49 protein-coding genes and 1 pseudogene are annotated in these 50,885 nt (G+C 63.6%); 23 read left to right on the top strand and 27 right to left on the bottom strand.

The window, feature by feature from the left end; genetic code table 11:
• Nucleotides 1–483: 483 nt before the first annotated feature.
• Together X741_RS138955 and X741_RS138960 are read left to right on the top strand one after the other, a co-directional pair.
• Nucleotides 484–1,236 carry a thioredoxin family protein gene (locus X741_RS138955; RefSeq protein WP_023780499.1) on the top strand — a complete coding sequence of 251 codons (753 nt, stop codon included), beginning with the start codon at nucleotides 484–486 and terminating at the stop codon, nucleotides 1,234–1,236.
• A gap of 91 nt (nucleotides 1,237–1,327) precedes the next feature.
• Complete coding sequence (locus X741_RS138960; protein ID WP_023780498.1) at nucleotides 1,328–1,645, top strand: hypothetical protein; 318 nt, start codon at nucleotides 1,328–1,330, stop codon at nucleotides 1,643–1,645.
• Nucleotides 1,646–1,903: 258 nt separating this feature from the next.
• On the opposite strand, the gene X741_RS138965 is transcribed toward X741_RS138960, so the two are convergent.
• The 6 genes from X741_RS138965 to X741_RS138990 all read right to left on the bottom strand — a co-directional run bounded on the left by X741_RS138965 (nucleotide 1,904) and on the right by X741_RS138990 (nucleotide 8,456).
• Nucleotides 1,904–2,902 (bottom strand): bestrophin family ion channel, encoded by a 999-nt coding sequence (locus X741_RS138965; protein WP_023780497.1) that lies wholly within the window; start codon nucleotides 2,900–2,902, stop codon nucleotides 1,904–1,906.
• A 128-nt stretch (nucleotides 2,903–3,030) separates the two neighbouring features.
• Complete coding sequence (locus X741_RS138970) at nucleotides 3,031–4,188, bottom strand: substrate-binding domain-containing protein (RefSeq protein WP_031250619.1); 1,158 nt, start codon at nucleotides 4,186–4,188, stop codon at nucleotides 3,031–3,033.
• Between the two features lie 79 nt (nucleotides 4,189–4,267).
• The gene (locus X741_RS138975; protein WP_023780495.1) at nucleotides 4,268–5,269 is read right to left on the bottom strand and encodes an ABC transporter permease; all 1,002 of its coding nucleotides are present in this window, start codon (nucleotides 5,267–5,269) and stop codon (nucleotides 4,268–4,270) included.
• Nucleotides 5,266–6,837, bottom strand: a complete 1,572-nt coding sequence (locus X741_RS138980; RefSeq protein WP_023780494.1) for a sugar ABC transporter ATP-binding protein — start codon at nucleotides 6,835–6,837, stop codon at nucleotides 5,266–5,268. Before X741_RS138980 ends, X741_RS138975 begins: the two co-directional genes overlap by 4 nt.
• A gap of 102 nt (nucleotides 6,838–6,939) precedes the next feature.
• Nucleotides 6,940–7,686 (bottom strand): DeoR/GlpR family DNA-binding transcription regulator, encoded by a 747-nt coding sequence (locus X741_RS138985; protein WP_023780493.1) that lies wholly within the window; start codon nucleotides 7,684–7,686, stop codon nucleotides 6,940–6,942.
• A 146-nt stretch (nucleotides 7,687–7,832) separates the two neighbouring features.
• Nucleotides 7,833–8,456 carry a TetR family transcriptional regulator gene (locus X741_RS138990; RefSeq protein WP_032928388.1) on the bottom strand — a complete coding sequence of 208 codons (624 nt, stop codon included), beginning with the start codon at nucleotides 8,454–8,456 and terminating at the stop codon, nucleotides 7,833–7,835.
• 278 nt (nucleotides 8,457–8,734) lie between these two features.
• Here X741_RS138990 and X741_RS138995 point away from each other — a divergent pair, with 278 nt between their 5' ends.
• The 6 genes from X741_RS138995 (at nucleotide 8,735) to X741_RS139020 (ending at nucleotide 16,427) form a co-directional block, all read left to right on the top strand.
• Nucleotides 8,735–9,232, top strand: coding sequence for a (2Fe-2S)-binding protein (locus X741_RS138995; protein WP_023780491.1), 498 nt, complete (start codon nucleotides 8,735–8,737; stop codon nucleotides 9,230–9,232).
• Nucleotides 9,229–10,287: a xanthine dehydrogenase family protein subunit M gene (locus tag X741_RS139000; protein WP_023780490.1), complete on the top strand. Its 1,059-nt coding sequence runs from the start codon at nucleotides 9,229–9,231 to the stop codon at nucleotides 10,285–10,287. Before X741_RS138995 ends, X741_RS139000 begins: the two co-directional genes overlap by 4 nt.
• Nucleotides 10,277–12,532 (top strand): xanthine dehydrogenase family protein molybdopterin-binding subunit, encoded by a 2,256-nt coding sequence (locus X741_RS139005; RefSeq protein ID WP_023780489.1) that lies wholly within the window; start codon nucleotides 10,277–10,279, stop codon nucleotides 12,530–12,532. Before X741_RS139000 ends, X741_RS139005 begins: the two co-directional genes overlap by 11 nt.
• 150 nt (nucleotides 12,533–12,682) lie before the next feature.
• Nucleotides 12,683–13,156, top strand: a complete 474-nt coding sequence (locus X741_RS139010) for a (2Fe-2S)-binding protein (protein WP_023780488.1) — start codon at nucleotides 12,683–12,685, stop codon at nucleotides 13,154–13,156.
• Nucleotides 13,153–14,136, top strand: a complete 984-nt coding sequence (locus tag X741_RS139015; RefSeq protein ID WP_023780487.1) for a xanthine dehydrogenase family protein subunit M — start codon at nucleotides 13,153–13,155, stop codon at nucleotides 14,134–14,136. Before X741_RS139010 ends, X741_RS139015 begins: the two co-directional genes overlap by 4 nt.
• Nucleotides 14,133–16,427, top strand: coding sequence for a xanthine dehydrogenase family protein molybdopterin-binding subunit (locus tag X741_RS139020; protein WP_023780486.1), 2,295 nt, complete (start codon nucleotides 14,133–14,135; stop codon nucleotides 16,425–16,427). Before X741_RS139015 ends, X741_RS139020 begins: the two co-directional genes overlap by 4 nt.
• 207 nt (nucleotides 16,428–16,634) lie before the next feature.
• Here X741_RS139020 and X741_RS139025 read toward each other — a convergent pair whose 3' ends face one another.
• Nucleotides 16,635–17,645: an NAD(P)-dependent alcohol dehydrogenase gene (locus X741_RS139025; RefSeq protein WP_023780485.1), complete on the bottom strand. Its 1,011-nt coding sequence runs from the start codon at nucleotides 17,643–17,645 to the stop codon at nucleotides 16,635–16,637.
• A gap of 97 nt (nucleotides 17,646–17,742) precedes the next feature.
• Between X741_RS139025 and X741_RS139030 the strand changes: the two genes are divergently transcribed.
• Entirely contained in the window at nucleotides 17,743–18,672 is a 930-nt protein-coding gene (locus X741_RS139030; RefSeq protein WP_023780484.1) for a LysR family transcriptional regulator, read from the top strand.
• A 43-nt stretch (nucleotides 18,673–18,715) separates the two neighbouring features.
• Here X741_RS139030 and X741_RS139035 read toward each other — a convergent pair whose 3' ends face one another.
• From X741_RS139035 to X741_RS139045, 3 genes are all read right to left on the bottom strand, one after another.
• Nucleotides 18,716–19,060: a hypothetical protein gene (locus tag X741_RS139035; protein WP_023780483.1), complete on the bottom strand. Its 345-nt coding sequence runs from the start codon at nucleotides 19,058–19,060 to the stop codon at nucleotides 18,716–18,718.
• A gap of 78 nt (nucleotides 19,061–19,138) precedes the next feature.
• Complete coding sequence (locus X741_RS139040) at nucleotides 19,139–19,843, bottom strand: outer membrane protein (protein ID WP_031250617.1); 705 nt, start codon at nucleotides 19,841–19,843, stop codon at nucleotides 19,139–19,141.
• A gap of 282 nt (nucleotides 19,844–20,125) precedes the next feature.
• The gene (locus X741_RS139045; protein ID WP_245272798.1) at nucleotides 20,126–21,184 is read right to left on the bottom strand and encodes a LuxR C-terminal-related transcriptional regulator; all 1,059 of its coding nucleotides are present in this window, start codon (nucleotides 21,182–21,184) and stop codon (nucleotides 20,126–20,128) included.
• Nucleotides 21,185–21,472: 288 nt separating this feature from the next.
• On the opposite strand from X741_RS139045, the gene X741_RS139050 reads away from it, so the two are divergent.
• Nucleotides 21,473–22,435, top strand: coding sequence for an AraC family transcriptional regulator (locus X741_RS139050; RefSeq protein ID WP_031250616.1), 963 nt, complete (start codon nucleotides 21,473–21,475; stop codon nucleotides 22,433–22,435).
• 43 nt (nucleotides 22,436–22,478) lie between these two features.
• Here X741_RS139050 and X741_RS139055 read toward each other — a convergent pair whose 3' ends face one another.
• The 4 genes from X741_RS139055 to minC form a co-directional block, all read right to left on the bottom strand.
• Nucleotides 22,479–23,360, bottom strand: coding sequence for a DMT family transporter (locus X741_RS139055; RefSeq protein ID WP_023780479.1), 882 nt, complete (start codon nucleotides 23,358–23,360; stop codon nucleotides 22,479–22,481).
• A gap of 420 nt (nucleotides 23,361–23,780) precedes the next feature.
• Nucleotides 23,781–24,053, bottom strand: coding sequence for a cell division topological specificity factor MinE (gene minE / locus X741_RS139060; protein WP_013894383.1), 273 nt, complete (start codon nucleotides 24,051–24,053; stop codon nucleotides 23,781–23,783).
• A complete protein-coding gene (gene minD, locus X741_RS139065; protein ID WP_023768931.1) occupies nucleotides 24,050–24,865 on the bottom strand; it encodes a septum site-determining protein MinD in 816 nt (271 codons plus the stop codon). The genes minE and minD overlap by 4 nt, the downstream gene beginning before the upstream one ends.
• Before the next feature lie 69 nt (nucleotides 24,866–24,934).
• On the bottom strand, nucleotides 24,935–25,762 hold the full coding sequence (minC, locus tag X741_RS139070; RefSeq protein ID WP_031250615.1) for a septum site-determining protein MinC: 828 nt from the start codon (nucleotides 25,760–25,762) through the stop codon (nucleotides 24,935–24,937).
• Between the two features lie 440 nt (nucleotides 25,763–26,202).
• Here minC and X741_RS139075 point away from each other — a divergent pair, with 440 nt between their 5' ends.
• The 7 genes from X741_RS139075 (at nucleotide 26,203) to X741_RS139105 (ending at nucleotide 34,603) form a co-directional block, all read left to right on the top strand.
• Complete coding sequence (locus X741_RS139075) at nucleotides 26,203–27,840, top strand: methyl-accepting chemotaxis protein (protein WP_023780477.1); 1,638 nt, start codon at nucleotides 26,203–26,205, stop codon at nucleotides 27,838–27,840.
• A gap of 23 nt (nucleotides 27,841–27,863) precedes the next feature.
• On the top strand, nucleotides 27,864–28,331 hold the full coding sequence (locus X741_RS139080; protein WP_023768934.1) for a chemotaxis protein CheW: 468 nt from the start codon (nucleotides 27,864–27,866) through the stop codon (nucleotides 28,329–28,331).
• On the top strand, nucleotides 28,328–29,569 hold the full coding sequence (locus tag X741_RS139085; protein ID WP_031250612.1) for a protein-glutamate O-methyltransferase CheR: 1,242 nt from the start codon (nucleotides 28,328–28,330) through the stop codon (nucleotides 29,567–29,569). The genes X741_RS139080 and X741_RS139085 overlap by 4 nt, the downstream gene beginning before the upstream one ends.
• Nucleotides 29,569–30,273 carry a chemotaxis protein CheW gene (locus X741_RS139090; protein ID WP_023780475.1) on the top strand — a complete coding sequence of 235 codons (705 nt, stop codon included), beginning with the start codon at nucleotides 29,569–29,571 and terminating at the stop codon, nucleotides 30,271–30,273. The genes X741_RS139085 and X741_RS139090 overlap by 1 nt, the downstream gene beginning before the upstream one ends.
• Nucleotides 30,270–32,543, top strand: a complete 2,274-nt coding sequence (locus X741_RS139095) for a hybrid sensor histidine kinase/response regulator (protein WP_023780474.1) — start codon at nucleotides 30,270–30,272, stop codon at nucleotides 32,541–32,543. Before X741_RS139090 ends, X741_RS139095 begins: the two co-directional genes overlap by 4 nt.
• Nucleotides 32,544–32,565: 22 nt before the next feature.
• The gene (locus X741_RS139100) at nucleotides 32,566–33,585 is read left to right on the top strand and encodes a chemotaxis response regulator protein-glutamate methylesterase (protein ID WP_023768938.1); all 1,020 of its coding nucleotides are present in this window, start codon (nucleotides 32,566–32,568) and stop codon (nucleotides 33,583–33,585) included.
• A 64-nt stretch (nucleotides 33,586–33,649) separates the two neighbouring features.
• Nucleotides 33,650–34,603: a PleD family two-component system response regulator gene (locus X741_RS139105; RefSeq protein WP_023768939.1), complete on the top strand. Its 954-nt coding sequence runs from the start codon at nucleotides 33,650–33,652 to the stop codon at nucleotides 34,601–34,603.
• Nucleotides 34,604–34,988: 385 nt separating this feature from the next.
• Here the strand turns inward: X741_RS139105 and X741_RS1000000170130 are convergent, their stop codons facing one another.
• Nucleotides 34,989–35,126, bottom strand: coding sequence for a hypothetical protein (locus X741_RS1000000170130; RefSeq protein ID WP_023780471.1), 138 nt, complete (start codon nucleotides 35,124–35,126; stop codon nucleotides 34,989–34,991).
• Nucleotides 35,127–35,366: 240 nt separating this feature from the next.
• Here X741_RS1000000170130 and X741_RS139110 point away from each other — a divergent pair, with 240 nt between their 5' ends.
• On the top strand, nucleotides 35,367–36,320 hold the full coding sequence (locus tag X741_RS139110) for an EamA family transporter (protein ID WP_023780470.1): 954 nt from the start codon (nucleotides 35,367–35,369) through the stop codon (nucleotides 36,318–36,320).
• 100 nt (nucleotides 36,321–36,420) lie between these two features.
• Here X741_RS139110 and X741_RS1000000170125 read toward each other — a convergent pair whose 3' ends face one another.
• The 9 genes and pseudogenes from X741_RS1000000170125 to X741_RS1000000171240 form a co-directional block, all read right to left on the bottom strand.
• The gene (locus tag X741_RS1000000170125) at nucleotides 36,421–36,570 is read right to left on the bottom strand and encodes a hypothetical protein (RefSeq protein ID WP_023780469.1); all 150 of its coding nucleotides are present in this window, start codon (nucleotides 36,568–36,570) and stop codon (nucleotides 36,421–36,423) included.
• Nucleotides 36,567–36,896 (bottom strand): DUF2934 domain-containing protein, encoded by a 330-nt coding sequence (locus tag X741_RS139115; protein WP_023768943.1) that lies wholly within the window; start codon nucleotides 36,894–36,896, stop codon nucleotides 36,567–36,569. The genes X741_RS1000000170125 and X741_RS139115 overlap by 4 nt, the downstream gene beginning before the upstream one ends.
• A 103-nt stretch (nucleotides 36,897–36,999) precedes the next feature.
• Nucleotides 37,000–37,587: a BA14K family protein gene (locus tag X741_RS139120; RefSeq protein WP_023780468.1), complete on the bottom strand. Its 588-nt coding sequence runs from the start codon at nucleotides 37,585–37,587 to the stop codon at nucleotides 37,000–37,002.
• A 186-nt stretch (nucleotides 37,588–37,773) separates the two neighbouring features.
• Nucleotides 37,774–38,031: a hypothetical protein gene (locus X741_RS139125; protein ID WP_023780467.1), complete on the bottom strand. Its 258-nt coding sequence runs from the start codon at nucleotides 38,029–38,031 to the stop codon at nucleotides 37,774–37,776.
• 306 nt (nucleotides 38,032–38,337) lie between these two features.
• Nucleotides 38,338–38,862 carry a DoxX family protein gene (locus X741_RS139130; RefSeq protein WP_023780466.1) on the bottom strand — a complete coding sequence of 175 codons (525 nt, stop codon included), beginning with the start codon at nucleotides 38,860–38,862 and terminating at the stop codon, nucleotides 38,338–38,340.
• A gap of 209 nt (nucleotides 38,863–39,071) precedes the next feature.
• Complete coding sequence (locus X741_RS139135; protein ID WP_023780465.1) at nucleotides 39,072–39,551, bottom strand: tetratricopeptide repeat protein; 480 nt, start codon at nucleotides 39,549–39,551, stop codon at nucleotides 39,072–39,074.
• Between the two features lie 29 nt (nucleotides 39,552–39,580).
• Nucleotides 39,581–40,552 carry an MBL fold metallo-hydrolase gene (locus X741_RS139140; RefSeq protein WP_023780464.1) on the bottom strand — a complete coding sequence of 324 codons (972 nt, stop codon included), beginning with the start codon at nucleotides 40,550–40,552 and terminating at the stop codon, nucleotides 39,581–39,583.
• Nucleotides 40,553–40,682: 130 nt separating this feature from the next.
• A complete protein-coding gene (locus X741_RS1000000169195; protein ID WP_245272799.1) occupies nucleotides 40,683–40,850 on the bottom strand; it encodes a DUF680 domain-containing protein in 168 nt (55 codons plus the stop codon).
• Nucleotides 40,828–40,968 (bottom strand): annotated as a pseudogene (locus X741_RS1000000171240) (DUF680 domain-containing protein); the annotation flags it as partial. The gene X741_RS1000000169195 and the pseudogene X741_RS1000000171240, both read right to left, overlap by 23 nt.
• Nucleotides 40,969–41,429: 461 nt before the next feature.
• Between X741_RS1000000171240 and X741_RS139145 the strand changes: the two are divergent.
• Genes X741_RS139145 through X741_RS139155 form a run of 3 tightly spaced genes read left to right on the top strand, consistent with a single transcriptional unit; the run spans nucleotide 41,430 to nucleotide 46,676 of the window.
• On the top strand, nucleotides 41,430–45,536 hold the full coding sequence (locus tag X741_RS139145) for a Pls/PosA family non-ribosomal peptide synthetase (RefSeq protein ID WP_023780463.1): 4,107 nt from the start codon (nucleotides 41,430–41,432) through the stop codon (nucleotides 45,534–45,536).
• Between the two features lie 4 nt (nucleotides 45,537–45,540).
• Nucleotides 45,541–46,011 carry a GNAT family N-acetyltransferase gene (locus X741_RS139150; protein WP_023780462.1) on the top strand — a complete coding sequence of 157 codons (471 nt, stop codon included), beginning with the start codon at nucleotides 45,541–45,543 and terminating at the stop codon, nucleotides 46,009–46,011.
• Nucleotides 46,008–46,676, top strand: coding sequence for a 4'-phosphopantetheinyl transferase superfamily protein (locus X741_RS139155; RefSeq protein WP_023780461.1), 669 nt, complete (start codon nucleotides 46,008–46,010; stop codon nucleotides 46,674–46,676). The genes X741_RS139150 and X741_RS139155 overlap by 4 nt, the downstream gene beginning before the upstream one ends.
• 27 nt (nucleotides 46,677–46,703) lie before the next feature.
• Here the strand turns inward: X741_RS139155 and X741_RS139160 are convergent, their stop codons facing one another.
• The 3 genes from X741_RS139160 to X741_RS139170 form a co-directional block, all read right to left on the bottom strand.
• Entirely contained in the window at nucleotides 46,704–47,804 is a 1,101-nt protein-coding gene (locus tag X741_RS139160) for a KamA family radical SAM protein (protein WP_023780460.1), read from the bottom strand.
• A gap of 163 nt (nucleotides 47,805–47,967) precedes the next feature.
• Entirely contained in the window at nucleotides 47,968–48,864 is an 897-nt protein-coding gene (locus X741_RS139165) for an NmrA family NAD(P)-binding protein (RefSeq protein ID WP_023780459.1), read from the bottom strand.
• Nucleotides 48,861–49,052, bottom strand: a complete 192-nt coding sequence (locus tag X741_RS139170; protein WP_023780458.1) for a DUF1127 domain-containing protein — start codon at nucleotides 49,050–49,052, stop codon at nucleotides 48,861–48,863. Before X741_RS139170 ends, X741_RS139165 begins: the two co-directional genes overlap by 4 nt.
• Before the next feature lie 216 nt (nucleotides 49,053–49,268).
• Between X741_RS139170 and X741_RS139175 the strand changes: the two genes are divergently transcribed.
• Both X741_RS139175 and X741_RS139180 read left to right on the top strand, forming a co-directional pair.
• On the top strand, nucleotides 49,269–50,180 hold the full coding sequence (locus X741_RS139175; protein WP_023780457.1) for a transcriptional regulator GcvA: 912 nt from the start codon (nucleotides 49,269–49,271) through the stop codon (nucleotides 50,178–50,180).
• A gap of 207 nt (nucleotides 50,181–50,387) precedes the next feature.
• On the top strand, nucleotides 50,388–50,885 hold a 498-nt coding region (locus X741_RS139180), incomplete at its 3' end, for an ISAs1 family transposase (protein ID WP_023780456.1).

Genomic DNA, 50,885 nt, shown 5'->3' with positions numbered 1-50,885 from the left:
CAGCGCCGGCGCGTCCTCGCGCAAGGCGACGCGGTCCAGCGCGCCGAGCGGATCGCCGGCGGCCAGGGCCAGCCCTGCCGCGGTGATCAGCGAGTCCATTCAAATCCCGTCACACTTGTAACTCCCACCCCCACGCCACGCCGCCCTAACTTAAATCACCACCGCCGGTCAGCAAGCCGCATCGACCAAACCTAGCCAGATGGCTGAGGGCATCACGGCCACCGTTGACGCCAACACCGGCAATCGCCATCCTGAGCATCTCAGGTACAAATGTTAAGCATCTTAATAGGGATGATTGAAAATGCCTGCAACCGACGATCTCGAGCACACCGCACGGCCCCGCCACCCCTGCTGCGCCGGGCCGGACGATTCAAATCCCGCCACTTTTGTAACTCCAAGCGCCCCGCTTCACCGTTCTACGCTGGTTCCGGATCCCCACACGACAACACGCCGCGACGGCGCCACTGGCAAAGGAGAAGACCAATGACCAAGCACATGACGATGAAGACCCCACCGATCGTTTCAAGACAGGAATGGGATGCCGCGTACGAAAAGATGTTGGTCAAGGAAAAGGCCACCATGCGTGCCAAGGACGCGCTGTCCGCCGAGCGTCGCCGCATGCCTTGGCTGGAAGTCGACAAGGCCTATGTGTTCGAGGGCCCGAATGGCAAGGCCAGCCTGCTCGACCTGTTCGAAGGCCGCCGCCAGTTGATCGTCTACCGCGCCTTCTTCGAGCCTGGCGTCTATGGCTGGCCCGACCACGCCTGCCGCGGCTGCTCGCTCGGCGCCGATCAGGTCGGCCACCTCGCCCATCTCAATGCCCGCGACACCACGCTTGCCTACATCTCGCGCGCGCCGCAGCCCGACATCGTCAGGCTGAAGCAGCGGATGGAGTGGAAGATGCCCTGGTATACGATCACCGATAGCTTCGACAAGGATTTCGGCGTCGACGAATGGCACGGCCACAACGTGTTCATCCATGATGGCGACCGCGTCTTCCGAACCTATTTCATCAACACCCGCGGCGACGAGGCCTTGGGCACGGTGTGGAGCTATCTCGACGCCACCCCTCTCGGCCGCCAGGAGATCTGGGAAGATTCGCCCGAAGGCTATCCCCAGACCCCGCTCTACAGCTGGTGGAACTGGCACGACAATTACGAAGCCGGGGCCGACAAGAAGTGGGCCGAGGTGTCGGCGGCCGGCGAAGCCGCCTTCCGCGAAAAGAGCGATCAGTAGCGTCTGGCCGGAATGGCCGAAAGTTTCCTCTCCCTCACGAAATGGGGAGAGGAAACCAAACCCTGCAGGCCAGGACACTAAGGAAAAGACTATGAACGACATCCATTCTGGCATCGGCAGCGCGACTTCCGAACACATCGCCCCCCTCGGCATCGCCGACTGGCTGTGCCTCGCGGCAGCACCCACCTTCGCCGTGATGGCCCTGCTCTCCTGCCTTCAGGGCGGCGATGCGGCCATGCTGTGCATGGGCAGCTCGCCGCTGACCGGCCCGTCTTTAACCGGCCCGTCTTTAACCGGCCTGTCTTTAACCGGCCCGTCTTTAACGGGGATGCCGGCCATGTATCTGTTGATGAGCGCCTTCCATCTGGCGCCCTGGTTGCGCGTGATTTCCGGCCGGCAGGCCCGCTAGATCCGGCTCGCCGCATATCAAAATATCCCACACGTCGGAGAAAGACTATGCGGCTTGGTCAGGCTAAGAGCGCCCGGTGGCTTGGACAGGCTCGACCTGGTCGAGGAAGATCCGCCCCGGCCAAGGCCGGATGACGTGCTGGTCAGGATCCGCGCCTGCGCGCTCAACCTGCGCGACGATTTCGCGGTGTGCGGCAAGATGCCGATGGCTGACGGCCGCGTTCCGCTCTCCGATGGCGCCGGCGAGGTGGCCAGCACTTCAAGTCGCGATATCATTCACCGGCAACAATGGCTTGGGCAGCTCAACCTCGCCAAGTCCCGCGCGCAGTTCGATCTCGATGTCGCGGCAGATCTGCGAGATCGGAACGTCGTTGGCATTGCCCTCGAACGGGTTGGCGCTGCTCTCGCCGACCTGGTCGAGAGACATATAGGCCCAGCCCAGCAGCGTGCTGAACGGGATCGTCAGCCAGATGCCGACCGTGCTCAGCACGCCGCCAAGCTTGCCCATCTCCGCAAAGACCGGAACGACGCCGAACGGCAGCAGCGTGCAGAAGATCATGACGAACATGGAACTGACGATGGCGTATTGGCGCGGATAGGGGTTGTTCTTGATACGGTCGCAGCGCGCCTGCTGGTCGTGGAGGTCGCGGATCAGCTTCGTCAGTTCTACGTAAATCTGCGGGGGGAGCTTGGCGTCCTTGAACAGCGCGTTGATCTGGACCGATTGCATTTCGAGCAGAGCCAACGCCGGCTGCGACGATTTCAGCACCTTGTCGGCCTGTTCGGCCAGCAGCGGGCGCAACTCGTCGGCGATGGAGCCCTTGTCCTCCTGGATGCGATAGCGCCGCATATACTCGATGTTGGCCGCCTTCCCCATGGATTCCCACGGCATCGGCCGCCGCAGGGAAAAGCGCAGCGCCGTCATCCAGGCGATGTGGCGGTAGATGAGTTGCTTCGCCGTCGGTGCATCGAGGAAGTCGCGACAGAAATTGGACCATACCCGGCTGCTGGCGGTGATTTGCGTGAACGCCTGCAGTGCCTCGCCGCTGCGGGTGAAGACCTGCGAATTCTTGAAGCCGGCGACGAGCGACACCGTGGTGCCGAGCACGAGTACCACCGACCAAGGCACCGAGAAGCCAGCGATACCGGGAAGGCGGTAGGCCGCGACGGCCATGCCGCTCACCACCACCATGTAGATGACGCTACGCCGCGACCACAGCGCGAAATCGATCAGTTTGTAGGAACGGCCTACATACATCGCATGCCCTCGAAAGCGTGGATAACGGACAAATCAAGCTGTTGTGACGCCTAGCATACCGCGTGCCCGTGATGAATGGCCGTTCTGGCTCATGGGCGCGGGATCTCTCCCGCGCCCATGCCGCTACCTCAGTTGCATTTCGGCTTGGCGCTGTTGCAGGCGTCGACCAGTTCGGCCGGCGGGTCCTTGTGGAAGACGGTCTTGTAGGATTCCAGCACGTTGGACTGCACCACCGGCAGCGACTGCACGCCGACCCAGGCGGGCGTGGGCTGCCCGATCAGCGCCTTCATCATGGCCATCGCCTCGGCGACGCCCTGGTCATAGGGGCGCTGCGAGCCGGTTGCCTTGAGCGGCCCGCCCTTGGCGATCTCGATCGCCGACTGCAGGCCGAGATCGACCGTGGTGATCGGAATGTCGATGCCTTGCGCACGCATCGATGACAGCGTGTCGAGCGCCGGCTGGTCCCACACCGCGTACAGACCCTTCACATCGGGATTGCCAGTCAGAAAGTCGCCGGCGATCTGCGATACTTTCGAGGGATCGGTGAAGTCGACCTGCTTCATGACGATGTCGGGACGGTTCTTCTTCATCCACTCGCTGACGCCCTTGGTGCGCTCGTTGGTGCTGAAATAGTCGACGCCGAAATTCACCAGCCCGATCGTGCCGCCCTTGGGCATGCAGGACGCCAGGATCGTTGCTGCGATCTGGCCATTGCCCTGGCTGTCGGCCGAGATCATCGAGGCAAAATCCTTCGGAGATTCGAGGCCGACCGGAATGCTGTCCATGAACACCAGCTTGATACCGGCCTCGCCCACCTTCTTGTAGGTCGGCGCCGTCGCGGTGAAATCGACGGGGATCGAAATGATGCCGTCTGGATGCTGTTGGATGGTGTTTTCGATATCGGCGATCTGCTTGTCGACCTGATATTCGGCCGATGCCACGCCGGTGACGGTGACGCCATATTTGGCAAGCGTTTCGCTGATGCCTTGCACCTGCAACTGCGACCAGTCGAGGTTCACCGTCTGCATGGAAATGCCGACCTTGAACTTGCCGGCCTTGACCTTGGCGGCTTCGTCGTCGGTCAATTTCAGCTCGTCGGGCGAGGCTGCCTTTTCGCCGTGCGGACCCTGCCCCACAATGCCCTTGGGGCCGAGCGTGGCCATGTCGACACCGGTGACGCAAGTCTCCGGCGTCTGCGCCAAGCCAAGCGACGTCGACAGCGCGAAGGCGCTGGCGGCGAGGCCCAATGTACAGAAAAGCGAGTGGATTCGTGCCTGTTGTTTCATGACTTTCCTCCGTTGATCGTTGACGTTCTTGTCGCCGTTTGGAGCCGGCGATTTTCTGCTGGTGAGCGGGATGCGCGCCTTACCTCCTCGTGAACGCGACCGCGGCGACGATGATTGCTCCCTTGATGACGAGTTGCAGTGACGAGCTGACGCCGAGCAGCACCAGCCCATTGTTGAGGGTGCCGATGATCAGGCTGCCGAGCAGCGTGCCGAGCACGAAGCCGCGGCCGCCGAACAGGCTGCAGCCGCCAAGGATGACCGAAGCGATGACATCGAGCTCCATGCCTTGCACGACATCTGGCCGCGCCGCGTGCGAGCGCGCCGACAGAATCAGCGATGCCAGTCCGGCGAGCGTTCCGGTCAGCACGAAGGCCAGCGTGGTGACTTGCTTGATGTGGACCCCGGAATAGAGTGCGGCTGTCGGATTGCCGCCCGCCGCATAGATGCGCCGCCCATAGACGCTGTAGTGCAAGAGCAGGATGCCGGCCACGGTGACGCCAAGCGTCCACAGGATCGGCGCCGGGATCCCGAGTACCGAGCCCTCGCCGAAGATCGCGAAATAGTATTCGTTGGTGATGATGACCGGCTTGGTGTTGGTGACCATCAGCGCCAGGCCGCGCGCAGCGCTCAACGTGCCCAACGTCACCAGGAAGGACGGGATTTCGAGGCGGGTGGTCAAGACACCGTTGATCAGCCCGATCAGCGCGCCGGTGCCCAGCCCCGCGACGGCGCCGACGACCCAATTGTTGGCCAGGAAAGCCATGGCCAGCGACGCGCTCATGCCCGAAAGCGCCAATGTCGAGGCGACCGACAGGTCGATCTGCCGGGAGATGATGACGAATGTCATGCCCACCGCGATGATCGAGACCAGCGTCGTCTGCCGGCCGATGTTGAGAAAATTGTCGATCGACAGGAACCAGGGCGATGCCAGGCTGAAGACGATCAGCATGACGGCGAAGGCGACGTAAAGCATGTAGGGACGCTCGCCCTGAAGCAGATGCCGCAGCGCCGAGCGACCGCCCGCTTGGTTGGAAGCGCCCCTTGCCATTGGTGCCTTTGCCGGGCGTTGGGTGTCGCTCATGCCGCGTGCTCTTCCGATGGCTGCGAAAGTTGAATGAGGTGATGGAGATCCTCGGCGCTGCCGAATTCCTGCCGCCCAATCGTCCTGGTGATGTGGCCATCGACGACGATCGAGATGCGGTCGCATAGCTGCAGCAGTTCCGAGAGATCCGAAGACACCAGCAGAACGCCGCTGCCGGCGCCTGCCGCGGCACGAATGACGCCGTAAATCTCTTCGCGCGCGCCGACATCGACACCGACCGTCGGCTCGTCGAGCAACAGCACCCGCGGCCGCGGCTCGTTCCATTTGCCGAAAACGACCTTCTGCTGATTGCCGCCGGACAGGTTCTTCACTGCGGTCGATGCGTTGGGGGCCTTGACGGCCAGCCGGCGCATCGCGGCATTGGCGTGCTCGCTCGAGGACCGGCGCTGCAGCCAACCGAGGCGGGAGAACTCCCGCAGCCTTGGCAGCACGAGGTTCCGCTCGATCGAATGTTCGAGCACCAGGCCCTGGACATGCCGGTCCTCCGGCACCAGCGCGATGCCTCGCCTTATTGCCGCCGCCGGATCGGTTCCAGCAAGCGAAACACCGTCCAGCCTGGCTTCGCCCGACTGGATGGACCGCAGTCCGAAGATGGTCTGCAGTATTTCGGTGCGTCCGCTGCCGATCAGGCCGGCGAGGCCGTGGATCTCGCCACTGCGCAGCTCGAGATCGGCGCGGTCCAGCCGGTCGTTGCTGACGTCAGTCAATTCGAGCACCGGCTTTTGAGATGGACCGGTCGATAAGGGCACGCCTTGCCCCGGTGCCGTGCCGTCCGCCTTCAGGACGGCGTGATCGGGCCCGACGATCGCCCCCACCAATTGCCGCATATTGGTTTGCGCCGTGACGAACGTTCCGGCGTTCTGTCCGTCACGGAAGACCGTCACCCGGCTCGAAATCCGGAACACTTCATTGAGGCGATGCGTGACATAGATCACCCCGACACCGCGCGCCGCCACCGCCCGGATCGCCTCGAACAGGATTCTCTCCTCATCGTCGGTCAGCGCCGAGGTCGGCTCGTCCAGAATGAGCAGGCGGACATCGCCCATCAGCGCCTTGGCGATCTCGGTCATCTGGCGATAGGCAAAGGGCAGCGAGCCGACCATGGCGCGGGCGTCGAGCGGGATGTTCTGCGATTTGAGGAAGGCTTCGGCCTGCGCCACCAGCTGCCGCTTCTTCAGGAAGCCAAGCCGCGTCTTCGGCTCTCGCCCCAAGAGCAGATTGTCGGCAACCGAGAGCGACTCGACCAGGCTCAGATCCTGGTAGACGACCGCCACGCCGGTATCGCGCGACTGGGCGGGCGAAGCGAACGAGACGGGCTTGCCGTCGATTTCGATCGAGCCGCCATCATGCACATGCACACCGCTCAGGATTTTGATCAACGTCGATTTGCCGGCCCCGTTTTCGCCGAGCAGGGCGTGCACTTCACCGGACCTGATTTCCAGACTGACGCCGCGCAGCGCATTGACGCCGCCGAACCGCTTCCTGACGCCCTCGACGCGCAGCAAGGGGATTTCGGACATCATCGCAGTCGAACCCGGTTCGATCATGACGCCCGCACTTCCTCCCTTGAAGCGTCCCCTACCCCGACGATATCTCTTTTGAGACTTATCTTACTTTTTTTGTGACTTTTCCATCAGCTTGAGGAAATGTCAAACGGAGTCAGGCTGAAATGAATCCGGTCCGACTTCGCCATGCTCGGTAACTATGGCGTCGAAGCCGTCCATGGCTGAGAAGAAGGCGCGCTTGAGCTTGCCGATCTTGCTCGAATCGATGACCAGATAATTCTCGCGCGCAAGGCTCATCACCTTCTGCTTCACCACCGCCTCGTGGAAATGCTCGCAAGTGGCGCCGCGCTTGGCATCCACGCCGGCGGCCGACAGGAAGGCTGCGTTGATGCCGACGCTCTTCAAAATGTCGAAATCATGCGTGCCCGAGAAAGACGCCGACGCGGGGTGATAGACACCGCCTAGCATGATGATGGTCACATTGGGTTTGCGGCTCAGGCGCTCCGCGATATTCATCGCGTAACATATTGCCGTTATTTGATAATTATCGGGAATGAGGTCGATCAGGTGGATCAGTGTCGTACCGCAGTCGATGAAGATCGTTTCGTCGGGCCGTATCTTGCGCACCGCGTGCAGGCAGGCCTCGCGCTTTGCCGCCGCATGACTGTCGGCCGCGGTCGCCAGTTCGTAGGGAATATCGGCCTCGATCTCGGCCGCGGCCAATATGTGCCCGCCGAGATAGGCGATCTGCCCCTGGTTGTTGGCGATGTCGCGCCGCACCGTCATTTCGGAGACGCCGAGGAGCGTTGCCGCTTCGCTCAGATGGATGACCCGCCGTTCCGACAAAAGATGGATCAGCCGGGCCGTCCTTTGCGCTTTGCGAGCAGTCATGCATTGGGCCTGTTGGTCGCCTGAAATGTGAGGATTTTAACAACCGCTCGCACTCGGATGCAAGCGCGGTGCGCGGATTGTCCTGCAATGGCTGACGGACAAGCCCGGCTTGGCTTTTACCGGTCGCCGGGCCAATCGCTCGACCGTCAGGCTGTGGCGGATTTCCCCGCCCCGAACCGCAAGCCGTCCATCAGCAGTTTGACCAGCCGCCACGAACGGTCGCGCCACTCCGGTGTATCGGGTGCGGAATAGATGCCACCCAGCGCGTGCAGGACGTCGGAGGCATCGACGTCGCCGCGGATAGTGCCGTCGGCCACTGCCGCCTCGACCAGTTGCCGCAAGGCCTGCGATATCCGGCCCGACGTGTCGGAAAACAATGTTGAATTGGTGGTGAAGAGGATGCGCAGGCTGGTCGCCAGGCCGCGCTTGGTCGCGATGTAGTCGACGAAGCGCCGCATCCATTCTTCCAGCGCGACGTCGGACGGATATCTTGCCGCAAGCTCCCCGGCAGCGGCACAAAGCGCCTCCGCTTCACGCCGGTAGACCACCTCGACCAGGTGCTCGCGCGTTGGGAAATGCCGGTAGAGCGTGCCGATGCCGACCCCGGCGCGGCGTGCGATCTCCTCCAGCGAGGCATCGATGCCGCGCTCGGCAAACAGTGTCGCCGCCGTCTCGACCAGCCGGTCGCGGTTGCGCTGGGCATCCGCGCGCAGCGGCTTGGCCTCCGCGGCGGTCTTCGTTTCGGCGAGTGCTGACGGCTCGACGGCCAATTTTTTCTCCACGGATCAAATATGGGGGCTTGAACCCGGCCGGGCCAGCCCCCACGTAATAAACGGAGGCACCTCCGTTTTAGTGGAGTACCTTTATCATATAATCAGGGGAATGGGTATGTCACGTCTTTCCAACCTGCAAGCCGACATCTCCCGCTGCGTGCGAGAGAACCGTCTTCATCTCTGCTTTCATCACCAGCATCTGACCACGAGGTACCTTGCCCCTCCCGGCAAGGCGCCAGTTCAATTCCCGACCTAAGCACTGGAGCCAGAGGTCAATGACCAGCCTTCCCATCACGCTCACCATCAACGGACACCGACACGAACTGGAGGTCGATCCACGCGTAACGCTGCTCGACCTGTTGCGCGAGCGGCTTGACCTCACCGGCACAAAGAAGGGTTGCGATCGCGGCCAGTGCGGCGCCTGCACCGTGCTGGTCGACGGCAAGCGCATAAACTCCTGCCTGGCGCTGGCGGTCAGCCATGACGGCGCCGACGTCTTGACGATCGAAGGCGTCGCGAACGGTGAAGAACTGCATCCGGTGCAGGCCGCCTTCATCGCCCATGATGGCTTCCAGTGCGGGTTCTGCACGCCCGGCCAGATCATGAGCACGCTCGGCTTGATCGCCGAAGGACAGGCAGGCGACGATCCCGAGCGCATCCGCGAAGGGCTGAGCGGCAACATCTGCCGCTGCGCGGCCTATGGCGGCATCGTGGAGGCCGTCCTGGAAGCCCAGGAACAACTTGCCAGAACCAACCGGAGGACCGCGGCATGAGAGACTTCGACTATATCAGGCCCGCCACCATTTCCGACGCCATCGCGGCGGCGGCCAAGCCAGGTTCGTCCTATCTCGCCGGCGGCACCAATCTGCTCGACCTGATGAAGGGCGGCATCACCAGCCCCGAGCGCATCGTCGACATCACTCGACTGCCGGAGCTCAATCGCATCGAACGGCTGGACGATGGCGGCGTGCGCATCGGCGCGCTGATCCGCAATGCCGACTTGGCCCATGACGCGGCGTTCGCCAGCGCCTATCCCGCGGTGGCCGAAGCGCTGCTTTCGGGGGCCTCGGCGCAGCTCCGCAATGCCGCCACCGTCGGCGGCAATCTGCTGCAACGGACGCGCTGCAGCTATTTTTACGACACTGCCAGTGCCTGCAACAAGCGCGATCCCGGCACGGGCTGCGGTGCATTGGGCGGTGAGAACCGCCTGCACGCCGTGCTTGGCTGGAGCGATGCCTGCATCGCCACGCATCCGTCGGACTTCTGCGTGCCGCTGGTGGCACTCGATGCCGTGGTCGAGATCGAGGGCAAGGCCGGCCGGCGCCATGTCACCCTGGAGCAATTCCACCGGCTACCCGGCGACACACCGCAGCTGGAAAATCCACTGGAGCCCGGCGACCTCATCGTGGCCGTGCGGCTGCCGGCGGAGGCCGCCTCCTTCCGCGCCAATGCGCGCTACCTGAAAGTGCGCGAACGCACCTCCTATGCCTTCGCCGTCGTCTCGGCCGCCGCGGCGCTCGTCATCGATGGTGGCAAGATCCGCGGTGCAAGGCTGGCGCTGGGCGGTGTGGCGGCCAAGCCGTGGCGGGCGCGTTCGGCGGAAGCCGCCCTGCTCGGCGCCGATGCCGACGAGGCGAGCTTCGTTCGCGCCGCCGATGCCGCGATGGCCGACGCCAGCCCGTCCGGCGACAATGCGTTCAAGATCGAACTTGCCCGGCGCATTCTCGTCAGGGCGCTGATGTCGGCACGGGCAGGAACGCCCGAACGGCTGCCGGCCCTGCCTGCCTCCCCTTTTTCCTCCATCCCCGGAGCGCGCCATGACGCTTGAACTCAACCTCAACCAGCAACCCGCCCATACCCGGCAGGGCTCCAGCATCGGCCAGCCGCTGACCCGCCGCGATGGATTTTTGAAAGTCACCGGCACCGCGCGCTATGCCGCCGACAACCATCCGCTCGGTATGCTCTATGCCGTGCTGGCCGTCAGCAGCATCGCGCGCGGCCGCGTCGTCTCGCTGGATATCGAGGCGGCCAAGGCGCATTCGGGCGTGGTCGAGGTGATGACCCCGCGCAACCGCCCGGCCCTCGCCATCGATCCGGATGCCAAGGACAATCCCTTCATGTTCCGGCTCGATCTGCTGCAGAACGACCAGGTCCGCTATCCCAACCAGAGCATTGCCGTGGTGATTGCCGAAACCCTTGAAGCAGCGACCGAAGGAGCCGCGCTGCTGTCGCCGCGCTATGAAGCGCTGCCCGCGCGCGTCGGTCTCGACGGCGCTGAAAGCTTCGTACCCCGCGGTGTCGGCGTCGGCGGCCCGGCGGTGCAGCAGAAGGGCGATGTCGATGCCGGCCTCAAATCGGCAACGACGCGGATCGAGGCGACCTACGAGACACCGGCTCAATACCACAACGCCATGGAGCCGCACGCGATCGTGGCCGCCTGGGATGGCGACCGCCTGTCGATAGACACGCCGAGCCAGGGCCTTGCCATGGCGCAGGGCCGCATCGCCGGCCTGTTCGGCATCGCGCCGCAAAATATCCATATCCGCAGCCCTTTCCTTGGTGGCGGCTTCGGCTCCAAAGGCATGATTTCCGGGCCTCAGGTGCTCGGCATCCTGGCGGCACGCCTCGTCGGCCGTCCGGTCAAGCTGGTGCTGCGGCGCGAGCAGATGTACGGCCCCGTCGGCCATCGCGCCCCGACCCGCCAAACCTTGCGTATGGGCATGGACGGCGACGGCCAACTGACCGCGATCTCCCATCACGCCAGGACCACATCGAGCACGTTTGACGATTTCTTCGAACCGGCCGCCGACGCTTCGCATACGCTCTATGCCAGTCCGGCCATCGCCACCTCGCACGATGCCGTGCGGCTCGACACCGGCACGCCGCTGTTCATGCGGGCTCCCGGCGAAGCCACCGGTTCGATCGCGCTGGAGAGCGCCATCGACGAGGCCGCGCATGCCTGCGGCATGGACCCGCTGGAATTCCGGCTCAAGAACTATGCCGAAATCGAGCCGATGACGGGCAAGCCGTTCTCCTCCAAAGCGCTGCGCGAATGCTATCAACAGGCGGCCGAGGCGTTCGGCTGGGCGAGTCGCCCGCTTCAACCGCGCCGGATGCGCGACGCGGACGGTTTCCTCGTCGGCTGGGGTATGGGCACAGCCACATTTCCCGCCATCATGTTCCAGGCCGAGGCCCGCGCCGTGCTGAGAAGCGACGGCAGCGGCCTGATGGAGACCGGCGCCCAGGACATGGGGCAAGGCGCATGGACCGCCTTTGCCCAGATCGCCGCCGACGGATTGGGGCTCGACATCGACCGGGTCGAGTTCAAGGCCGGCAGCTCCGATCTTCCCAACGCCGGCATTGCCGGCGGCTCCGGCCACACGGCGACAGCCGGAATGGCGATCCACAATGCGGGCGCCGCCGTCATTGCAAGGCTTGCCGATCTTGCCACCGGCGACGAGCGCTCGCCTCTGTTCGGCGCCGGTAATGAAGGTTTGCTGGCGCGCGGCGGACGGCTGTACCGGCGCGAGGACGAAAGCCGCAGCGAGAGCTATGCCGAGATCCTCACTCGCGCGGGCCTCTCCGAGATCGAAGGCCATGGCAAGGGTGCTGCGGATCCGGCGTCGCAGGAGGCCTATGCCAAACACGCACATGGCGCGGTGTTCGCCGAGGTCAAAATCGACCCCGATTTCGGCCAGATCCGCGTCACCCGGCTGGTCGGTGCATTCGCCGCCGGACGGGTCATCAACCCGCGGCTGGTGCGCAGCCAGTACTACGGCGGCATGATCTGGGGCGTTTCCTTCGCGCTGCATGAGGAAGCCGTCACCGACAGGCGCTCGGGCCGGATCCAGAATGCCAACCTCGCCGAATACCATGTGCCGGTGAATGCCGACGTGCCGTCGGTCGAGGCGCTGCTGGTCCACGAGCACGACCCCCATGTCAATGCGCTCGGCATCAAGGGCGTTGGCGAAATCGGCATCACCGGCACGGCCGGTGCCGTCGCCAATGCGGTCTGGCATGCGACCGGCGTGCGGGCCCGGCGCTTTCCGATCCGGCTGGAGGACCTGCTCTGAGGTGACCAGCGTGCGCGTCGTTCGGAAGCCGATCCCCTTCCGAACGACGCGCACCAGAAACGACAGCGCAGCGACAGGGCTGGAAGCCGTCCGGCCCTCACCTGCCCTATCCCAATCCCATCCGCGTCAAGCAACTGGAGCCAGACGCCCATGACAAAAATCCCCGTCCATCTCGATATCAACGGCCATCGCCACGAGTTGCAGCTCGAACCGCGCGTGACGCTGCTCGACGCCTTGCGCGACCGCCTTGGCCTGACCGGCACCAAGAAAGGCTGCGACCACGGCCAGTGCGGCGCCTGCACCGTGCATGTCGACGGCGAGCGCGTGCTGGCCTGCCTCACATTGGCAGCCCAGGCCGAGGGCCGCACCATCACCACCATAGAGGGGCTTGCACGGGAGGGCGAACTGCATCCCGTGCAAGCTGCCTTCCTCGAACAGGATGCCTTCCAGTGCGGTTATTGCACACCAGGCCAGATCATGTCGGCGGTGGCCTGCATCCGCGAGGGCCATGCCGGCTCGGATGAAGAGATCCGCGAATACATGGCCGGCAATCTCTGCCGTTGCGGCGCCTACCCGCACATTGTCGCCGCCGTGCGCCAGGCAGCCCTGGAGGCCGCGTCATGAGGGAGTTTTCCTATCTCCGCGCCGCTTCGGCTGACGACGCACGCCAGGCGGCCGCCCTGCCCGGTGCCATGCTGCTGGCCGGCGGCACCACGCTGATCGACCTCGCCAAATGCGGCGTCGCCGAGCCGGAAATGCTGGTCGACATTACCCACCTCAAGGGGCTGGACAAGATCGAAGTGAACGAGCGCGGCGCCACCATCGGCGCGCTCGCCCGGATGAGCCATGTCTCCGATCACGCCGACATCAAGAGCCGCTTTCCCGCCGTTTCCGAAGCGCTGTGGCAGGCAGCCTCGGCGCAGATCCGCAACATGGCGACCATTGGCGGCAATCTGATGCAGCGCACGCGCTGCCCCTATTTCCGTGATCCCGCCAATTTTCCGGCCTGCAACAAGCGTGTATCAGGCAGCGGCTGTTCGGCGATCGGCGGCGTCACCAGGGGACATGCCGTGCTCGGCACAAGCGACGCCTGCATCGCCATGTACCCCGGCGATCTCGCCACAGCGCTGGTCGCGTTCGACGCGACGGTCCATCTCGGCGATCGGCGCATCCCCGTCGACGACTTTTTCCTGCTGCCTGGCAGCACGCCGGACCGGGAACACGCGGTCGAACCGGGTGAGATGATCACCGCCATCGAGATCCCCGGCTCCGCCGCCGCGCGCCGCTCGACCTACCTGAAGATCCGCGACCGGCAATCCTATGAATTCGCCGCCGCGAGCGCCGCTGTCGGCATCGAGTTCGAGGCGGACGGCCGCACCATCCGCGATCTGCGCGTCGCGCTCGGCGGTGTCGCGACCAAACCATGGCGGGCGCGGGCCGTCGAAGACGCGTTGAAAGGCAAGGTGCTGGAGCCGGACGTTGTCCGCGCCGCCAGTCGGCTCGCAGTCGAAGGCGCCGTCGACCATGGCGCCAACCACTACAAGATCGAGCTCGCGCCACGCATTGTCGCGCGCGCCATCCTCAAATTGGGAGAGACGGCATGACCATTCACACAAGACATGGTGACGCCTCGGACGGAACGCTGGCGCAAGCCGTTGGCGGCCGGCTGTCGCGCGTGGACGGCCCGGCCAAGATTACCGGTGCGGCCAAATATGCCGTCGAGCAGCAGCTCGAGGGCCTCGCCTATGCCGCGCTGGTCGAAAGCACGATTGCTTCCGGCAAGGTGCGTTCGATCGAGACAGCGGAGGCCGAGGCAGCGCCCGGCGTGCTCAAGGTGCTGACGCCGGACACCATCATCAGCCTCAGGACCGCGTCGGACTGGTTCGGCACGCCGCCGCCGGACAAACCCTACTGTCCGCTGGCGCACGACATCACCTTCTCGGGCCAGCATGTCGCGGCTGTCGTCGCGGAAACCTTCGAGCAGGCGGTCGCCGCGGCGGCACTCGTCAAGGTCAGCTATGACGAGACACCTTCCATCGTCGACCTCAGCGATGGCAAGGCCGGCGACGGCATTCCGATCGATGCCATGACAAAGGAATGGGGCGACGCGCAAACAGCCTTCGCCTCGGCGCCGGTGCGGATCTGCGCTGCCTACAACACGCCGCGCGAATACCAGGCGCCGATGGAACCGCACGGCCTGATCGCGCGCTGGGAGGGCGATCATCTCACCGTTTGGGAGCCGAGCCAGTGGCTGGACGGCATGGCCCGCACCTATGCCGAATGGTTCGGCGTGCCGTTCCAGAATGTGCGGCTGGTGTCGCCCTATGTTGGCGGCGGCTTCGGTTCGAAGGCGCTGGCACTCGGCCACGGTGCGATTGCCGCGAGTGCCGCCAAGATGCTCGGCCGGCCGGTGCGGCTGGTGATGACCCGGCCGCAGACCTTCACCGGCTATGGCGGCCGGGCCGCGACGCGACAGACGGTGACGATCGGCGCCGGCCATGACGGCGTCATCCAGTCCATCGTGCATGGCGGCGTCAACGAAACGTCGATCGACGGCATGTGGGTCGAGCCGCTGGGATCGGTCACCTCGATCATGTACGCGACGCCGAATTTCTCTTCGAAACAGAATGTCGTGCGGGTCAACAGCGTGGTGCCGGGCGCCATGCGCGCGCCGGGCGAGAACCCTGGCGCCTTCGGCATAGAAAGCGCCATCGACGAACTCGCCTACGAGGTCGGCATCGACCCGCTGGAGATCCGGCTGCGCAACTACGCCGAGCAGGATCCACACGTCAAAAAAGCCTGGTCGACAAGGCAGTTGCGCGAGGCTTTTGCCGCAGGCGCCGAACGCTTCGGCTGGTCAAGGCGCACGCCGCAGCCGCGCTCGATGCGCGACGGCAACCAGTTGATCGGCTGGGGCGTCGCCGCCGGCACCTATCCGGTGCGGCGCGCTTATGGCGAGGCGATCGTGCGCATCCTGGCCAACGGTTCGGTCGAGGTCGAAAGCTCCTCGATCGACATGGGCCAGGGCACCTACACCATCCTGGCGCAGACGGCTGCCGAAACCGTCGGCGTGCCGGCCGACGACGTGGTGGTGAAACTCGGCGATTCCCGCTTTCCCCGCGCCGGCGTCACCGGCGGCTCGCGGCTGGCCGGCGTGATGACCGGTGCGGTCCATAAGGCCGCCATCTCGGCGCTCGACCAGCTGGTGGGCTTGGCGATCAGCGACCCGCGATCGCCCTTCCATGCGCTGCAGGCCAACACGCTGGTGGTGAGCAACGGCCGCATCGGCTCGCCGCGCGGCGATGGCCCTGATGTGTCGGTCGCCGAATTGCTCAAGAGCGTTGGCCGCGACCATATCGAGGCGACCGGCGACACCATGCCGGCCAATTCGAGCGCCGAGGACCGCTACAAGAACTACACCACCATCGCCATGGCGCTGCCGCACACCGAGGGCGACTATTCCCGCTACTCCTGGTGCGCGCATTTCGTCGAAGTGCGCGTTGACGAGGATTTCGGCACGGTGCGCGTCTCGCGGATGGTGTCGGCGCTGGATTCGGGCCGGCTCTACAATCCGAAACTGGCCGAAAGCCAGTGGAAGGGTGGCATCATCATGGGGATCGGCCAGGCGCTCTTGGAAGAAGGCATCGTCGACCGCCGCCACGGCCGCATCGTCAACGACAATCTCGCCGACTACCTCGTGCCGACCAACGCCGACATTCCCGATATCGAGGTGATCTCGGTCGGCATCCCCGATCTGCATTCCTCGGCCCTTGGCGGCAAGGGCGTCGGCGAAGTGGCCATCGTCGGCGTCGCGCCGGCGATAGCCAATGCGGTGTTCCACGCGACGGGGAAACGGATCAGGGATTTGCCGATCACGCTGGAGAAGCTGATTTAGCTGGACGACGCGTGGTGTGAGGCGCCCCCCTCTGCCCTGCCGGGCATCTCCCCCTCGAGGGGGGAGATTGGCAGCTTCGGCGCTCTGCTAACTTTCTTTCCAGCGTTGATCATTGGCGAAAACGATGAAGCGAATAATCTCCCCCCTTGAGGGGGAGATGGCCGGCAGGCCAGAGGGGGGCGGCCAGGCGCAAGCCTCACCCTCCCCTCACCACTCCAATCCAAACACCAATTTCCCGAAATGCAGGCCGCCGGCGGCCATGTGGGTGTAGGCTTCGGCTGCTTCGTCAGGCGAAAACACCTTGTCGACGACCGGCTCGATCCCGGCTGCACCGATGGCACGGGCGGCGTCACGGAGGTCGGATGCCGATCCGGTGTTGTTGCCGACCACCTTCAGCGCCTTGATGATGATCGGCAGCAGATTGACCGTGACCTCGGCGCCAGTGACGAAACCAATGGTGAACAGCGTGCCGCCGGGCGCGGTGGCGTTGACCGCACGGGCGAAGGTGGCGGCGCCGCCGGTCTCGACGACTAGGTCCGCGCCGAGGCCGCCGGTCAGCTCCAGCACCTTGTCGTCCCAGTCTGAAGTCGCGCGGTAGTTGATCAGATGATCGGCGCCGAGTGCCTTCGCCCGCTCCAGTTTCTCGTCCGACGAGGAGGTGATGATGACGGTGGCGCCGAAGGCTTTCGCCAGTTGCAACGTGAAGATCGAGACGCCGCCAGTACCAAGCAGCACGACGACCGAGCCCGGCCCGACATTGGCGGCGCGGATCGCGTTCCAGGCGGTGGTGCCGGCGATCGGCAGCGTCGATGCCGCCTCGAAGGAGAGGTGCGCCGGGACCGGCACCAGCGCATTGGCCGGCAGCGCGACGTATTCGGACAGCGACCCCGGCAGCGAGATGCCGCGCATCTGCCTCATCTCGTAAGGCCGAGGCGGACCGCCGATCCAGTGCGGCTTGGCATGCGCGATCACGCGATCGCCCGTGCTGAACGTCGTAACGCCCTCGCCCAGCGCGACGATCTCGCCGGCGCCGTCGGCGACCGGGATGAGCGGAAAGGTCGGTCCGGGATAATTGCCGCTCGCCACCGCGACATCGACGAAGTTGAGGCTCGCCGCGCGCTGGCGGATCAGCACCTCGCCGCGCTGCGGTTCGGGGGTGGCGACGGTCGTGGCGCGGAAGGCATCCAGCCTGGCCTGGCTGAGTTCGATGGCTTTCATGGTTTCACTCCTGTGTGACGATTGATGGGTTGAGTGACCCTAGCTGCTGCGCTATCACTAGATAATCCTCGCCATTTACATTTGAGTATTGCGGATAATGCAGCAATCACACGAACCGGCGGCCCTTGCCGAAATGGCGGCCTTCGCGGCCATCGCCGAGGCGCGCTCCTTCACCAGGGCGGCGGCACGTGTTGGCCGCGACGCGACCATCCTGTCGCGGCGCTTGCAATCGCTGGAGGAGCGGCTGGGGGTAAGGCTGCTTCATCGCACGACGCGCAGCGTGTCGCTGACCGAAGCGGGCGCCGAATTCCTGGTGCGCGTGCGCGCCATCCTCACGTCGGTCGACGAGGCCGAGGCCGCGGCTTCCGCCCATGCCGGCGGCGGCCCGCGCGGCCTGCTCAGGCTGGCGCTGCCCGGCACGTTCGGGCGCATGTGGATCGGCCCGCTGCTGCCGCAATTCCTCGCCGAATTTCCCGATGTCCGCATCGAGGCCGAATTCTCCAACCGCTTCGCCGACCTGGTCGCCGAGAATTTCGACGTCGCCGTGCGGCTCGGCGCGCTGGAGGATTCGCGCCTGGTGGCGCGCAGGATCGCGACGCGGCGCCGGCTGCTGTGCGCCGCTCCCGCCTATCTCGCCCGAAGCGGCAGGCCGGAGACACCGCAGGCGCTGCTCGAACATTCCTGCCTGGGCTTCTCCGGCTTCCAGACCTTTCCGGCCTGGGAGATGATGGACCGCGAAGGCCGGCGCGCGCGCGTCGAGGTTTCCGGGCCGCTGGTCACCGACGATGCCGAGGTGCTGGTCGAGGCCGCTGTGCAAGGTGTCGGGCTGATGATGAGCACCGACTGGCTGGTCGGTCGCGAAATCGCCGATGGACGGCTGGTGCCAGTGCTGGAGGACTGGACGCTCGCCGACGAAGGCGCGGTCTATGTCGTCATGCCCTCGGCCAAGGGACAAGCCGCCAAGACCCGCGCCTTCGCGGACTGGATCGCCAAGCGCTTTTCGCCGGAGCCGCCGTGGCGGCGGTGAAGCTGCTAATTTCCTCTCTCGAAGGAGATTACGCGCTCCGCTCTCAGCCCGCCCGCAGGCGAAGCGAGCCGACAGAATCCAGCTTGAGCTCGCCGCCAAAGGCCGGGTCATCGACGCCGAGAACCAGCCCGCCATCGAACTGCTTGTTGTAGCCGGCATAAAGGCCACCGAAGCCGCCGGACGGGCCGTAACCCCAGCCATAATCGTCGAAGCTGCCGGGCGCAAAGGTCTGCCCGACCCGCGCGTCACCCCACGTGTATCCGGCCTGTGCGCCGAGATAGGCGCCGGACCAGTTGTAGCTAGAGTCAACCGGCAAATTGGCATCCGCTGCCGACGCCATGCCAGCAGCTGCGAGGATGACGGCCGCCGCGAGAGGAATGGTTTTCATGGTTTGTCTGCTGCCTCGAAATGCTGTGTTTGCCCGCGCCGAAAAAACCGGCGCGGGGTTGCTGGCCGGCGTGGCGGATCAGAACTTGTAGCTGAGGCCGACCCGGACATCGTGCGTCTGCAGATCGACGCTCGTCGCCGTCGGAAGACCGGCTGCTATTGACAGATCCTGGCTGCCGAAATCGGAGTACCGATATTCGGCCCGCGCGATCCATCTGTCGGTGAAGGCGTGCTCGATGCCCGCTCCAACCGTCCAGCCGACATGGCTCTCGTCGTGGAACGGTATTTCACCGCCGGGACCGGCGCTGATCGCGGTCACTTCATATTTGGCCGCAGCCACGCCGGCGGTGATGTAGGGCAATGTCCGGTCGAACGCATAGCCAGCCCGCAGCCGCGCCGATCCCGACCATTTGAGTTCGCTCTTGAGCAACGCGGAGACGCCACCGCCACCGGTGTCCAGGGGCGTCAACCCATCGGCATTGCTGTAGGCGATATCAGCCTCGGCGCCGATCACGAAGCTGTTCGCCATCTGGTAATTGGCGCCGATATGGATGCCGCCGACAAAACCGCTCGGATCGAGCGAACTGTTGAGGTCGGAGCCTCCGCCGAAACCACCGCCGGCGATGAAAAGATTGGATTTTCCGGCCGCGTAGCCGACGTCGACGCCGGCATAGAGGCCGGACCAGTCGTAGCCGGCAACAGGCGAAACTTCATTGATGTCAGCCGCACAGGCCATGCCGACAGGCCCGAGAATGAAGACTGTCGCGAGAAGAAGTGTTTTCATTTGTTTGTCTGCCGCCCCAAGGGTTGTGGCCCCGCGCGAAATGCTCACGGGGATCCAGCTGTTGTCGCGCCCCGGTGTTGCATTGTCGGCCGGCCACGTCTTGGGCTGGGCCGCACCTGAATTGTCCTGGAGAGCACTGCGACGCTTTCTCGGTCGGTGTGGCCATTCAGCCTCAGTCGATCGGCGGCCTGTGTTCAGCAGGGTCAGCATCGAGCCTGGTCGCGACCCGTCCCGGCTCCACGAGCGATTGGGAGGTGTTCGGCGGCGAGCGGCGGCTTCAGCCTATTGAGCCTGAACCGCGAGCGGCGTGCCCATGTCCGAGACGAGTTTGACGAGATCGGCTTGGCGCCTCGTGCCGGTTTTGGCGAAGATACGGTTGAGGTGCGTCTTCAGCGTGTTCTCGCCAATGCCCAGCGACACTGCGCTCTTCGAGGCGGACAATCCGCTGCCGATGCGCAGCAGGACCCGCGCCTCCGCCGGCGTAAGGTCGAACAAGGTGGTGAGAACGGCCTCGGGGAGCGGGGAAGAGGACGTCGTCGTCGACACGAAGACGGCGGCACATGCGGGCTGAAAAGCGGCGCGAGCCGTTCCTTCGCTCAACGGCAGCACATAGGCGACGGCTGGCGGCTGGCCCAGGGCCGAAACGGGCAGGCCAATGCCGCGGGAGCCAAGCAGAAAATCCGCGCTCGCCGCGCTGGCGATCGCTTCCAGCAGGGCGCGGGCCACTGCCGGATTTTGCACCTGGAGCACGCCGTTCCTGGAAAGAATGGGGCCTTGCGCGGAAAACATCCGTTCGGCGGCGCCATTGGCGTGGAGGATCGTTCCGTGTGCGCCGGTCAAAACAACAGGCACTGCCAGATGGTCAAGCGCCTGCCGATAGAGATTGGCGGTGACGCGGGCCTGATCGAGCAGATCTCCGATCAGCGATGCACGCCGCAGATGCGGCGAGAGCAACGCCAGGAAACGCTGCTCTTCGGCTGATATGGCGGCCCTGGTGGCCCGCGTGGTGCAACCCATCAGCCCGATCCGGTCCGGCGTGTGGACGAATTTGGTGATGCAGCCTTCGCGCAGTCCCTGCGGTTTGGCCCAATTCTGAAAAAACGGAGTCTGCTGGAGCTCGGCTTCGCTCATCTGCGACAGCGTCGCGACAGGACTGTCGACGTCGCCGACGACCGCAGCCTTCAGCCCGGGAATCGTGTCAAAATCATAGTCCTCCTGGAGGACGCGCATCTGCTCGGGATCCCAGGGCGATTGGGCCGCGAAGCGGCCTTGATTGCCGGCGGTGCTGGCAAGCGCGATGGTGGTATAGGCCGCATCGACAGCCCCGGTGATCCGGATCATCACCTCGGCCCAACCGTCGGGGTCCAGGACGCAATCATAGATATCGCCAATGATCGAACAGAGAACTTCGCTGCTCAGCCTCTCCACATGCCCCCCATTTTGCTCCGATCTCGCCTCGAAGGAATTTGTAGCGTCATACTTTCAGGTGACGCCACGCGCGGTCGATCTCGATTAAGGATTTGACTTCGCTCAGTTGATACCAAGCGGCTATTGTCGCTGGTTATTCTTGGAATGGGAAGCATCGCGCTCAATAGATTAGAGTTTGCGAATATATATCGGGTTGCACCATTGTCACAAAAGACGGTCTTTTCATCGGCTCAGTTGCCATCGCATCTCAGCGAACGAGATCGGTTTTCCCTCTGGCAGGACATCCATGTCGCGGAGATATGGTCGGTCGAATATGGCACATCGGAAAACCTGCCCTTCCAGGCCTCGATCGAAGCCACGGCCGTGGGAGAACTGGTTCTTGGCCAGATGTCCGGAACGATCAAGCATGCGACGAGGAAGGCGAGCAACATCGCCGACGACGACAATGACGGATACCTGCTGCTGATCAACAAGGCCGACACCCTGTTGTCCGGGGCCCAGGCCGGCCGCGAATACGGTGTCGGCCGGGGCGAAGCGGTCCTTGTCACGGCAGCGGAAGCGCTAAAAATGTCCGGTGCCGACAGCAATGTGTGGGCAAACATAGTGGTCCCGCGCGCCATCCTCACCCAGGCCTTCCCGCAGATCGACGACAGGCTGGCGTTGAAGATAGGCGCCGAAAGCGAAGCCCTCGATCTTCTCAAGCGCTATTGCCAGCTGCTTGAAACCGGCCGCTCCCTCGCCTCGCCCGATCTCGTAACGCACGCGACGGAAACGATCGTCGATTTGATCGGCCTGGTGACCGGCGCGAAAGGCCAGCGCGCCGAACTGGCCGGCCTCCGGGGCCTGCGCGCCGCCCGCCTGCAGGCCATCCTGGCCAAGATCGCCGACAATTTCGCCGACCCCGGCATCTCCGCCCAAGGCGTCGCACAAGAACTCGGCCTGTCGGCACGCTACGTCCACGACCTCCTTCAGGAAACGGGCACCAGCTTCTCCGAAAGGGTCCTCGAGCTCCGCTTGCAGCGAGCCCGCAAGATGCTCTCGCAAAGACACAATGACGACATGCGGGTCAGCGATATAGCTATGATAAGCGGGTTCAGCGATGTGTCCTATTTCAATCGCTGCTTTCGCCGCCGGTTTGGCCATACGCCGACGAGCACCAGATAGGGAACGCTGAACCGCGTTTCGCGCGTTCGCCTGCCCGACACCCCTACTCCGGCGACGGCACCGGCGGCTTCGAGGTCAGCGCCGTGCCGGCGGCCGCGACGATGACGGCGGCGATACCGGCCAGTTGCGGCAGCGTCAGGCTTTCGTGCAGGAACAGGAAGCCGGCGAGCGCGCCCAGCCCAGGCTCCAGGCAGGTCAGCGTCCCGTAGATGCGGGCCGGCATCCGGGTCAGCGCCACCATCTCCAGCCAGAACGGCAGCGCGCTGGAGAACAGGCCGACGAGCAATGCGCTGACCAGGATCGATGGCGAAAGCAGTCCCATGCCGGCCTCGGCCACGCCGAAGGGCAACACCAGAACGGCGGCGACCGTCATGCCGTAGGCGGTCGTGCGCGAGCCGAGTTCCGCGCCGGCCTTCTGGGCAAGCACGATATAGAGCGCCCAGAAACCACCGGCCGCCAGTGCCAGCACCACCCCCACCGGGTCGAGCGGCTGCAGCGAACGGATGAACGGCGACAACAGCACGATGCCGGCGACCGCAAGCGCGATCCAGCCAAAATCGCTGGCGCGCCGCGAGGTCAGCGTCGCCACCAGCAGCGGGCCGGAGAATTCCAGCGCCACGGCAACGCCGAGCGGAATCCTGGCAAGTGCCGCGTAGAACAAGAGGTTGAGTGCTGCGAGCGTCACGCCATAGGCGATGAGCCACGGCAAGGTGGCGCGCGAAGGCCGCATTTGCCACGGCCGCAGCACCGCGATCAGCATCAGTGCGCCGACGACGAGTCTGAGCGTCGTCGTGCCCTGTGCGCCGATCACCGGGAACAAGGTCTTGGCGAAGGTGGCGCCGATCTGGATCGACACCATGGCGCCCATCAGCGCCGCGACGGGCAAGGGCGCCGCTTCGCGACTGGCAACCGGCGTCGATGTCAATTGACTTGATCCTCCCATGCCGCCCGGCGAAACCTGCCCGGCAGCATGGCAATAGGGTGAACCGGCCCGCCTGTCGTGAGGCAGCGCGGATGCCTTGATAAGGGCACAGCCAGCCCGGCGAGCGCAATGCGGGCCTGGTAACCGCGCGCCTGGGTGTCATCGAGCGCTACGGGGAACCGTGACGCTGGAGAACCGCAGGGGTGGCGGGTTGGCGCAGACGGTTGTGTTTAACGCGGTGTGAGGCGCTGGCTCCCCACCTCCGCCTTGTGGGGAGGTCGGACCGCAGGTCCGGGTGGGGGTGCTGGCGCTGGCCTTGCAGCAGATAGGTCTTGCAGCGTCGCGCTGCCCCACCCCGTCCCGCAATCGCCGCTTCGCTGCGACTGCGAGCCAACCCTCCCCACAAGGGGGAGGGTGAAAAAGCTAGGCCGAGATCGCCATCGGCACGGCGCTCTTGTTGGGGATCTGGATGTCGATTTCCAGCGTCGACATGGTCTCGCCGCGGTCCATGGAGATTTGCAGGTAATCCTGGTCGATCTGCACATGCTTGGCGATGACGGCCATGATCTCCTCGCGCAGGATGGAGACGAGGTCTGGCTGGTTGCGGTTGCGGCGCTCATAGGCCAGCAGCACCTGCAGCCGCTCGCGCGCCACCGGCGCACTGGAGCGCCGCTTGAAGATGTCGAGCAGGTTCATGCCGCCCTCCTTCCCAAAAGACGATCGAGAAAGCCCTTGCGTTCGAAGGGCACGATGACAGGCAGGTCCTCGCCTTCCAGCCGCCTTGCGGCGTCGAGGTAAGCCTTGGCCGCGGTGTTGAGCGGCTCCGACAGCGTCACCGGCGCGCCGAGGTTGGAGGCCCTGAGCACATCCTGGCTCTCGGGGATGATGCCGAGCAACGGCACCGACAGGATCTCCAGCACGTCGTCGATGGAGAGCATTTCGCCCCGCGCGGCCCGCCCCGCGTCATAGCGGGTGACCAGCACGTGCTTGGCGATCTGCTCGCCCTGTTCGGCGCGCATGGTGCGGGCGTCGAGCAGGCCGATAATGCGGTCGGAATCGCGCACCGAAGACACTTCCGGATTGGTGACGATGACCGCCTCGTCGGCAAAGCGCATGGCGAGCTGCGCGCCGCGCTCGATGCCGGCCGGGCTGTCGCAGAACACATAGTCGAACACCGAGCGCAGCTTGTCGATGACCTCGCCGACGCCTTCCTCGGTCAGCGCATCCTTGTCGCGCGTCTGCGAGGCCGGCAGCAGGAACAGCGTGTCGACCCGCTTGTCGCGGATCAGCGCCTGCGACAGCTTGGCCGTGCCCTGGATGACATTGACGAGGTCGAACACCACGCGCCGTTCCGCGCCCATGATCAGGTCGAGATTGCGCAGGCCGACGTCGAAATCGACGAGCGCCACCTTCTTGCCGGTCTTGGCCACGGCCGCTCCAAGCGCTGCCGTCGAGGTGGTCTTGCCGACGCCCCCCTTGCCCGAAGTGACCACCACTACCTTGCCCATCAAAAAAGCCTCCGTTGTTATCGTTTGTTATCCCGTGCCGGCTTGCCGGCCTTTGTCTCAGTCAGCGCTTTAGCTCAATGTCTCGACACGAAGGCCCTCGCCGTCGAGGAAGGCCTGCACCGGTTTGCCGCGCGACACGCCTTCCATCTCCTCGGCGGTGATGTACCAGCCGTCGACCGACAAAAGCTCGGCCTCGTTGCGGCGGCAGAAGATGCGCGCGGCGGTGTTGCCGAGCGCGCCCGCCGAAGCGCGCCCGCGCAGCGTGCCATAGACATGGATCGAGCCGGCGGCGACGATCTCCGAACCGGACGCGACCGAGCCCAGCACGATGACATCGCCATGCGCATGCATGATCGCCTGGCCGGAACGGATCGGCGCCTTGATCATCAGCGTACCCGAATCGTAATGCGAAACCTGCGGCTCGCTTTCATCGGTCTTGCTTGCGCCAGCCTTGCCTTTGGCCGCGGCACCTGTGTCCGCACGGTCGTCCATGCGGTGGTCCGGCGCCCTGCCCTCGGCCTTGCCTTCCCTACCGGAACCCTCTTGCCCACCCTTGCGGCCCGGCAGCAGCCCATCCGTCGTCGCCTCCTTGGCGCCGACCAGCAAAGGCGGCAGTTCGGCGCCGAGCGAAGCTCCTTCCAACTCGATGGCATAAATGCGAATGCCGCGCGTACCAAGCTCCGCCACAAGCGACGCGATCTCGCTCGGCTGCGGCTTAAGCACATTCAAATCCAGCAGCACCGGCCGGCCGGCAAAATAGCCCGGCGAGTTGCCGATCCAATGATCCAGCCCCCGCAGCCACTCCGCCATGGGCGCTTCCGGGGTCAAGGTGAAAGCGACAAAAGAGCGGGCACGAAAGCGAATGGATTTGGCCTCGAGGGGAGCGGCAAAGGTCACGGCTGGCGAATCCTTACTGAGAGGTAAACGCTAGCGAGGGAATGGTTAACGAATGGTTAATGAGGGGGTGGCAGCTTGGCTGCTGTGCGAGAAATTGGACAACCGGCTAAACGCCAGTTGCGGCTGCTACCCGGCGACGCACTGAATGTCTTGATAGGGGCCGCAAGCGGGAGGTCGGCTTTCGAGCATCGAGCTGGCTTAAAGAGTCATTCAACTCGTGGCCTCAAGTAGCTCATCGACGCTTTTGCGTGGACGGCAGTCGTCCTTTGACCACCGCTTCTGGCGGCGCCGATTGGCGAGCCGCCTCGCCATCATTAGCCATGGAACGGAAAAGAAACCATTCAGCATCAGACTACCGCTTTTCGACGCACCTTTTTCGAACACGTCGGAACGAGCGCTTGTCGCGCAGCCCACGATGCCCCCATTGGTGAATCGGATCCATGAAGAGTCTGACAATACGCCACCGCATCCTCGTCAGTTTCGCTGCCGTTCTGGTGGTCATGTCCGTGATCGCCGTCATCGCGTACGCATGGTTTCTTCAGGCGGGGCAGGAGGCGACTGAGGTCGAGAAGGGCATCCTTCCAGACCTCTATCACAGCACCGCGATCATGATGGGCCAGATGACGGCCCATAGTCTGCTTCAGGAATACGCCCTTCAGGACAACCCATCGGATAGAAGCACGCTTGAAAGCGCGATCACGACCAATCGCGACCAAGTGCAGCGGTCGATGGACGACTATGAAGCAACAATCGTCTCCGACATCGACAAGCAGAATTATGCAGTCGTCAAAGAACTCGCCAACCAATTTCGTCTGGCTGAAACTGCTGTGCTGGACACAAGCCGGGCTGCCTTGTCGAAAGGTGAAACTCTCAATGAAAGCCCGGCCATCAAGAACACCATAGAGCCGATCTTTGTAAAATTGCAGTCCGCTCTGCAGGCCATGGTTGAGGATCACAGAGGCGAGGCAAACAGCGCGACGCAGCAGATCAGCTCGATTGTTAGAACGGCCGAAGTCGGTTTGAGCGTTGGCTTGTTGATAGCCCTAGGGCTAGCCCTTCTTTTGGGTTACCAGCTGTTTCGCGCCATTACAGGTCCGCTCACCCGTTTGGTCGACGCGGTTCAATTGATGCGGCAAGGCGACTTCAGCGAACGCCTCGATCTGAGGCGCCGAGACGAATTCAGCGTGCTTGCCGACGGCTTCAACGCAATGGCGGACGATCTCACAACCCTCATTGGTCAGGTTCAAAGGTCCAGCATACAGGTCGGCACGTCGATAACTGAGATCGCCGCCACCTCCAAGCAACAACAGGCAACTGCGACTGAAATCGCAGCGACCACGACAGAAATCCGCGCGACAGCCAAGGAAATCTCCGCCACATCAAACGAGCTCGTCCGCACGATGAACGAGGTCTCGACAGTTGCCGAGCAAACGGCTGCCGTCGCCGGCGGAGGGCAAGCGGGGCTAACCCGTATGGAAGAAACCATGCAGCAGGTCATGGAAGCGGCCGGTGCGATCAATTCCAAACTCGCGATCTTGAGTGAGAAAGCCGGCAGCATCAATCAGGTGGTGACGACCATAACCAAAGTCGCCGATCAGACGAATCTGTTGTCGCTCAACGCTTCCATCGAGGCGGAGAAGGCAGGCCAATACGGCCGGGGCTTTGCAGTGGTGGCGACGGAAATCCGAAGGCTCGCGGACCAGACGGCTGTCTCCACCTACGATATCGAGCAGATGGTCAAGGACATCCAGTCGGCAGTCGCGGCCGGAGTGATGGGCATGGACAAGTTTTCCGAGCAGGTCCGCCGGGGGATGCAGGAAATCCAGCAGGTCGGCGGGCAACTCTTCGAGATCATTCAGCAGGTTCAGGGGCTGGTGCCACGTTTCGAAGTCGCCAATGAAGGCATGCAAGCGCAGGCGACCGGCGCGGGGCAGATCAGCGACACGCTAACCCAGCTAAGCGAGGCAGCTCAGCAAACAGTCGAATCCCTTCAGCAATCGACGCTCGCGATCGACGAGCTCAATCAAGTCTCAGGCGGCATGCGAAGTAGCATTTCGAGGTTCAAGCTGAGAGCCTAGCGAGCCGGCAGTAGGAGGTGACAATGCTATTCCTCGCCTTCAGCATGGGTCCGGATCGATACTTGATCGATGTCCACCAAATTGAAGAGGTTCTGCCCTATATCGATGTGAAAGTTCTTCCGGGTGCGCCAACTGGTGTGGTGGGTTTGGTCAGCTATAACGGAATACCCATCCCCCTGATCGATGTTACTCTTCTTGCGCTTGGCCGACCATCGGAGCGCCTATTGAGCACCCGGATCGTTGTGACGCGCTATCCGGCGCATGGTGGCGAGCAACGCCTACTGGGGCTGATCGCGGAACGGGTGACGGATACGCTCGAGCGAGACCCTGCCGATTTCGCGCCGTTCGGACTTGAACCAGGAACCCCGCCCTATCTTGGGCCGGTGGCTTCCGATGGTTCCGAGATCATTCAGTGGGTCAAAGTGGAAGCGCTGCTTTCGGAAGAGATTCGTACCGCTTTGCTCCGCCAGGCCGCAATAGGTGATCAATGACCGGCGCAATAGAAAAGCTCCTGACGGAAACCATTGGACTGGACAGTGCCAGCGTTGGTCCGACAGTGGTTCGTCAGGCGGTCAGAGACCGGATGGCAGCATGCCGGATAACCAACCCTCAGGCCTATAGGGAACACTTGGCCGGTTCCTCGCAGGAGCTGCAGGAGCTGATCAATGCGGTGGTGATCCCAGAGACCTGGTTCTTTCGCGACCGAGAAGCGTTCACGATGCTGGCGCGGCATGCGCGCGTGCACAAGCCTGCTCAGCCGATAAGAGTCCTAAGCCTGCCATGTTCAACGGGCGAAGAGGCTTATTCGGTCGCCATGGCCATGTTCGATGGCGGCTTTGAGGCGCACGAGTTCAAGATCGATGGCGTGGACGTCAGCAGCCGCAATATCGCGACGGCTGAACGCGCCATCTATGGGCGCAATTCGTTTCGCGGCAGCCATCTCGAATTCAAGGATCGCTATTTCGAAGCTGCCGAGGGCGGGTTGCGGCCTATTGCTGGGGTGCTGAAACAGGTTCGGTTCAGGGTAGGAAACCTGTTCGGTTCTCGCGCGTCTTTCGGGCAAGAGGTCTATGACATCCTGCTTTGCCGCAATTTGCTGATCTATTTCAATCGAGAGCTGCAGGATCGCGCATTGATCTGCACGAAGGACCTGCTGGCCAAAGACGGACTTCTTCTGGTCGGTCCGGCGGAAGCAGCTCTTCCAAGGTTGCATGGCTTTATTTCCGCTGAATGGCCATTGGCCTTTGCCTTTCTGAAATCGGAGCCCGTCAAGACCACGGCGCCGAAAGTTTCGGCCGCCGTCCCGGTGCGGACGCCGACTCCGAAGGTCAACAAGAGCGAGCCTCTTCTTCCGTTCCGACCGACAATTGGCAATGAAGGCCGTGGGCAGGCTCCGGCCAAGCCGCTTGCACAGGCCTCGGAAAGCCTCATCGCGGTTGAACGGATCGCCAATGCAGGACGGGTAAAGGAGGCACAGGAGGTCGCCCTGGCGCATCTCAAGGAGTTCGGTCCTTCCGCGGAAATCTTCTACCTGCTGGGCCTCGTCCAGGATGCGGATGGTTCTGCACCCGAAGCCGCGCAAAGTTATCGCAAGGCGCTCTATCTCGCGCCAAATCATCGAGAAGCTCTTGTCCATCTGGCCTTGCTGCTTAGCAAGCAAGGCGACCACAACGGCGCCGAGGCGCTGGCCGGCCGACTGGGTCGGGTCCAGAAAAGGAGCGGCAGCTGATGGCGGCTTCGACAAGGATCGCTCAGCCGGTGGAGGAGATTGAAATCGACGACTGCTGGCGGCAAATAGGCGTACGGGGTGACAAGTCATGTCCGCTACTGGAGCAGCATCTCCACTGTAGGAATTGCCCGACCTACAAGAAGATTGCACGACGCCTCCTTGACCGTGCAGCGCCCTCGGCATATCGCGACGAATGGCCTGATAACGCTGGTCGTGCAGGGATCGACTCGGCAGACAGCGACGCGCTGCAGACGGCCGTTCTCTTCCGTTTGGGGGAGGAATGGCTGGCACTTCCGGTCGGTATTTTTCATGAAGTGGCTGAATCTCGTCGCGTTCATTCAGTTCCACATCGCAGGAACAGTGCACTGCTCGGTATTGCGAATGTCCGTGGTGAATTGCTCATTTGCCTGTCCCTGGCCGAATTGCTCGGGATAGACGAGCGCAAGGAGGGGGAACAAGGCACGCGAACCAAGGTATTTCGCCGCCTAGTCGTGGTAGGCGAGCGCGACAAACGGGTTGCTTTTACGGTTGACGAGATCCACGGCTTACATCGGTACCAGGAACGCGACACCCTCGCCGTTCCGGCCATGATTGGCAAGGCACTGTCGGCCGCTACGGTTGGCGTGCTGCCATGGCAGGGACGAGCCGTAGGCTGTCTCGATCCACGAAAACTGCTCACGATGCTGGATCGGAGCATCGCATGACAGATGAAGACTTCAGCCAGGTTTCGATGCTCAGCCTCTTCCAGACCGAACTGGAGACGCAGTCACAGGCTCTAACCTCTGGGCTTCTGGCACTCGAACGCGATCCTATCGCCGCCGATGCCTTGGACGCATGCATGCGTGCCGCGCATTCCCTGAAAGGAGCTGCCCGCATCATCGACCTGATGCCCGCGGTCAAAGTTGCAAATGCGATGGAAGACTGCCTGGTCGCCGCGCAACGTGGGCATCTGAGGGTGCGACGGGAGCATATAGATGCGCTTCTGCAAGGCTCTGACCTTTTGAAATTGATCGCATCGGGATCATCGAGCGAGAGCGCCAACTCAGAAGTCGAAACCTTTCTCGCGAAGTTCGAGGAATTGTCCCTCCCCGAGGCAAAGCCCGGGCCCCAAGATTCTGCAGCTGATTTCGCAACTCCAGATCATCCCCAGGAGCAACTGGCGACGACCTCTTCAGCGAACCTCCTCGTTGGGACGGTACCGCAAGCCCACGACAGCATCGGCTCTGATAGAATGGTTCGGGTGACGGCAGACAGCCTGAACCGATTGCTCGGGTTGGCTGGCGAGTCGCTGATGGAAGCTCGGCGGCTCAGGCCATTCGCTGACGGGCTGCTGCGGCTGAAGCGACTTCAATCGGACCTCGCAAGTGCCTTCGACAATCTTCATGCAGTGCTGCCGCCGGTTTCAAACGATGCGGCGGTGGTGGAGGCGCTGGCTGAAGCGCAGCGGAAGCTTCGGTTGAGCCAAGCGTTCCTGGCGGAGCGTCTCGATGAATTGGATTCAGTGGATCGGAAAGCGACCGATCTTGCCAACAGATTGTACGACGAAACGTTGGCGAGCCGGATGCGGCCTTTTGAGGACGGCGTGCGACACTATGCGAGAACGATCCGCGACCTCGGTCGTACCCTTGGCAAGCGGGTGCGACTGGAGATCGTAGGCGGCTCGACCGGCATCGACCGCGATATCCTCGAGCAGCTCGATGCCCCTTTGGGGCATCTTCTGCGCAACGCTGTAGACCATGGGCTTGAACCACCTGAGGAGCGCCTCGCGATGGGGAAACCCGAAGAGGGGCTCATCAGGCTCGAAGCGAGGCATAATGCCGGGCTGCTGCAGATAGCCGTGGTGGACGACGGCAGGGGGATCGAGCTCTCGAAGCTGCGCGAGACTGTCGTCGCCCGGCAGCTTGCAACCAGGGAAAGTGCTGACACACTCAGCGAAACCGAATTGCTCGCATTCCTGTTTCTGCCAGGCTTCTCGATGAAAGCGGGCCTTACCGACGTCTCCGGTCGCGGTGTGGGGCTCGATGCAGTGCAAGCCATGACGAAGCAGGTCCGGGGAGTCGCAAGCGTCTCCTCAGAATTTGGGCACGGAACCCGATTTCAACTGCAATTGCCGCTGACGTTGTCGGTCCTGCGCACACTGCTCGTCGATGTCGATGGAGAGCCCTATGCTTTTCCACTCGCTGCCATTTCCAAGACTTTGAAACTGCAGCGGACCGAGATCAATGTCCTGCAGGGCCGGCCGCATTTTCGATTAAACGATCGACAGATCGGGCTGGTCACCGCGCGCGAGGTGCTGGATCGAGGTGAGCCCGGATCGGAACCGGACGAACTCTCGGTCGTCATCGTTGATGCGGGTCGGGGCGATGCATACGGCCTGATCGTTGACCGTTTTCTTGGGGAACGCGAGTTGGTGATCAGACCTCTCGATCCACGGTTTGCCAAGATCAAGGACATTAGCGCAGCAGCCCTGATGGAAGACGGTTCGCCTGTTCTGATCTTCGACGTCGACGATCTGATCCGATCGGTGGAAAAGCTTGCGTCGTCAAGCGGATTTCGAGCTCTTCGGCGCGCCGCGGGCAGTCCCGAACCGAGCAGGCGCAAGCGCGTGCTCGTGATTGACGATTCACTGACGGTTCGCGAACTCCAGCGCAAGATGCTGGGCAATTACGGTTATGAGGTCCAAGTGGCGGTCGACGGTATGGACGGGTGGAATGCCGTCCGGTCTGGTCCTTTCGATCTCGTCCTCACCGACATCGACATGCCTCGCATGGATGGCATCGAGCTGGTGAGTTTGATCAGAAAGGACGCTCATCTCAAGAACACACCCATCATGATCGTTTCGTACAAGGATCGGGAAGAAGATCGCGCGCGCGGGCTCGACGCAGGTGCGGACTATTACCTGACCAAGAGTAGCTTTCAGGACGAGGCCCTGATTCATGCCGTCGTGGACATGATTGGCGAGGCGGCTGAATGAGATCGAAATTGGAAGCCAACGAATGAGAATCGGCGTAGTCAACGACATGCCGATGGCGGTTGAGCTTCTGCGCCGGCTGGTCCTGTCGACCGGCGAACATCAGGTCGCATGGATCGCGACCAATGGGCGTGAGGCGGTCGAGGTCTGCAGACGTGATCTGCCGGATCTGATACTCATGGATCTAGCGATGCCAGAGATGGACGGCGTGGAAGCGACCCGCAGAATCATGGCGGAAACCCCGTGCTCAATCTTGCTGGTGACCGCTAGTATCGAAGCCAACCTCGCCGGTGTCTACGAAGCAATGGGTCATGGCGCGCTCGACGCGGTCGATATTCCGTCAGTAGGGATCCAAGGTAACGCGTCCTCGCAATCCGCACGGCTTCTAACGAACAAGATTGCGACGATCGGCAAGCTGATCGGTGATGCGCCGGCCAAGACAAAAAGGCGGATGTCACGTGACGCTGAGCCGACACCTCGACGCCTAATTGCAATCGGTGCCTCCGCGGGCGGGCCGGCCGCCGTTGCCGCAGTCCTGAGCGCGTTTCCCGTTGATTTTGGTAGCGCGATCGTGCTCGTCCAGCATCTCGATGCTCAGTTCGTGCCAGGGCTTACTGATTGGCTGGGACAGCATACGCCTCTCCCGATCCGTCCGGCGCGGGAAAAGGATAGTCCTCAAGCGGGCACTGTTCTCGTAGCCAGTTCTGCGGATCATCTGGTTTTCAAGTCAGCTCAGCAACTTGGCTATACGCCCAGCCCCAAGGACAATGTCTATCGGCCGTCGGTAGATGTGTTCTTCGAGAGTGCGGCGCAATGGTGGCCTGGCTCGGTGATTGGTGTCCTGCTCACCGGCATGGGCAGGGATGGTGCGCGCGGGCTAAGACAGCTCCGCGACAAGGGGCATCTCACGATCGCGCAGGATAGAGCAACCAGTGCCGTCTACGGCATGCCGAAGGCCGCCGCCGACATCGGCGCGGCTGTTGATATTCTTCCTTTGAGTGCGATCGGCTCACGTATAATCGAAGCCTGCGAGCGCTCCACGTGAAAGGGCTCGTCCGATGACGCAAGAACCAGAGCTAGTCCCGCCACTCGCAGATAACTATTCATCCATGGTTCTGCTCATCGATGATCAGATCATGGTTTGCGAGGCGGTCAGGCGCGCTCTAGCCAACGAGCCCGATATTTCCTTACACTTCTGCACCGACCCGTTGAGAGCGATGACGGTCGCGGATGAGGTAAAGCCAACCGTTATCCTGCAGGATCTCGTCATGCCCGGTGTCGACGGGCTGCATCTGGTGCGAGAATACAGGAAGCATGCGTCGACACGCGCGGTCCCAGTCATTGTGCTGTCGAGCAAGGAAGATCCGGCCACCAAGGGCGAAGCCTTCGCTGCGGGAGCGAACGACTATCTCGTCAAACTGCCGGATCGTATCGAGCTGATTGCACGTATTCGATATCACACGCGGGCCTATCTGGATCACGTCCAGCGAGACGCGGCATACCGGGCGCTAAGGGAAAGCCAGCGACAGCTGATCAGTGCGAATCTCGAGCTTGAACGTCTGACGCGGATCGATGGCCTGACGGGTCTCGGCAACAGGCGCTATTTTGATGAATATTTGGCGGCTGAATGGAAGCGCGCTTTTCGCGCACAGTCCCCATTGTCGCTGTTGATGATTGATGCCGACAACTTCAAACGATACAATGATACCTATGGCCATATGGCCGGCGATGAGGTGCTCAAGCAAATCGCCCGCGTAATCCAGAGCGGTTCCGGCCGCTCCACCGACCTCGCTGCGCGGTACGGAGGCGAAGAGTTCGTGGTCGTGCTGGTCGACACTTTACTGGAACAATCCAGTGCGATCGCAGAGCGGCTCGTCCAGGGCGTGCGGGAGTTGAACATACCCCACGGCCCGGATCATGTGACCATCAGCGTCGGCGTTGCAACAGCGGTGCCCACCGCGGACGAGACGCCAAATGATTTCGTCAATGCCGCCGATTTGGCTCTGTTTCGTGCCAAATCGGAAGGACGAAATCGTGTTGCGCTTCATATATCCCGCAGCTAGAGACGCTCAAAGCACCTCCGAAGTGCGGGTGCGTAATTTTAAGCTAGGATGGGCCCAGAGCGGCACTCGATTTAGTAGGAGCCGGACAACAGGCTTGACGACTAGTTAGCCAAACGATTGGGAATGTCGGCGACAGTGAAGCGTGCTGCCTTGCTCACTCTCGGCTGAAGATCGAGCTCGTCGCTGATGACCGCTGGGCGTCGGTTCTAGGTGCAACGCACCGGTTAGCCTGTTCGCTCGAATTTCCGCTTCTGGGATTCCCCTGGGGCTAGCTCAACGACTGACTTGGGGCGCAAGGCCGGCATTGTACTCAGCGGAGATAACCAGTCGCAGCAGGATGGTCCGTCACCATCGCGACAGCCAGAGACAAGCACGAAATCACGCCTCAATGCCGCTTGAAGTACTGCTCATGCTTCTCCCCGCCCCCCTTATCGAACGTCCCCAGATTCCGCCTTTTCCCGGTCTTCTCATCCTCCTTGCGCGAATAAAGCCGGTATTTTCCACCCTTCAGTTTGCGGATCATCTCGCTCTCCCTGGTTAGGGCTGAACAGGTTTAGCGCGCTTTCTGGCCTTGAGGCTCAGGCGGCTTGTTCGATTGCCGCTACGGTCGTCGCATCACCCTCGCGGGAAGAACCTTCCCGCTCCATCGAAAGACATATGGCGGCCGAGAGCAGATTCCTTTTCGGCCTTTCAAAACGGATGCACGACCCAACGACGCAGGCTATATTGCCCCCGTCGGGCGTCATCCAAGGGGAGGCATGACATGCAGGCAATGCCGATAGCGCATCACGCCGCGCAACCCGTGGCCGGCCCCGTATCCTCCCTGGCCGGCTATCCGGCCGCCGTCCTGTGCTGGCTGCTTTCGGCCGGTGTCTATATCGCGGCCAAATGGGTGGCGCCTGAAATGCCGCCCTGGGGCCTCTGCTTCTGGCGGCTGACGCTTGCCTGCGCCATCCTGCTGCCGATCGTGCACCGTCATCACGACGCGATGATCGGGCTTTTGCGAACGCGCGCCGTGGAGGTCGTCGCCGTGGGGGCGATCGGCCTCACGCTATGCCAGGGTATGATCTACCACGGCCTCAACGACACCGATGCCACCACGGCCGGCATCATCATGGCGCTGTCGCCCGTCATGACGATGGTGCTCGCCCGTTTCGTGCTTGGCGAACCGCTCGGACTGTGGAAGTCGCTTGGCGCGCTGGTTGCGCTTGCCGGGATGATTTTCATCGTTGCCCACGGCAACCTGACGGCGCTGCTGCAACTCAAGGTCAACGCCGGCGAGTTGTGGATCGTCGGCAGCGCGTTCTGCTGGGGCCTCTACACCGTGCTTTTGCGCCGTGCCAAATTCGGCATCGAACTCCTGCCGATGGTCGTGCTGCTGCTTGGCGCCGGTGCGCTGGTCGCCTTGCCTTTCCATGTGTGGGAATTGTTCAACGACGAACGCTCCGCCATGGATGTCGACAGCCTTCTCGCGCTCGCCTATCTGGCGGGTCCCGGCGGCGCCTTGATGTACTATCTCTACAACAAAAGCGTGGAAACGCTCGGAGCGAGCCGGGCGAGCATGCTGCTCTACCTGCAGACGGTGTTCGTGGCCATGCTCGCCTATCTGCTGCTTGGCGAGGGCTTGCACGATTACGATCTGGTCGGTGCTGCCTTCATTGTCGCCGGCATCGTACTCGCCACCGTGGTCAGGCCAGCTCAACCCCGCGTGGCGTAGAAATCCTGACGGGATCGGGCGCAAAGCCGCCTTTGTATTCAGCGGAAGTAACCGGTCTCAGTAGCGTGTGGTCACCGTCGTGACAGCCATCGGCACCCCTTCAATGCCGCTTGAAATACTGCACCTCGCGCTCGTGCTTCTCCGCGGCCTCGCGCGTTTCGAACGTGCCAAGGTTCCGCCGCTTGCCCGTCTTCTCATCCTTCTTGCGCGAATAAAGCCGGTATTTTCCACCTTTCAGTTTCCTGATCATTTCGCCTGGCCCTCCTGAGGCGTGCGCCGCCTTTTGAGACTGCGGGCGGCTTGTTCGATTGCCGCGCGGTCGGTGCCCAGGCGGTCGATCAGTTCCTGTGCCTCGTCGCCCGATATGCCGGTGCGCACCGCCAGTTCCTCCACCGTCAGCACGTCGGCGCTGGCGATCTCGCGCGGCAACGCGTCACCAGCCGTCAGCGGCAGTGCCGCCTCGCGGTCGATCTCGGCTTCGGCGCGGTGCCAGTGGTCCTCGGGGTCGCCGCCGCCTTCACGCTGCCAGATCTGGTATGCGCGCTGCTGGATCTTCTCGTGCCGGTCGTCATCCATGGTCGTTCCTCCTCTGGGCTTTGAGGCCGATCCGAACGATCCCAGAAATCGCGCGGTCGCAGTCGCTCCCGGCGGCCGTCGTCGTGCGCCAGCCCGCTGCCGGCTACTCGCATTGCCGTCTCGGCCCGCCGGAATAGGGCTGGTAGCTGTTGTCTTCCGGCCGGTAGGAGCGGTAACGGCTGAAGCAGGAGGCAACATGGTCGTCGTCACCGGCGGCCGCGTAGGCACCCAAGCCCGGGCCCTCGGCATAGCTGGCCTCGGCGGCGCGCGGCGCGGTGTGGTCGGCGGCGAGATAGGGCGAGACGCAGGTGCGCTGCTGCCCGCTATAGGACCTGTAGCTGTTGTCGTCGGGATTGTAGGAGCGGTAGCGGTTGGCGCACCAGGCGAGATGCGGCGGCGGCAGTTCGGCCGGCGCGATGGCGCCGGTGACGGTGGGATCTGGCTGCTGCTTGGCTGGTTGCTTGGCGGCGATGTCGGCAGGCGCGGGCTGCTCGGCCGGCACCCGTTCGAGGTTCTGTGCCGCCTTGTCCACCGGCCGCGCCTTCTTGGTCCACAGTTCCGCCACGCTGACGGTGGGTCTTGCCTCGCGCGCCGGCTTGGCGGCGAGCAGCCAGGCTGCGAAAACCAACCCGCTGCCGAACACCGCAAGGGTCAGCACGAAGCCGCAGACCAGTCCCAAAAATGCTTTCACGCCACGCTCCTTGCGTCCCTGCTAATAGAATGCGGGACGTCAAGGCTTGTTCCAGAAAAGCACGCGCGGCAGGCACGTCGCTGATCGGCTGCTGGAGAAGGAATGGAGCGAGCCATTCAGGCGGAGAAATGATCCAGGCGGCGAGTTATCCCGCCGCCTGGATGCCGGCCATGGCGGCCGGTTTCGTTATCGATTGCCCCAGATGCCCTGGCCATAGCCCGGCGCAGGCATGCCGGAGTTCGCATTTCCTTCAACCGCGCTGCCGGTGATGCTCTTGGTGCCGATCATGTCGGGCGCACCACCGGACATCATCGAATGGGTCGTCGTGGTCGGATAGCTGCCGGCGGCCGGGACATAGTCCGTGCCAAAAAAATGGTCGCTGCCGGCAAAAGCCGTGCCGGAAGCAAACAGAACCGCGGCAATGGTAAGAACGGTCTTTTTCATTTCAATTCTCCATCTTTCCAAAGGTGATGACAGGACCTCAACGCGCCGCCCGCACCGCGTTCCCGAGGCTGTCTCTACATTTTCATCAGGCGAAACCGGCCAGCCGCTATCCCCACGGGATCCGCGGCGGCAGGTTGCTCAGCGCATGATCGTCTTGGGTTCGTCGTGCGCTGTTGCCGCTTCATAGGGCCGTGGTGTGTACGCCAGCGTGGTAGCCGGCGTGGTAAGAACCGCCGCAGCAGTGGAATTTTGCGTGGAATGCAGCCGGAAAGCGCTGCGCGCCTGGGCCGCGAGGGTTCGCGCGCCTCAAATCGGCAGCTTCACCTCGCCCACCCACATGTGGTTCTCCACCGCCAGCAGCGCCGCCGCCATCTCCTTGTCGCGCTGCCGCTTGTTCAAATAGAGCGCCACCAGCCGGTCCAGCGAGAACCTGCCGGCCCCAGTGACCGCCAGCACGAACATGCCGCCGGCGATGACCAGGTCCTTTTCGAAATGCAGCAGTTCGTTCTGGCTGGCGAAGTTGGTGTGGAACAGCATGGCCGTCGCCAGGCAGAACAGGCCGAGCCCGATGGCGCCCAGCCGCGTCAGCAGGCCGGTTGCGATCGAGAGCCCTGCCCCCAGTTGCAGCGCGACGGTGGCGACGAACAGCGGCAGGCCGACGCCCAACGCCGCCATCGCCTTGGCGGCGGCATCGAAATGGGTGGCCAGTGTCGCGCCTTCATGCAGGAAGATAAGGGACAGCAGCAGCCGGCCGGCAAGCAGGGTCACATCCCCAGCGTGGTATTTCGTGGCGAGGCCGGCGAGCTTCGCGGCGATGTCGCTCGGTGTCATGGGTCAGCCTCCATTTTGAAAGGGCCGGAGCCGGCTCGAGGGAGAGGCGCCGGCTCCGGCAACGGGCGTCAGCCACGAGCGCCCAAACTGCCCCCGAGGGGAGATGTGGGAAGCGTCAACGTTGGCCCCTCCTCTCCCCTCGGGGAGAGGTCGGATTGCCCCGAATTGCTCTTGGCAATTCGGTCTTGGCAATCCGGGTGAGGGGGAACTTACTGCGTCACCTTGGTGTCGATGGCTTTCTGCAGGTCGGAAAGCTCCTCGCAGCCGGCGGGGCACAGTTTCTGCAGCGACGCCAGTTGCTCCTCGGCCTTGGCCATGTCGCCGGTCTCGACATAGAGCTCGCCCAGATATTCGCGGGCGGCCCTGTGGTCGGGCTTCAGCTCCAGCGCCTTGTTGTAGTAGGTCAGCGCGGTGGTGAAGTCGCCGGTCTTGCGCAGCGTGAAGCCGAGCAGGTTGTAGACATCGGCCTGCTGGTTGTCCTGCGCGAGATCGCGCAAATCGGCCAGCGCGCCCTTGTAGTCCTTGGCGGCGATCTTGGCCTGCACGGCGGTGAGATCGGGCGCATCGGTGCCCTCGATGTCATCGACGGCATAGGCTGGCATGATCGTGGCAACGGGAACCACGGTCAGCACGGCAATGGCGCCGAGCAGGCCGTACAGGGCATGTCTGCCCAAGAAGGATTGTTTCATTGTCTTTCTCGCTTGTCGGGTTGCCGCGCTTAAATCTGCACGGGCGTGAAAGCGTAGGCGCTGCCGTCCTTCACGAAGACGCCGGTGCCGGGGAATGGGAAGTGCGACCCGGAAATGCGGATGTTGTCCGCGATCACCCGGTCGATGATCTTGTGGCGCGTGGCGATCGCCGTCGGCCCGTCCTGGTCGTAGGCGCCCTGCCACTCCGGATGCGGCGCCAGAAGGGCCGGCACATACATGGTGTCGGCCGAGATCATCAGCTGCTCCCCACCGGAATTGGCGAGGTAGACCGAGTGGCCGGGGGTGTGGCCGGGTGCGGCGATGATCTGGATGCCCGGCGCGACTTCGGCGCCGTCCTCGACCAGCTTCCAGTTCTTCCATTTCGGAAAATTCTCGGCGATGCGCTTGCCCGCCGGCTTGCGGCCCTCGGGCAGCTTGGCCAGCCGGCTGGGGTCGGTCCACCAATTGTACTCGGTCGCGTGGACGATCAGCTCGGCATTGGCGAACACCGGCGTATTGGTGCCCTTCTCCATCAGGCCCCAGACATGGTCGGGGTGAAAATGCGAGATCATGATGGTGTCGATCGCCTTGTAGTCGATGCCGGCGGCGGCCATGTTGGCCGGCAGGTGCGTGGCGTTGGCCTGCCACTGGCCGACGCCCGAGCCGGCATCCATCATGATCAGCTTGCCGCCCATCTTGAGCACGACGACGGTGAGCGGGATGGGCATGAACTCGGTGGGCAGCCCGGCTTTGGCAAGAGCCGCCTTGGTGTCGTCGACCGATACATCCTTGATGAAGGCCGGGTCGTGCGGCTTGCGCCAGATGCCGTCATAGACGGCGGTGACCTCGATATCGCCGACCTTGTATTTGTAGAAGCCGACGGTCGGCTCGACCGGTGTTTGCGCGAAAGCCGGGCGTGTGAATTCCAGCTTTCCGGCAAGGCCGAAGGCGGCGGCGGCGGCGGCTGATTGCAGCACTGTGCGACGTGTCATGCTGAACATGGTGGTCTCTCCTTTGGGTTGCGTGGCGGAAGGCAAAAAATCGGAAGAAATGGCGGAGGGCCAAGCCCCTGGCCCTCCGTCCTGATGCGGTTGAGGCGCGCCGACGGGATCCGGCGCGACGCTCATGAACTCAGCGGGCCCAGATGCCCTGGCCGGGCTCTTCCGCATCGGATTTCATCGTTGCCTGCATGCCGTGCCGAACCATGTCCGCCTTGCGAGTGGAGGCAGTGTAGGTGTTGTCGATGGTGGCGGTGGCCTGGGTGCTCGTNAACCATGTCCGCCTTGCGAGTGGAGGCAGTGTAGGTGTTGTCGATGGTGGCGGTGGCCTGGGTGCTCGTGCCGAAATGGTCGCTGCCGGCAAAGGCAGAACTCGAGGCAAGCAACATCGCAGCCACGCTGAGAGCGAGCTTGGTCATTCCGAAAGATCCTTGTTTCGTTTCTTCATGTCGCGGGCCGCTGGATTGGCCCCGCTGAAATGAAGACCCGGAAGGGCGGCGCTTTATTCCCGGGCCTCGCAAGATTCTTTGGGAGGAAGGAATCCGGGGCAAAAAAGAGCACCGAGACACAATCCAGAAACAATATTCAACAGTTCGGAAAAACTGGCGAAAAGATCGGATGGCATAAGCGTGTCCTAGCGGCCGGAAATCGGCCGCACAGCGCATGGGATTGGGCACGGGCAATGCAACGCGGTTCGAACGGATGGATGTCGCTCGCCGCCAGCGGTGCGTCTGTCTCCGCCCCGCGCCCTGCGCCAGTCATTCCACCTCCATCAACAACGTCAAATTGCAGCGGCCGCACAGCCGACAATGCCTGCTTGAGCGGCGGCACGATCGACATGTGCCTGGCACGGTTCGGCTAGGATAAGAAAGTTTTGGAAATGGACCACGGTGTCGATATCGCCGAACTGGACAGGGAAGCGGCAAGATCGAGCGGGGAGCCCGATCAGGCGGGCCTGGATAGCATCGAAGCCCTTGTGAGGATCGCCCCGCGGACAGTGGCGCGCAGCCAGATCCTGGCGGGCGCCGATTTCGCCCTGGCGGGTCAGCCAGATGAGCGGCTCGATGCGGTCTTCGAGCAGCTCGCCGAAAGCTTCGCCACGCTGCCGGCGGTGATCAGCAAGGGACGTGTATGGACCTATCGCGAGCTCGACAGGCGGGCCAACCAGTTCGCCCGCCTGCTGGTCGAGCGTGGTGTGCGGCCGGGTCACCGGGTCGGTCTCATCCTCGACCGGTCGGCGGAGACCTATGTCGCGGTGCTCGCCGTGATGAAGGCCGGAGCCGCCTTCGTGCCGCTGGCCACCGCCTTCCCGCAAGAGCGCATGACCCTCATCATCGAAGACGCCGGCGTGAGCCTGATCGTCACCATCGCCGCCTATGCGGAGCGAGCCGGTCTGCTGCCGGTTCCCCATGTGATGATCGACGGCGCCGCCGCCGACATCTCCGCACGCTCCGACGCTCCGCTGCGGCTCGACGCGGCGCCCGCCGACGGCATCTGCTACATCCTCTACACGTCGGGCACGACGGGCAGGCCGAAGGGCGTCGCCATCCGGCACCAGAGCTTCGTCAATTTCATCCGCGTCGCCGCCGCATCTTATGGATACCGGCCGGGCGATCGCGTCTACCAGGGCATGACCATCGCCTTCGACTTTTCCTCCGAGGAGATCTGGGTGCCCTTCGTCGCCGGCGCGACGGTCGTGCCGGCGCCCGGCCCGCTGACGCTGGTGGGCGAGGAGCTGGCCGATTTCCTGCGCCACCATGAGATCACCTGCATGGCCTGCAGCCCGACCCTGCTGTCGTCCATGGCGAGCGACGTGCCGAGCCTGCGCACGCTGCTGGTGGGCGGCGAGGCCTGCCCGCACAATCTGGTGGTGCGCTGGTCCACGCCCGGCCGAAAGATCCTCAACACCTATGGCCCGACCGAGGCGACCGTCACCGCGACGATGGGTGAACTGACGCCCGAAAAGCCCGTGACCATCGGGGCGCCGCTGCCCACTTATTCCATCGTCATCCTCGACCCCGAAGTGCCGGCACTGGCCAAGCCGGGAGAGCTGGGTGAGATCGGCATAGCCGGCATCGGCCTTGCCGTGGGCTACCTCAACAGGCCCGACCTCACCGAACAGAAATTCATCGCCGATTTCCTCGATCTGCCCAACAACCCGTCGCGGCGCATTTACCGGACGGGCGACCTTGGCCGGATCAACGACGACGGCGAGATCGAGTATGCCGGCCGCATCGACACCCAGGTGAAGATCCGCGGCTACCGTATCGAGCTCGGCGAGATCGAGGCGGTGCTGCTGGACCAGCCGGAGATCGCCCAGGCCGCCGTCACCACCTGGGAGATCGAGCCTGGCCGCGTCGAACTCGTTGCCTATTTCGCGCCAAAGGCCGGCCTGCCGCCGCTGTCGCGCGCCGACATTGCCAGCACGATGAAGCGGCGCCTGCCGGATTACATGGTGCCCTCCTATCTGGAGGAACTGCCGGCGATCCCGATGACGGTTTCCAACAAGGTCGACCTTCGCCAGCTTCCGAAGCCGACCAGCATCAGGCTTTCCACCGACCGCGAGATGGTGGCGCCCGGCAATGACGACGAGCGCTTTCTCGCCGAGGCGCTGGCCGCAGTGCTGAAATTCGACGCAGTGTCCGTCGAGGACAATTTCTTCGACGACCTCGGCGCCAACTCCCTGCTGATGGCCCATTTCTGCGCGCGCGTGCGCACCAGGAAGGAATGGGCGACGGCCTCTATGCGCGACATCTATCTCTATCCGACCGTGGCGAGGCTGGCCGAGCACCTGCGCGTGGCGGAAGAGATGACGACCGCCACCAACGAACCTGTCCTCACCCGCCAGGCGTCGAGCCTTGTCTACTGGACTTGCGGTGCCGCGCAGCTCGCCTTCTACGGCCTCTACAGCTATGTCGCGCTGTGGGCGGTCAATGACGGCCTCAACTGGGTCTATGACGCGCTCGACGAGCCGCTGCAGCTCTATATCCGATGCGTGGTGCTCTCCGCCGGCGTGTTCTTCGGCATGTCGGGCTTCGCCGTCGCCGCCAAATGGCTGCTTGTGGGCCGTTGGAAGGCCGAAACGTTCCCCATCTGGGGCCTGCGCTACTATCGCTTCTGGGTCGTCAAGACCTTGATCCGCACCGCGCCCGTGGTCCTGTTCCGCGGCAGCCCGCTCTACAGCATCTACCTGCAGCTGCTTGGAACCAGGATCGGCAAGAACGCGGTCATCGAATCCAAGTCCGTGCCCGTCTGCACCGATCTCATTTCGATTGGCGCCCAGACGATCCTGCGCAAGGAATCGATGATCCTCGGCTATCGGGCCCAGGCCGGCTATATCCACACCGGCCCGCTGACCATCGGCCGCGACGCTTTCGTCGGTGTTGGCTGCACCATCGACATCGACACCAAGATCGGCGACGGCGGCCAGCTCGGCCATTCGTCCTCGCTGCAGCGCGGGCAAAGCATCCCGGACGGCGAACACTGGCATGGATCGCCGGCGGTGCCGACCACGGCGGACTATTGCAAGGTGCGCGCCGTCGATCCGTCCAATGTCCGGCGCGTCCTCTACGAAGCGGTTCAGTTGATCGGGCTGTTCGCCATCGTCACCCCACTGCCGCTGCTGTTCCACAGCTATTGGGAAAATGTGGGCGACGACTATCAGGAGACGATCGGCCTGGTCGCGATCGGCACCACGGTCACGCTTCTCGGATACATCGCCGCGGCCTTCCTCGCCGCGACGGTCGTGCCGCGCCTGACAAGCATGGTGCTGAAGCCAGGCCGTACCTACTCGCTCTATGGTTTCCGCTACTGGCTGCAGACCGTCGCCGAATTCTCGAGCAACTCGCGCGTGCTCGGCCTGCTGTTCGGCGACAGTTCGGCCATCGTCCACTACATGCGCGCCATTGGCTGGAACCTCAACAAGGTGGTGCAGACGGGTTCCAATTTCGGCTCCAACCAGCAGCACGAAAACCCTCTCCTGTGCGAGATCGGCACCGAGACCATGGTCTCGGACGGGCTCTTCATGATCAACATGCACAAGTCCGCCACCGCCTTCAGGCTCGAGCCGACGCGCATCGGCGAACGCAACTATCTCGGCAACAACATCTACTATCCGCCGGATGGACGCACGGGCGACAATGTGCTGCTCGGCACCAAGGTGATGGTCCCCGTCGATGGACCGTTGCGCGAGAATGTCGGGCTTCTGGGCTCGCCTGCTTTCGAGATCCCGCGCATGGTGAACCGCGACAAGGAACTCATCGCCGGCGTCGACGAGGCGGACCGCCGCCAGCGCATCCCGCACAAGAACCGCCACAATCTGGTGACCATCCTTTTGTTCGTGGCAACGCAATGGGTCATGCTGTTCGCCACGCTGGCGATCTGGGACCGGGCGCTGAACTACTACAGCGAATGGGCGGAGGTCGCACTTTTCGTCGCCGTGCTCCTGACTTCGGCCATCACCATTCCGTTCTACATCCTGGTCGAGCGGGCAAGCCTCGGCTTTGGCAGGCTCAAGCCCCAGATCACGACGATCTACGACGTCGCCTTCTGGCGCCACGAACGCCACTGGAAGCTCGCCGATTCACCGATCGTGCGCCTGTTCAGCGGCACACCGTTCCGGCCGGTGATCCTGCGCCTTTTGGGCGTCAAGGTCGGCAAGCGCGTCTATGACGGCGGCAGCAACCTGACCGAACGTTCCCTGGTGGAGATCGGCGACGACGTCACCCTCAATGAGGGCTGCGTCATCCAGGCCCATTCGCTGGAAGAAGGTGCCTTCAAGTCGGATTACATTCGCATCGGCAATGGCTGCACGCTCGGACCCTCCGCCTTCGTCCACTATGGCGTGGTGATGGGCGAAGGTTCGGTGGCCGACACCGATTCCTTCGTGATGAAGGGTGAGGAGCTGGAGCCCAACTCGATCTGGCGCGGGAACCCGGCCAAGCTGCATCGGTTCGTGACCCCGGTCGCCGACGATGGCGCAAAGTGACGGAATGTCCCGCGAGATGGTGGAAATCCGTCTGGTCCCGGTGACCAGGGCCAACCGGACCCTGGTCGCGTCCCTGCAACTGGCGCCGGAGCAGATCGATTTCGTACCCGGCAATGCGGACTCCCTGGACGAAGCCCGATCCGACAGGGACGCACGGCCACGCGCGGTGATGGCCGGGGACCATGTCGTTGGATTTCTGATGTACGAGGCGCCGCGCGATGACGACGAGGCGCGCATCTATCGCTTCATGATCGACCGCTCCAGCCAGGGCAAAGGCTACGGCAAGGCCGCGCTGCGTGAAGTGCTGGGCGAAATCCGGGGGCTCGGCCACGTCAGGCACGTTTCAATCTGCTACGAGCCGGAGAATGAGGCGGCCCGGCAACTCTATCGCACCGCCGGTTTCGTCGAGGAAGGGCTCGACGAGGACGGGGAAATGATCGCCGAGCTCGTGCTGCCCGCACCGAGCGGCCGATGACACTTCCCGCAATTCCGTCCGCCCTGGAGCAACTTGAGGAAATCTCGCTCGCGCGGGCGCTGGCCGCTATCGCCCCCAACGGCGTCCGCACCGGATGCCGGACGATCCGTGGAGGCGACGAGGCGCACCTCTTGCCGGCGGAGGCGCAATCCATCCCGGCGCGCCAGCCGGCCATGCGGCGCGCGAGCGGCGCCGCCCGGTGGATCGCGCACGGGCTGCTGGCGGAAATCGGCGTCGGCGACGTCGCCATTCCGCGCACGCCCTCCGGTTCGCCCGCTTGGCCAGATGGGATAGCGGGTTCGCTCGCCCATGACGACGAGATGGCCGTGGCCACGGTCGCGCCGCTTGGCGACCTAGCCTCGCTCGGCGTCGACGTCGAGCCGGCGGTGCCCTTGCCCGACGAGCTCCTGGCGCTTATTCAAACCGCAGCGGATGAAACCGGTGCGGCGCCTCCGCATCTTGGCGGCCGTATCCTCTTTTCAGCCAAGGAAGCGGTTTACAAGGCGGTGTATCCGCTCGACCGCGAAATCCTGGGCTATGAGGACATCGCCGTGGATCTGGCCGCAGGCAGCGCAGTGACGAAGACGGGCCGTCGCGTCCGCCTCGTATACTGCATCGTTCCGCGCGTGGTCGTGCTGGCGTTCGTCGTGGCGGATGCGGACTAGCTGATCCGGCGCCGACGCGCCTGCTTCTTACGCTTCGGTGATCTCCGTATATCCCCTCACCGCGCCATCCTGCCCGCGTATCCGCCAGCTCTCCCCGTCGCGTCCCTCGATAGGACAAGGCCCGAGCGGCACCTTGCCGCCGCCCTCCGGCAGGTCGAGCACATAGACGGGATTGCAGATGCCCGACAGCCGCGCCCGCAGCGCCTCCACCAGCGCCTGGCCCTGCGCAATCGTGGTGCGCCTGTGCGCCATGCCGCGCGCGAGGTCGCCATGGTGCAGGTAATAGGGCTTTACCCCCAGCCGGTACATCAACTCGCGGCAGAGCTCTTCCAGCACTTCGACGGTGTCGTTGACGCCCTTCAGCAGAACGCTCTGGTTGAGCAGCACGAAGCCCGCCTGGCGCATTGTCCGGCAAGCCGCCTCGGCAGCGTCGGTGATCTCGCGTGCATGGTTGAAATGGGTGACGACGGTTACCATCAGTCGGCCTTGCAGCGCTTCGACCAGCCCTGGCGTGATGCGTGACGGCAGTGCCACCGGCACGCGGGTGTGGATACGCAGCAGCCGCACATGGGGGATAGCCTCGATGCGCGTGAAGATTTCGGCCAGTGCCTTGTCCGGCAGCGACAGCGGATCGCCGCCGGTCAGGATCACCTCGCGTATCTCGGAGTGGTCGGCGATATAGGCCAGCGCCGGCTCCAGCGCCTCGCGCGTGTAGCCGCGGCCGATCGAGGTCAGTGATTCCTTACGGAAGCAGAACCGGCAATAGACAGCGCATTGATAGGTCGGGAACAACAGCACCCGGTCGCCATGGCGATGCGTCAGCCTGGGCACCGGGCTGAATTCGTGATCGGCGATCGGATCGCCAAGCTCGCCCTCCGCTTCCACCAGTTCGTCCGGCGACGGGATCACCTGAGCCCGGATCGGGTCGGCCGGGTCGTTCCAGTCGATCAGGTCGAGATAGGTTTTTGGCACGCGCACCTTGTGGTTGGCGGCCGCCGCTAGCGCTGCTGCCCGCTCGGCCGGCGACAGCGGCAGGTGGTCGAGGTCACGCACATGGCGAACACCCTGGCGGACATCGTCCTGCCAGGTAGCGTCGGTGGCCTGGGTTGCATCTTTGAGTTCGGTCATTGCGGGTCTCGGGCTGTTCGCGCGGACCTATCGGCCGGATGGGCGGTTGGGTCAACCACCATGGACGCCAACGATGTTCGCCCCGCGCCCTACGGCGCCCCCCTCTGTCCTGCCGGACAGAGGGGGGCGTCGTGGGGCACCAACCTCGCAAGGCGTCCAACCTTCACACCGTCCGCCCGCCTCCTGCAGCCATCTCCACAAAGGCACTCTCGATCGTCTCGAACCTCAACTCCGGATAGAGCGCACCGGCCTCGGGAGTGGCCGTCTCCAGCGCGGTCTCGCCGCGGATCCAGAATGCGCGCAGCAATGCGAGGGCCGGGACGGCCGCGATCAGCGCCTCCAGCTCGTCGGCGTTCATGTGCTTGATGCCAGGCGAGCGGCCACTCACCTTGCGCCACAGCTCGATCATCTCGCTCTGCGTGATCTTGTTCTGCGCGATGCGGATTTCGCCGCGGGCGGCTCCGGGATCCTCCAGCGCACGCATGGTGACGGCGGCGATGTCCTTTTCGCTGACGAAGGTCGCCGGCACATTGCCGTCGCCATAGAGCGTGACCTCATCCGGCGGCAGGGACGTCGAGCCGAACCGCGTCAGGTCGCCAAGCGTAGCCACCCAGGTCGAGAAGAAACCATTGGTGTAGATCACCGTATAGGGCAGATCGGCTTGCCTGACCGCGTCGAACACGGCTCGCTTGATGTCGAGCGGTTCGATCGAGCCGGGTGCGGCGGCGGCGAAGTCGAGGCCGAAGCCGGCGGAGGGCACATAGCGCGAGACGCCGGCATCCTTGATGGCACGCACCAGCGTCATCTCGCTCGCCGAACCCACATGCACCGAGCTGATGACGCGATCGACCTTGCCGAGGGCGCGGACAAGGCTGTCATAATCGTCGAGATCGCCGACATGGACCGTGGCGCCGAGGTTTCGTAGCGGGCGCATCCGCTCCTCATTGCCTGCGGTTGCCGGCCGGACAAGGACATGCAGGCTGTCTCCATTGCGCGCACTCGCCTTCGCCATTTCCCTGCCCAGAAGTCCCGTCGCGCCGATGATCAGGGTGCTGCTCATATTCCCCTCCCATTGCCCAGAATGCCGTTGCCAAGAATGGAACCGTCCCAGTCGCGCTCCAGGCCGATGTCGCGCAGGCGGCGGTCCGACAGGCGTGAAACCTGGCGCAGGGTGCGGCGGTGCTCGAATGCTGCTGCGCTTCGCATGGCAAGGCCACCTATGGCGGCGCCGATATATCCAAGGGTCATTGTTAGTCTCCTGTGTTCGTTTGGGCGCAAGGATGCCGGTGCCGCCCAGCGGGCGAGCATGATGATCGCTCACACTCATGTCTGGTCTTCAGCGCATCGGCGAACCCGGAAGCTCGATGTGGATGCGCGGTACGCCTTGAATATTGGCCATCTTTGGGCTGGACGACAAACGACTCTTTGTGCAGGATTTGTGAGCAACGCTCACAGGTCGAAATCATGCCGCGCAGACTGCCGCCTCTCACTGCCCTGCCCGCCTTCGACGCCGCCGCCCGGCATTTGAGTTTCACCAAGGCGGCGGAAGAGCTCAACGTCACCCATGGCGCGGTCAGCCGCGCCATCCGCAACATCGAGGACAGGCTGGGCATCCAGCTGTTCGATCGCGGGACAAGGTCGGTGCGCCTGACACCGGTGGGCACGGCCTATGCGGCGGAGGTCGGCAAGGCGCTGGACCAGATCGCCGCCGCCACCATCGCCGCCACGCCCGACCGCTCGACGCGCGTCCTGAACGTCAGCACCTCGGACGGCTTCGCCGGTCGCTGGCTGGTGCCGAGGCTGCATCGCTTCCACCGCGCCAACGCCGATATCGACGTGCGATTGTCGACCTCGGGCGTGTTTGCCGATTTCGTCAGCGACGGCATCGACATCGCCATCCGCTATGGCCGGGGCGACTACACCGGCGTGACCGTCGAGTTTCTCGCCGATGAGGAGGTCTTCCCGGTCTGCAGCCCGGAACTCCTGGCGGGTGAACATCCGCTGCGCCGGCCCGAGGATCTCAGGCATCACAAGCTGATCCACGACGCTTTCCGCATCGATTGGGCGACATGGCTGGACCAAGCGGGCGTCACGGACGTCGACGCCAAGCGCGGCGTGCGCTTCGATTCCGCCACCTTCGCCGTCGAGGCGGCGGTTCATGGCGAAGGCGTGCTGCTCGGCCGCAGCGCGTTGGTCTCGGCCGATCTTGCGGCGGGGCGTCTGGTCCGGCCGTTCGACCTCGCGCTGAAATCGGCGGCTCGCTACTACGTCGTCTATCCCGAAGGCGCGCTGCGCCAGAAAAAGATCAGGGCGTTCCGCGACTGGCTGTTCGCCGAAATCGCGGCCGACTGGGTCGGGATGCCCAGGAGTGATTGAGCGGCGCCCCCCACCCCGCTGCTTCGCAGCGACCCTCCCCACAAGGGCAGGGGAATCGCACATGAGTACAAACGTACTCTTGTGCGAGGTGTGGAAATCGATTCTGAGGGGACCNAGGGCAGGGGAATCGCACATGAGTACAAACGTACTCTTGTGCGAGGTGTGGAAATCGATTCTGAGGGGACCTCTGGATGATCGGAGGTCGGCATGGTGTTCCTGGATGTATTCGGCGAGGTTCCGGACCCGCGGGACTTGACCGCGCAGCATCCGTTGCCGGAGATTTTGTTCGTCGCGCTTGCGGCGGTACTTTGCGGGGCGACGCACTGCACGGAGATGGAGCTGTTTGCCAGGAGCCGGCTCGATTTGTTGCGCCAGTTCATCCCGCTCGAGCGTGGCGCGCCCAGCCACGACACCTTCAGCCGGGTGCTGGCGGCTCTCGATCCTGTCGCCCTCAATGAGGCCTTCATGCGCTTCATGGCCGCGTTCAGCGAGCAGGCGCGCATCGATGCGCCGAAAGGCCAGGTCGCCGTCGACGGCAAGAGCCTCAGGCGCGCCTATGCCAAGGGCCTTTCGCATATGCCGCCGCTGGTGGTGACCGTCTTTGGCTGCGAGACCTTCATGAGCCTGGCCCAGACCGTGGCGCAGAAAGGCGGGGAGGTGCAGGCCGCGATCGCGGCGCTCGAATTGTTGTCGCTCAAGGGATTG

It is taken from the genome of Mesorhizobium sp. LNHC221B00 (assembly GCF_000502935.1).
GTDB lineage: Bacteria > Pseudomonadota > Alphaproteobacteria > Rhizobiales > Rhizobiaceae > Mesorhizobium > Mesorhizobium opportunistum.
Note: the sequence above shows the minus strand (reverse complement) of the source record. Positions and strands in the feature narration are given on the sequence as shown.

Excerpts from the sequence above, each read along its gene's own strand:
- X741_RS138955 (WP_023780499.1), top strand. The coding sequence starts at position 484 with ATGACCAAGCACATGACGATGAAGACCCCACCGATCGTTTCAAGACAG.
- X741_RS138960 (WP_023780498.1), top strand. The coding sequence starts at position 1,328 with ATGAACGACATCCATTCTGGCATCGGCAGCGCGACTTCCGAACACATC.
- X741_RS138965 (WP_023780497.1), bottom strand. The coding sequence starts at position 2,902 with ATGTATGTAGGCCGTTCCTACAAACTGATCGATTTCGCGCTGTGGTCG.
- X741_RS138970 (WP_031250619.1), bottom strand. The coding sequence starts at position 4,188 with ATGAAACAACAGGCACGAATCCACTCGCTTTTCTGTACATTGGGCCTC.
- X741_RS138975 (WP_023780495.1), bottom strand. The coding sequence starts at position 5,269 with ATGAGCGACACCCAACGCCCGGCAAAGGCACCAATGGCAAGGGGCGCT.
- X741_RS138980 (WP_023780494.1), bottom strand. The coding sequence starts at position 6,837 with ATGATCGAACCGGGTTCGACTGCGATGATGTCCGAAATCCCCTTGCTG.
- X741_RS138985 (WP_023780493.1), bottom strand. The coding sequence starts at position 7,686 with ATGACTGCTCGCAAAGCGCAAAGGACGGCCCGGCTGATCCATCTTTTG.
- X741_RS138995 (WP_023780491.1), top strand. The coding sequence starts at position 8,735 with ATGACCAGCCTTCCCATCACGCTCACCATCAACGGACACCGACACGAA.
- X741_RS139000 (WP_023780490.1), top strand. The coding sequence starts at position 9,229 with ATGAGAGACTTCGACTATATCAGGCCCGCCACCATTTCCGACGCCATC.
- X741_RS139005 (WP_023780489.1), top strand. The coding sequence starts at position 10,277 with ATGACGCTTGAACTCAACCTCAACCAGCAACCCGCCCATACCCGGCAG.
- X741_RS139010 (WP_023780488.1), top strand. The coding sequence starts at position 12,683 with ATGACAAAAATCCCCGTCCATCTCGATATCAACGGCCATCGCCACGAG.
- X741_RS139015 (WP_023780487.1), top strand. The coding sequence starts at position 13,153 with ATGAGGGAGTTTTCCTATCTCCGCGCCGCTTCGGCTGACGACGCACGC.
- X741_RS139020 (WP_023780486.1), top strand. The coding sequence starts at position 14,133 with ATGACCATTCACACAAGACATGGTGACGCCTCGGACGGAACGCTGGCG.
- X741_RS139025 (WP_023780485.1), bottom strand. The coding sequence starts at position 17,645 with ATGAAAGCCATCGAACTCAGCCAGGCCAGGCTGGATGCCTTCCGCGCC.
- X741_RS139030 (WP_023780484.1), top strand. The coding sequence starts at position 17,743 with ATGCAGCAATCACACGAACCGGCGGCCCTTGCCGAAATGGCGGCCTTC.
- X741_RS139035 (WP_023780483.1), bottom strand. The coding sequence starts at position 19,060 with ATGAAAACCATTCCTCTCGCGGCGGCCGTCATCCTCGCAGCTGCTGGC.
- X741_RS139040 (WP_031250617.1), bottom strand. The coding sequence starts at position 19,843 with ATGAAAACACTTCTTCTCGCGACAGTCTTCATTCTCGGGCCTGTCGGC.
- X741_RS139045 (WP_245272798.1), bottom strand. The coding sequence starts at position 21,184 with ATGATCCGGATCACCGGGGCTGTCGATGCGGCCTATACCACCATCGCG.
- minE (WP_013894383.1), bottom strand. The coding sequence starts at position 24,053 with ATGAACCTGCTCGACATCTTCAAGCGGCGCTCCAGTGCGCCGGTGGCG.
- minD (WP_023768931.1), bottom strand. The coding sequence starts at position 24,865 with ATGGGCAAGGTAGTGGTGGTCACTTCGGGCAAGGGGGGCGTCGGCAAG.
- X741_RS139075 (WP_023780477.1), top strand. The coding sequence starts at position 26,203 with ATGAAGAGTCTGACAATACGCCACCGCATCCTCGTCAGTTTCGCTGCC.
- X741_RS139080 (WP_023768934.1), top strand. The coding sequence starts at position 27,864 with ATGCTATTCCTCGCCTTCAGCATGGGTCCGGATCGATACTTGATCGAT.
- X741_RS139085 (WP_031250612.1), top strand. The coding sequence starts at position 28,328 with ATGACCGGCGCAATAGAAAAGCTCCTGACGGAAACCATTGGACTGGAC.
- X741_RS139090 (WP_023780475.1), top strand. The coding sequence starts at position 29,569 with ATGGCGGCTTCGACAAGGATCGCTCAGCCGGTGGAGGAGATTGAAATC.
- X741_RS139095 (WP_023780474.1), top strand. The coding sequence starts at position 30,270 with ATGACAGATGAAGACTTCAGCCAGGTTTCGATGCTCAGCCTCTTCCAG.
- X741_RS139100 (WP_023768938.1), top strand. The coding sequence starts at position 32,566 with ATGAGAATCGGCGTAGTCAACGACATGCCGATGGCGGTTGAGCTTCTG.
- X741_RS139105 (WP_023768939.1), top strand. The coding sequence starts at position 33,650 with ATGGTTCTGCTCATCGATGATCAGATCATGGTTTGCGAGGCGGTCAGG.
- X741_RS1000000170130 (WP_023780471.1), bottom strand. The coding sequence starts at position 35,126 with ATGATCCGCAAACTGAAGGGTGGAAAATACCGGCTTTATTCGCGCAAG.
- X741_RS139110 (WP_023780470.1), top strand. The coding sequence starts at position 35,367 with ATGCAGGCAATGCCGATAGCGCATCACGCCGCGCAACCCGTGGCCGGC.
- X741_RS1000000170125 (WP_023780469.1), bottom strand. The coding sequence starts at position 36,570 with ATGATCAGGAAACTGAAAGGTGGAAAATACCGGCTTTATTCGCGCAAG.
- X741_RS139115 (WP_023768943.1), bottom strand. The coding sequence starts at position 36,896 with ATGGATGACGACCGGCACGAGAAGATCCAGCAGCGCGCATACCAGATC.
- X741_RS139125 (WP_023780467.1), bottom strand. The coding sequence starts at position 38,031 with ATGAAAAAGACCGTTCTTACCATTGCCGCGGTTCTGTTTGCTTCCGGC.
- X741_RS139130 (WP_023780466.1), bottom strand. The coding sequence starts at position 38,862 with ATGACACCGAGCGACATCGCCGCGAAGCTCGCCGGCCTCGCCACGAAA.
- X741_RS139135 (WP_023780465.1), bottom strand. The coding sequence starts at position 39,551 with ATGAAACAATCCTTCTTGGGCAGACATGCCCTGTACGGCCTGCTCGGC.
- X741_RS139140 (WP_023780464.1), bottom strand. The coding sequence starts at position 40,552 with ATGTTCAGCATGACACGTCGCACAGTGCTGCAATCAGCCGCCGCCGCC.
- X741_RS139145 (WP_023780463.1), top strand. The coding sequence starts at position 41,430 with ATGGACCACGGTGTCGATATCGCCGAACTGGACAGGGAAGCGGCAAGA.
- X741_RS139150 (WP_023780462.1), top strand. The coding sequence starts at position 45,541 with ATGTCCCGCGAGATGGTGGAAATCCGTCTGGTCCCGGTGACCAGGGCC.
- X741_RS139155 (WP_023780461.1), top strand. The coding sequence starts at position 46,008 with ATGACACTTCCCGCAATTCCGTCCGCCCTGGAGCAACTTGAGGAAATC.
- X741_RS139160 (WP_023780460.1), bottom strand. The coding sequence starts at position 47,804 with ATGACCGAACTCAAAGATGCAACCCAGGCCACCGACGCTACCTGGCAG.
- X741_RS139165 (WP_023780459.1), bottom strand. The coding sequence starts at position 48,864 with ATGAGCAGCACCCTGATCATCGGCGCGACGGGACTTCTGGGCAGGGAA.
- X741_RS139170 (WP_023780458.1), bottom strand. The coding sequence starts at position 49,052 with ATGACCCTTGGATATATCGGCGCCGCCATAGGTGGCCTTGCCATGCGA.
- X741_RS139175 (WP_023780457.1), top strand. The coding sequence starts at position 49,269 with ATGCCGCGCAGACTGCCGCCTCTCACTGCCCTGCCCGCCTTCGACGCC.